The organism is Oxalicibacterium sp., from assembly GCF_035565035.1.
GTDB lineage: Bacteria > Pseudomonadota > Gammaproteobacteria > Burkholderiales > Burkholderiaceae_D > Oxalicibacterium.
Genome location: NZ_DATMTD010000087.1, coordinates 1 through 42,133 on the forward strand (window position 1 = coordinate 1; position 42,133 = coordinate 42,133).

Sequence of the window (42,133 nt, forward strand, 5' to 3'; positions counted from 1 at the left end):
AGTAATGTAGCGAAAAACAGCCCAAAACGCCGAATAAATTTGGTTTTCACGAATCTTTTCCTTGTTTCAAGAGCTGTTTTTATCAATTCAGCCACATTTCGGCATCGAGCGTACCGTGTTGCCGGCAACGAAGCAATAGACAGGCGCTGGAGTCCGCAAGCAAACGCGGATCAGCTGGCGGCGCGCAAAGCCGGCGTCATGGTATCGCCCTGCTCTTGTGCAAAAAAGGCAAGTATCTCCGCCTTGTGAGCCAATGCATCCTGGCGACCGAGTGCAATCAGCTCCGACGTGTAACTTTTTTCGAACAACAGATAGGATGCCAGCGCCGCACCGCGTACTTCGGTCGCACCGATAGCGGCCAGCAGCATGCGCACCGGCCGCGGCAGGCTACCGATATGGCGGCTGGCGATCGTGTCCAGCCGTTCCGACGGCGAAATCGACAACATCTGGATCGGCCGCAACGGCGTACGCGCCAGTTGCTCCGGCGTCAGGAACGACAGCGTCTCGTTGATCCGGTTCAGGCGTTCGACATCGCCGGCGATACTGTCAAGGAAGATGCTGGACATCGCATGGCCGGCAATCTGCGCCAGCGTCGGATACTGCGCATGCGCGGCAGGATCGATCGCCGGTTCCAGCAGGCGGCCGGAGCCGATCACCAGTACCTTGTCCGCACCGAGATGGATGGCCGGCGAGATCGGTGCCAGCTGACGCATCGATCCGTCGCCGAAATATTCGCGGCGGCCAGCGCAGAAAATCGGCGTGGCCGGGAAGATCAGCGGAATCGCCGACGACGCCAGCAGATGCTCGATGCCGATCTGCGCACGCACCGCACTGCGCTGCGTACGTACCCACGGTTCGATGTCGGCTTCGCTCTGGTAGAAGGTGATGTGCTGGCCAGCCGTATAGGACGATGCCGTCACCGCCAGCGCATGCAGCTTGCCTTCCGCCAGCGCCTTGTCCAGCTTCGGCAGGTTCAGCATCCGGTTCAGCAGATTGACCAGCGGCGTATTGTCCAGCAGCGACATCGGCGGATTCGCCCGCCATGTTCGCATCAGCCAGCCGAACGACAGCAGCGACAGCCAGCGCGCACCGGACCGCAACACGCCCAGCGAATCGGCACGATAGACCTGTTCCGCCGTGAAGTTTTCCCAGACGTTGGTAATGCGCTCCACGCCATTGCTGAAATCGTCGGCATGACAGGCCAGCGCGGTGGCGTTGATCGCGCCGGCGGATGTGCCGCAGATGATGTCGTAGGGATTGCGGTCAGCCGACCATCCTGCCTCCAGCAGAATCGCGGACACGCTTTGCAGAACGCCCATCTGGTAGGCAGCGCGCGCGCCGCCGCCGGTCAGGATCAATGCGATTTTTTTCCGATCTTGCATACGATCCATTATTAGGGCGTTTGCGGTTTCGGGCAAGCAAGCGTCTGCTGTCGTTGCATTGGCTGCGGTGGCATCGGCTGTCCCATTGGTCGCAGCATCGCCGCACTCAGTCGCCGCGCGCGATTCCTTCACGCCGCGGATCTGCACCGCCGAACCAGCCGGCACCGTTTCGCGTACGCATGATGCCGTGCAATCCCGAAGTTTGTTCTTCGATCAGTACTTCATGGCCGCGCGCCGTCAATGCGGCGATCAGCGCCGGCGATATCCGGCCCTGTTCCAGCTCTGTCGGGCCGTTGCGGCTGCCGACGTTCGGCAGATCGATCGCCCGCTGCATATCCAGTCCCCAGTCCAAGGTGCCGATCAATACCTTCGCCACGTAATTGACGATGGACGAGCCGCCCGGCGAACCGATCGCCAGGATCAGGCGGTTCGATTTGTCGAAGACGAGGGTCGGCGCCATCGTGCTGCGCGGCCGCTTGCCGGGCTGCACGCGATTGGCGACCGGTCCGTGTTCGTCTTCCGCCACTGCGGAAAAATCCGTCAGTTCGTTGTTCAGCAGAAAACCGTCCACCATCAGCCGCGAGCCGAAGGCATTCTCGATCGTCGTCGTCATCGCGACCGCATGGCCGTCCGCATCGACGATCGACATGTGCGACGTCGACGGCAGTTCCGGTGACGCATCGTCGCCCCATGCCAGTTGCCAGCCGCGCGGCACGCCGGCCTCCGCATGGCCCATCGAGCGTTCGCCGATCAGTGCGGCACGCTGCGACAGATACGTCTTGTCCAGCAACGGCGCGTAACTGTTGCCGGGAAGCGGAACGAAATCGGTATCGGCAACATAGCGGTTGCGATCGGCATAGGCCAGCCGGCCTGCTTCGGTAAAGAGATGTGCGGCCTGCGGATTCCATTCGCCACCGCTCGGCTTCAACATCGCCATGTCCGTCTGCGCCAGAATGCCGAGCATCTGCGCGATGGCGATACCGCCCGACGACGGTGGCGGCATGCCGCAGACCATCCAGATGCGGTAAGCACTGCAGACCGGCGTGCGCACCTTCGCGCGATAACCGGCCAGATCGGCCGTCGTCATGCCGCCGGGGTTGGTCGGATGGTGCGCGACCTTGTCGGCAATATCGCGTGCGATGCGGCCTGTGTAAAAGGCATCGGCGCCGCCTTCGGCAATCTGCCGCAGCGTCCGTGCCAGTGCGGGGTTCTTCAACACATGTCCGGCCGGCCACGGCTGGCCGTTGCCGTCGTAAAAGTAAGCCACTGCTGTCGCATCCTTCTTCAGGTACGGCTCTTCCTTCAGCAGCATCGCCAGTCGCGGGCTGACGACGAAGCCGTCTTCCGCCAGCCGGATCGCCGGTTCGAACAGCGCATGCCACGGCAGCTTGCCGTATTGGCGATGCGCCATTTCCAACATGCGCAGCACGCCCGGTACACCGACCGAGCGGCCGCCGACGACGGCATCGAAGAACGGCATCGGCTTGCCGTCAGCATTGAGGAACAGTTTCTCGGTGGCTGACGCGGGCGCCGTCTCACGTCCATCGAAAGCACGCACATCCTTGCCGTCGAAATACAGCAGGAAAGCGCCGCCGCCGATACCGGACGACTGCGGCTCCACCAGCGTCAGCACCATCTGCACGGCAATGGCCGCATCGACGGCCGATCCGCCCTGCTTCAGCATTTGGTATCCGGCATCGACCGCCAGCGGATTGGCGGCAGCGACCATGAATTTCTGCGCCGTCCATCCCGGCTTGGCGCTGTAGCCGCTGGCCGCTTCCGGCGTGACCGGCAGCGGTTCGCGCAGAACGGTTTCGGCCTGTGTGCCGGCAAAGGCGGCACACAGGATGACGGCAACGACGAATCGGGACATGCAGGCTCCGCAGAAAGGCCAGAAGATAACCTGCAGCAGTGTAATCGCGTTGCGCCTACTCCGCAGCGCACCAGCTTATGCGCATCGATGTGCAGTCCGATGCCGCCATAAATGGTCACAAATGAAAAGGCAGCCGCAGCTGCCTTTTCTTGCATCGTCTTCAGAGGACAGAAGCAGGCAAACCCTACTTCATTGCATGCGTCTCATTGCATGCACCTCATTACATACACTTCACGCACCTTATGCACTTCACTGCGCATTATTCTGCGACGCATCTTCCTGCTGTTGCGCAACGCTGTTCGGCGCGACGACGACCATCGATGTCTCTTCATGGACAGCCGCCACATCCATGCCGGACAACGGCAGCAACGGCACCAGCAGTAGCGCAACGATGTTGATGATCTTGATCAGCGGATTGACAGCCGGGCCGGCCGTATCCTTGTACGGATCGCCGACGGTATCGCCGGTCACCGCCGCCTTGTGCGCTTCGGAACCCTTGCCGCCGTGGTTGCCGTCTTCGATGAATTTCTTCGCGTTGTCCCACGCGCCGCCGCCGGTCGTCATCGAGATCGCGACGAAGATGCCGGTGACGATCGCACCCATCAGCAGGCCGCCCAATGCAGCCGGGCCGAGCAGCACGCCGACCGCGATCGGAATCACGACCGGCAGCAGCGACGGAATCACCATCTCGCGGATCGCCGCCGAGGTCAGCATGTCGACGGCCTTGTCGTACTCCGGCTTGCCGCTGCCGTCCATGATGCCCTTGATCTCGCTGAACTGGCGGCGCACTTCGACGACGACGGCACCGGCAGCACGGCCGACCGCTTCCATCGCCATCGCACCGAACAGATACGGAATCAGGCCGCCGATGAACAGGCCGATGATGACCATCGGATTCGACAGATCGAAGAAAGTGCCCTTGCCGACCGAATCCAGCGCATGCGTGTAATCGGCGAACAGCACCAGTGCGGCAAGACCGGCGGAACCGATCGCATAACCCTTGGTCACCGCCTTCGTCGTGTTGCCGACTGCATCCAGCGGATCGGTGATCGCGCGTACCGATTCCGGCATGCCGGCCATTTCGGCGATGCCGCCGGCGTTGTCGGTGATCGGACCGTAGGCATCGAGCGCGACGATGATGCCGGCCATCGACAGCATCGCCGTCGCTGCGATTGCAATGCCGTAGAGTCCGCCGAACCAGTAGGAAACGAAAATCGCCACGCAGACCGCCACCACCGGCCACGCGGTCGCCTTCATCGATACGCCGAGGCCGGCGATGATGTTGGTGCCGTGCCCGGTCGTCGACGCCTGCGCGACATGGCGCACCGGCTTGTAATCGGTGCCGGTGTAGTACTCGGTCACGTAGACCATCACCGCCGTCAGCACGATGCCGGTCGCAGCTGCACAGAGCATCGGCACGAACAGCGGCGGCGGCATCACCAGCCACGTCACGATGGCGAAGCCGATCAGCGACAGGCCGGCCGCCCACCACAATCCGGTGTACAGCGCCGACATGATCTTCTTGCCCTCCTTCGCTTTCACCATCGCACAACCGACGATGGAAGCAATGATGGATACGGCGCCCAGCAGCAGCGGATAAATCGCTGCAGTGAATTCCATGCCGGTCATCATCAGCGAACCCAGCAGCATGGTCGCGATCAGCGTGACGACATAGGTTTCGAACAGATCGGCCGCCATGCCGGCGCAATCGCCGACGTTGTCACCTACGTTGTCCGCGATCACGGCCGGGTTGCGCGGATCGTCTTCAGGAATGCCGGCTTCGACCTTGCCGACCAGATCGGCGCCGACGTCCGCGCCTTTCGTGAAGATGCCGCCGCCGAGACGCGCGAAGATCGAGATCAGCGATGCGCCGAATGCGAGTCCTACCAGCGGTACGATCGCATCGTGCAATGTGCCGACGAAGGAACCGTGCTGTGCAGACAGGATAAGTATCAGGAAGAAGATCGCCACACCGAGCAGGCCGAGGCCCACCACCAACATGCCGGTGATCGCACCGCCCTTGAATGCCACGTCCAGCGCTTCGCTCATTCCCTTGGTCGCAGCTTGCGCGGTACGCACGTTGGCGCGTACCGAGACGTTCATCCCGATGAACCCGCAGGCGCCGGACAACACTGCACCGACCAGGAAGCCTGCCGCAGTCAGCCAGCCGAGTGCGAAAGCGATGATGATGAACAGGATGACGCCGACGATGGCGATGGTTCGATATTGCCGCGCAAGATAGGCCGCTGCACCCTGCTGCACTGCCGACGCGATTTCCTGCATGCGCGCATTGCCCGGATCGAGTCCGAGAATCCAGCTGCGCGACACCAGCCCGTAGACCACCGCAACGACACCGCACGCAATGACCAGCCATATGGAGATGGACATATCGACTCCTCTTGTTGTCACGACAAAGAATTGACCGCTACGACATTCCGGCGGACATCAAAGTCGTCCGTCGTGCTGCGTACTGCAAGACTTCCGTCGCCCTTTTTATTGTGCGAGCCTGGGCTGGCTGATTTGATGCTATATCGAGTTGCAGGTTCAAACAAGTCGGCAAAAGACAGACAAGGAAGCAGGCAAGAAAAAAGCGGACACATGGTCCGCTTGTTTTGCTCTGTCAGCCTTGCAGTGCAGCGAAGGCGCTGTCGCGAATTTGCTCCACCGGTCCGACACCGGCGATCTTCCGGTACTTCGGCGCACCGGGCTGTCCCGATGCGGCCCACTTGTTGTAGTAGTCGACCAGCACTTCGGTTTGATCGTGATAGACGGCGAGACGCTTCTTAACCGTTTCTTCCTTGTCGTCGTCGCGCTGGATCAGCTCTTCGCCGGTGACGTCGTCCTTGCCTTCCGCTTTCGGCGGATTGAAGGTGACGTGATAGGTACGGCCCGATGCCGGATGCACGCGACGACCGCTCATGCGTTCGACGATGGCTGCGTCCGGCACGTCGATCTCGAGTACGTAGTCGATCGCAACGCCGGCTTCCTTCATGGCGTCGGCTTGCGGAATCGTGCGCGGGAAACCGTCGAACAGATAACCTTGTGCGCAGTCCGGCTGCTTCAGGCGATCCTTGACGAGACCGATGATGATGTCGTCCGACACCAGGCCGCCTTCGTCCATGATTTTCTTGGCGGCGAGACCGAGCGGCGTGTCGGCCTTGACGGCGGCGCGCAGCATGTCGCCCGTCGAGATTTGCGGAATGTTGAATTTTTCCTTGATGAAACCAGCTTGCGTGCCTTTACCGGCACCAGGCGCTCCTAGAAGGATGAGGCGCATGAAATTTCCCTAAAAAAAACGAATTTTTGAATTCTTGTGGCTGAAGGTGCGCAGTGCGCACACCGGCGAGAGAGTGTTTGATTAACGGATGCTGCTTGTGAACAGTGCCCGAAAGTTACCACAAAATGACGTCAAAACCACCCATTGATTTTGATGCGGCGCATCATTGCGCTTTACAGATTGTAGTGACGGCGCACGCGTTCGAGATCTTCCGGCGTATCGACGCCGGCTGCCGGCGCATGGTCGGTAACGTGCACCGCAATAGGAAAACCATGCCACAGCACACGCAGTTGCTCGAGCGCTTCAATTTGTTCCAATGGAGAAACAGGCAATTCCGGATACGCCTGCAAAAATGCGTTGCGATAGGCGTACAGGCCGATATGTCGCAATGGCGCATACCCTTTCGGCAATACTTCCTTGCTCTGCGCAAAGCCGTCGCGATGCCACGGAATCGTTGCACGCGAGAAATACAATGCGCGCTGATTCTTGTCGAGCACAACTTTCACGACGTTCGGATTGAATATATCCGCTGTCTCCTGAATCGCATGTGCGGCTGTTGCCATCGGCACATCGCGTGCAACCAGGGCCGCCGTCGCGGCAATCAATGAAGGATCGATCAACGGTTCATCACCCTGCACGTTGACCACCACTGCATCGTCCGGCAAGCCGATCGCCGCAGCGACTTCGGCAATGCGATCGGTACCCGACGGATGATTGGCACGCGTCATTTGCACCGCAATATCGTTCTGCCGACACGCATCGAAGATGTCTGCATGATCGGTCGCGACAATGACACGCGATGCACCGGACTGCGCGGCACGCTGCGCAACGCGCACGATCATCGGTTTGCCGCCCAGATCGGCCAGCGGCTTGTTCGGCAATCGGGTGGAAGCGAGACGCGCGGGAATGATGACAATGAAAGACATACGAACTTCGGAAACCTTATGCAGCGATGATGAAACGAATCGTCAGTTCGATGAAGGTGCGGCCGCTGCAAGATCGCGAGCCTGATCGGCCCACATGATCGGAATGCCGTCGCGAATCGGATAGGCCAGCTTGTCGGCGTTGCAGATCAGTTCCTGCGCCTTTTTGTCATGCTCAAGCGGACCTTTGCAGATCGGGCAAACCAGAATATCAAGCAGTCGAGTGTCCACGGAGTTTCTCCACAATTTGTTCGGCGAGGGCGCGATCGATCTGCGCCGTCACGGGCACGACCCAGATGCGCGGGTCGTTTTTCAATGCTGCGTTTTGCCGACATTTTACTGCATCCTTCTCCGTAATCAGGATGACTTCCGCCGTGACGCCGGCGAACGGATTGTCGGAAAAATCGTAATGATCCGGCAGCGGCATCTCACGGAACTGCAGACCAGCCTCGCGCAGCAACGTGAAAAAGCGCGCCGGATTGCCGATGCCGGCTGCAGCAACGATCTGCACCGGCGAATAACCGCTGACCGTTTGCGCGAAAGAACGCAGTGCGCGCGGCGTGGTTTCTTCAGATGAGATCAGGTGTTCGGCCATCAGCCCGGCCAGCCGCATGCGGAATGCGCCAGACAACCCTTCGGCCTCTTCATGCGACCCGTTGACGACGGTAAAGTCGCGACGACGCGACGCCGGTTCGCGCAACGGACCGGCCGGCAACAACCAGCCGTTGCCGACGCCGCGACTATCGAACAGCACGACTTCGATATCGCGCGCCAGCCGGTAATGCTGCAAGCCGTCGTCGGCAACGATGATGTCGGTTTCCGGGTGCGCGGCAAGCAACATCCGCGCGGCACCGACGCGGTCGCGGCTGACCACGACCGGACAGTGCGTTCTGCCGGCGATCAGCAAAGGCTCGTCGCCCACCTCCTGTGCCAGCGATTGCGCCGTTACCGCGCGTGGCCCATCGCCGGTCGAACCATAGCCGCGCGAAACCACGCCCGGATGAAAACCGGCCTGACGCAGAGCCTGTACCAGCCAGATCGTCAGCGGCGTCTTTCCGGTGCCGCCGACAAAGATATTGCCAACCACAATGACCGGCACCGGCAGACGATGCGCGCGTGCGATACCGCAGCGATAGGCCAGACGTCGCAGTGCTGTCAATGCGCCGAACAGCCAGGACAATGGCAGCAGAAAACGCGCCGCTGCTTCGCGTTGCGTCCACGTTTTTGTCAGGAATTCTTCGATGGTGGAACGCTGCAGGGCCAAGGGCGACTTCCTTGAATGGACAAGGCCGCGATCGCGGCCCTGATGGTCAGGCTGAAATAACTTCGTTTACTTCTTGCTTTGTGCCGCGAACGTTACTTTTGAAAAACCGGCAATGCGCGCGGCTTCCAGTACATTGATCACCGTCTGATGGGTTGCGGTCGCGTCGGCGGCAATGATGATCACAGGGTCGGGATTCGCCTTGCCGGAAGCATTGGCCGCGGCGGTCAGTTCAGCGGCGAGACCCTCCGGATTCTGCACGGCGACGCGATTGTTGTTGATCAGGTAGCGATTTTGCGCATCGACGCCGACATTGATTTCCTGCGGACGCTCCATCGCTTTTTCCGCATCGGCGGTCGGCAGCGTGATCTGCAGCGCAGTGAACTTGCTGTAGCTGGTCGATACCATCAGGAAGATGAGAATCACCAGCAGCACGTCGATGAAGGCGATCAGGTTGATCTCGGGATCTTCGCGGCCCTGCCCTTTGCGGAAATTCATGCGCCTGTGCTCCGGTTACCGACGAACGCCATGCACGATATCGACGAACTTGATCGCCTGCTGTTCCATGTCCACGATGAAGCTGTCGATGAGCGCGCGGAAGTGGCGGTAGAACACCAGCGAAGGCATCGCGATCGCCAGGCCGAAACCGGTGTTGTACAGCGCGATCGAAATCCCGTGCGCCAGTTGCGCCGGGTTGGAACCGGTGCCGGTCGCGTTCTGCGAACCGAAGATTTCAATCATGCCGACCACGGTTCCGAACAGGCCCATCAGCGGCGCCAGCGTGGCGATCGTGCCGAGCGTGGTGAGAAAGCGTTCCAGTTCGTGTGCCGTACCTTGTCCGGCTTCTTCGATCGATTCCTTCATCACGTCGCGCGGTGCATTGACATTGCGCAAACCCGCAGCGAGGACGCGACCGAGTGGTGAATTCTGTTCCAGCGTGGCGATGACATTGCCGTCGATCTTGCCGTTGTGATAGACGCGAATGACTTCTTCCAGCAGCGTCGGCGGCAGAATGCGGCGACGGCGAAGATACAGGCTGCGCTCGATAATCAGGGTCAATGCGATGATGGATGCAATCAGCAACAGCCAGATCGGCCAGCCTGCTGCGTGAATAATGGCGAGCAAAGGGAGCTCCTTCTTTGATTCGGTAAATGATTCGAGCGCTACGGATGGAGAATGTAACGGTTTGACGCAGCGAGAGCAAGTAGCGTGCATCGGCTGTCGGCATGGATGCACACTGTCTGGCGTCACCCCTATTCATCCGTTGAATGATGCAAATAAGGGTTGTGCACATTTTCTGTGGATAACATTGTGCGTAACCGTGGATAGACGATCGAAGCGATTGATTTCAAAGCGATTTTTTTCATTGCCTCGAAAAGAGGCGGTGCATAACCGCGGCCACGGACAGACCTATCCGCTTTCGATTGCACACCGCATCAACCGCTCGACCAATAAAAAACGCACCGACTCGCGGTGCGTTTTGAAAAAAAAGGCCGTTCGCTGTTTGCGCGGCCGTCCTTTCGTTTTACTTGATGCCGCGGAAGATCGCGCACTGACGGAAGGTATCTTCCGAGAACGGAATCTGCTTGCTTTTGCAATATTTCGACGTCAGCTTCAGCAGCTCCTTGATGTCGCGCCCGCTGCACTTCGCGTAGATGTCGCTGAGCTTGTCGATCAATTCGTCCGACAGATCGGCATGGAACTGTGTCGACAACGATTTCCACAGGCGCATCGCATCTTCCTTCGGCGGAACCTCGTACTGGATCGTCGCAATGCAGCGCGAGAGGATCGCATCGTCGACGTCCTCGATGCGGTTCGTCGTCATGAACAACAGGCCTTTGAAGTATTCCAGCGTACGCAGGAATTCGGCAACGATCGCATTGTGCTGCAGGTCGTTATCGCGGCAACGGATGTAGACGTCCGCTTCGTCCAGCAGCAGGATCGCATCCCAGCGCGCGGCGCGGCGCAGAATCGATGAAAGATTCTCTTCCACCGACGCGGCAGTAATGCCGAGCTGGCCGGAGTGCACGCGATACAGCGGCTTGCCGACCACTTCCGAATACACTTCGGCAGTCAGCGTCTTGCCCAGGCCCGGCGCACCCTTGCACAAAATCGTGGTGCCACCCGACTTGCCTTCGACGATATCTTCCATCAGCACGCTCATGTCGGCCGTCAGGATGTCGATCAGGTCGCGATGATGCAATGGCAGAATCAGCTTGTCGCGCAGTTCCGGCTTGTACTTGTATTCGGTCAGGTTCTGCACGTGCACCCAGATGTTCTGGTGCAGTTCCAAGTGGAATAGATGGATGTAGCAATGCAGCGGAATTTTTTCGAATGCGGTTTCATAACCGGCATCGCGCCAGAATTCTGCATCGGCCACCATCTCGAAACGGCGTTCGAGGACTTCCTCATCGTTGACACATTTGGCGACGACGCCTTCTTTCAACGCCAGCATCGCGATACGCGATTTGTCGTCAATGGTGAATGCGGCATGGCGCGCAATGAACTGCTTGCCGAATTCGCGCTGATGCTTGATGAAGCGCTTGGCATGCAGCTCGTATTCCTGCTTGAACTCGGCACATTCCTTGAAGTAACCGAACTCGCCGAGCAACTCCGGAATCGTGCGATTGATGATGTCGTGTCTGTTGATGACGATTGCGTTGGTCATGCCGGCGCGGCGCATCCGCATGTCGGACGACTCTTCCTTGCTGGCCGCCTGCACAGTGTTGGCGATCAGATCAATCACGACGTACGGCGCGCCCTGATCCGGTACCACATGACGCAGGCGATGGATCAACCAAGGCAGCATCACGCCATCCTTGTTGCGCTTGTAGAGCCAGCCGTCGATCACGTCACGCGCAAAATAGGCAGCCAGTCCCGGAACCAGTTTTTCCAGATCGGGGATCTTGCGCGCCTGCGGCGCATTGTGAATATTGTCGAGCGCCAGCATCTGGAACAGCAATGCACGCTCGTCTTGCGCCTTGCACAGGCTGTACAGCGTGTTCATCGCCTTTGCGTCAAACAGCTTGCTCGATACAATCGTGCGACCGTGACAGATGCCATGTTCGGACAGTCGCTTCGCCAATGGCGAATCGGACTCGATCATCTCCAGCAATACGCTGACCAGCGATTCCGGTATTTCAAAATCCATTACAGCTCCAGTGTCGTTCCGCAGCGATGTGCGGTCCGCTTGCGCCGTCCCGATCAATACGGGACATATGTAGATAAATGCTGCCGATGAAACGGCATTTCAATACTGCAGGCCACTCTTCGTGCAACAAAAGAAAACGGCCTCCATCTCTGGAAGCCGCGTCCTGCTGTTTTTCAAGGCCGCAATCGACGCCTTGTGCGGCCAATCCCGTGTTGTCTTTTCATCAAAGACATGTCGCTGCTGCCGGAGAGTGGCTCCTGCTGTCATCCTGGGGTCATCATAAATGAATAAACATGCCATTGGAAGACAGCTTATGGCTGTATGACAGCCTATCACCATGCAAAAACGGACATCCTGATGGCAAATCCGGCCATGACATGCGAAGACGCGGTACCGACAGCGTTTTCACGCGAAAAACAAGATCCGATAGGCGGATGATCTTGGGAATGATCTTATACTTGCGCATCGCGCGATGCCTGCGCAATCTCATGGAGTCGCGGTGTCCAAGGGCGTTCTGTTTTCCGTCATCGGCTCGATGCTGTTCGCGCTGCTGTATTTTTATTCGACACTGCTGACACCGCTCGATGGCGAACAGATTTTCGGCTGGCGCACGCTGTTGACGTTTCCTTTTCTGACCGCATTCATCTGGTTCGGCGGCCGGCAGCACATGGTGCGTGATCTCGCGCGACGCATGCCACGCAGTCCGCTGCTGATTGTCGGTGCGTTCGCGACATCGGCCTTTCTCGGTATTCAATTGTGGCTGTTCATGTGGGCGCCGTTGCACGGTCGTGCATTGCATGTCTCGCTTGGCTATTTTTTGCTGCCGCTGACGATGCTGTTGACCGGAAGACTGGTGTATGGCGAACGCCTGTCGCGCCTGCAGAATCTGGCAGCCGTCTGTGCCACATTCGGTGTCGTCAATGAATTCATCCAGGTCGGCAGTTTTTCCTGGGAAACGCTGGTCGTCGCCTTTGGCTATCCGGTCTACTTCGTTCTGCGGCGCAGAATGGACGCGAACAATCTCGGCGGCCTGTGGTTCGACATGACACTGCTGCTGCCGGTCGGATTATGGTTTATCGCCAATGGCACTGTTGGTCTGGATGCCGTGGGCGATCATCGCGCATTGCTGTGGCTGATCCCGCTACTCGGCATTCTCAGTTCGGTTGCACTGGTGTTCTACATGCTGGCCAGCCAGATGCTGAGTCTCAGCCTGTTCGGACTGCTCGGTTATGTGGAACCGGTGCTGCTGGTATTCGTTGCATTGTTGCTCGGCGAAAGCATCAGCGGGAGCGCGTGGCTGACCTATATTCCTGTCTGGCTCGCCGTAGTGCTGTTGATCGTCGAAGGCATTATCGGCCTGCGCGCTCGCGCCATGACGCCGCGGAATTAAGATTCAATGACGACAGAAACCGCATCCATGCGTGAAAGTCGCGCATTTCCTTTACCATCTGTCTTCGATCGCATGGTGTCCGCATTCCGTCGATATCGTGCAATCCCGTAACGCATCAGGTCACTCCATGAAAGAATCATCCGCCGCTCCCGTACTGACCGTTTCAGCGCTCAACCAGGCCGTTTCGCGCATGATGGAACGCAGCTTCCCGCTGTCGTGGATAGGCGGCGAGATTTCCAATTTCACGCGTGCTGCATCCGGTCATTGGTATTTCACACTGAAGGATGATGCCGCTCAGGTGCGTGCCGTGATGTTCCGCGGCCGTTCGCAATATGCAGACTTCACACCGCGCGAAGGCGACAAGGTGGAAGTACGTGCACTCGTCACGTTATATGCACCGCGCGGCGATTACCAGTTGAGCGTGGAATCCATTCGTCGTGCAGGCGTCGGCAATCTGTATGAAGCCTTTTTGCAGTTGAAGGAAAAACTGGCGGCGGAGGGCCTGTTTGACGCTGATCGCAAGCGCCCGCTGCCGACGTTCGTGCGCACCATCGGCATTGTCACCAGTCCGCAAGCGGCCGCGCTGCGCGACATTCTCACCACGCTGAAACGACGTGCACCGCATGTGCGCGCCATTCTCTATCCGACTCCGGTGCAGGGTGAAGGATCGGCCAACAAAATCGCACAGGCGATCGCCACCGCCTCCGCCCGCGCCGAATGCGATGTGCTGCTGGTCTGTCGCGGCGGCGGCAGCATTGAAGACCTGTGGTCGTTCAATCACGAAATCGTCGCGCGCACGATTGCCGGTTGCGACATTCCCGTCATCGCCGGCATCGGCCATGAAACCGATTTCACGATTGCCGATTTCGCTGCAGACCTGCGTGCACCCACACCGACCGCTGCCGCAGAACTGGCAACGCTGCCACGCACGGAATGGCTGGCGCAACTGGAAGCGCATACCGACGATCTCGGTTATCTGCTGAAGAAGCAGTTGAGCGATGCGGGACAGACCCTCGACTGGATGTCGCGCCGCCTGATCAGTCCGGCGGCATACATCGCGCATGAGCGCGTCAAGCTGCAAAACCTGCAGGCGCGTCTGCGCCACGCCACGCGCATGCCGCTCGATCACGCACGCTTTGCGCTCGCACATCTGCGCAATCGCTGGCAGACGCAACTGCCGGATACCCGCACGCAGCGTCTGCATGTCGCCGGAAATGCGCGGCGCCTGACGAATTGCGTTCATGCCCACGTCGCACGACAACAGCACAGGCTGAATGCCTTGACGGCACAACTGGAAATGCTGAACCCCCAACGCACGCTGGAACGCGGCTACGCGATCGTCACCGATGACAAGGGCAGGATCGTCCGCGCGCCGCAGGAATTGCATCCGCGGCAAAACGTGACCGTGCGTCTGGCCGCAGGGGCCGCCCAGATCGGCATCGCCAGCGTGCAGCAGACGCTGGATACGGAATAAGCGCAGTCATCGCACCGTCACATGCCGGGCGGAAATTGGCAGGATCGTATGCAGAGAGGGCATAACCGCTTTACAATAAGGCCCTTTCAAAAAGAACATCTTATTTTTAACCTCACAAAGGACGACCATGGAACATACCCTGCCGGCACTGCCCTATGCGTTGGATGCACTTGCTCCACATATCTCGAAAGAGACGCTTGAATTCCATTACGGCAAGCATCATCAAACCTATGTGACGAATTTGAACAACCTGATCAAGGGCACCGAATTCGAAAACATGTCGCTCGAAGACATCATCAAGAAATCCTCCGGCGGCGTGTTCAACAATGCAGCACAAGTCTGGAACCACACGTTCTACTGGAACGGCTTGAAGCCAAACGGCGGCGGCGCTGCAACCGGTGCGATCGCCGATGCGATCAACAAGAAATGGGGTTCGTTCGACAAGTTCAAGGAAGAATTCACCAAGTCGTGCGTCGGCAACTTCGGTTCCGGCTGGACCTGGCTGGTCAAGAAGGCTGATGGCTCCGTCGACATCGTCAACACGTCGAACGCTGCAACGCCGCTGACCACAACGGACAAGCCATTGCTGACCTGCGACGTCTGGGAACATGCTTACTACATCGACTACCGCAACGCACGTCCGAAATACCTGGAAGCGTTCTGGGCGCTGGTCAACTGGGATTTCGCTTCGAAAAACCTGGCGTAATTCCGTTCGCATCCGTTCATCCGGATTCACACAAAAAGCCCCTGCCGAATCGGCAGGGGCTTTTTTGTTTGGGATGTGATGCAGGCACGACTGCGGCCGCGATATTCATATAGCTACCGCCATATAGAGGCCACATGCTCCTTATGCTTTTTCAGCATGCTTTAATACAAAAGATATCGTTTGAACGAATAAGGAACTTTGTTATAGTCGTTTTCCGCTTCGCATCGATTCATTGCGTCAGACAAGAACAGCGGCCGCCCGATACCGTTTCAACAAAAACATGGAGTGAACAATGTTCAAGAAAATCGTCCTGCTTGCTGCAACGGCAACGCTGTTGTCCGGCACCGCCCACGCTCAGGAAAAACCGCTGTTGAACGCGTCTTACGACGTGGCACGCGAAGTTTTTGCGGCCATCAATCCTAAATTCCAGGCTTACTGGAAAAAGGAGTCCGGCCAGGATCTGAAAATCGACCAATCGTTCGCCGGTACCTCGCGTCAGGCACAGGACATTTTGCAAGGCAAGAAAGTCGATACCGTTACCTTCAATCAGGTCACCGACATCGACATCCTCGCCAAGCGCGGCCTGATCCACAAGGATTGGCAAAAAGCCTTCCCGAACAACTCGTCGCCTTATTACAGCACGATCGCTTTCCTGGTTCGCAAGGGCAACCCCAAGAACATCAAGACCTGGGACGATCTGGTCCGTGACGATGTGAAAGTCGTGTTCCCGAATCCGAAAACCTCCGGCAATGCACGTTACACCTATCTCGGCGCATGGCTGTATGCGAACGAAAAATTCAAGGGCGACCAGGCCAAGACCAAGGAATTTGTCGGCAAGCTGCTGCACAACGTCGTGAACTTCCCGACCGGCGGCCGTGGCGCAACGGTGGCTTTTGCACAGAACAATCAGGGCGATGCACTGCTGACCTTCGAATCGGAAGTAATCAACATCGCGAAGAGCGACGAGTTCAAGTCCGGCGGTTATGAAGTCGTGACGCCGCCGGTTTCCGTTCTGGCAGAGTTTCCGGTTGCTGTCGTCGACAAGGTCGTCGATGACAAAGGCACGCGCAAGGTTGCCACTGCGTACCTGAACTATGAGTACACCCGCGAAATCCAGTTGCTGCTGACGACATTCAACTATCGCGTCAATCATCCGGACATCGCCAAGGTCATGGCTGACAAGTACCCGAAAGTGCGCCTGATCGATCCGGTCAAGGTACTCGGCTCGTGGGACACCATTCAGGACACGCATTTCGCCAGCGGCGGCATCCTCGACCAGTTGCTCGCGCAGCGTCGCTGATCGGCATGTCTGATCGGAGGCGAGTCATGCGGCTTTAGTTGCACTGATTTGCCGGCCGCTTTGGCATCCAGCCCGACGGTGGTTTACAATGCCACCCGTCCACACGACCATCCGTCCGGATGGTCGTTTGTTTTGTACCACCCATTTGCGCTGACGTCGCGCCGTTCTGACCATCGCCTATCGTGAACCTGCCATTCCGCTTTTTCCGCAGCACGCCGGTCCTGCCGGGCTTCTCGATCAGCTTCGGCTTTTCGACGCTGTACATCAGCCTCGTCATCCTGCTGCCTATTTCCGCCCTGCTGCTTTACGTCAGCGGCATGACGTGGTCGCAATACTGGTTTGCCATCAGCGACGCACGTCTGATCCAGAGTTACAAGGTCACGCTCCTGGCTGCGTTTTACTCAACCATCACCGTCACGGTGATCGGCTTTCTCTGGGCATGGATCATCACCCGCTACGATTTTCCCGGAAGACGTTTGCTCGATTCGCTCGTCGATCTGCCGTTCGCACTGCCGACCTCGGTAGCCGGCATCACGCTGTCGGCGCTGTTCATTCCGACCGGCTGGCTCGGTCAGGCATTCGAAACATTCGGCATCAAGATTTCCTATGCCTTCCCCGGCATCGTGGTGGCGATGATCTTCACCAGTATTCCTTTCATCGTGCGTTCGGTTCAACCGGTACTGGAAGACATGGAAGCCGAACTGGAAGAAGCCGCATTGATGCTGGGTGCAAACAAGTGGCAGATTTTCTCGCGCGTGATTTTTCCGACATTGCTGCCGGCACTGATCACCGGTTCGTCGCAAGCCTTTATCCGCAGCCTCGGTGAGTTCGGTGCCGTCATCATGATTGCGGGGAACATCCCGTTCGAAACCGAAGTGACGTCGCTGATGCTGTTCGTGCGTCTGCAGGAATACAACTATCCTGCCGCCGCCGCCATCGCGTCAGTGGTGCTGCTGGCTTCGCTGACACTGCTGTTCCTGCTGCAGCTGGTGCAGAGCCGACTGTTCAACAAATCGTAAGGGAGCGCAAGGATGGCACGCACAATCAAACGCCCTGCCGAAGCGCATCAATGGATATTGATCGGTGTCGGCATCCTGCTCGCAGTCATGCTGCTGGTGCTGCCGCTGATCCTGATCTTCACGCAGGCATTGAGCGGCGGCCTCGCGCTGCTGTGGCAGAACGTCCGTGAAGACTACATGCTGCACGCGATCAGCCTGACGCTGCTGGCCGCGGTGATGACGGTGCCGATCAATCTGGTGTTCGGCATTTTGCTGGCGTGGTGCGTCACACACTACGACTTCTTCGGTCGTCGCCTCCTGATCACGCTGGTCGAAATTCCGTATGCGACATCGCCGGTCGTGGCCGGCTTCTGCTATCTGGTCGTCTACGGACTGGAAGGCACCATCGGGAAATGGCTGTACGCCGAAGACATTCAACTGATGTTTGCCTGGCCCGGCATCATCATGGTCACCGTGTTCGTCACCGCGCCTTACATCGCGCGCATCCTGATGCCACTGATGCAGAAGCAGGGAACGGAAGAGGAAATCGCCGCCCTCTCACTCGGCGCCAGCGGCTGGAAGATTTTCTGGCACGTGACGCTACCCAATATCAAATGGGCGCTGCTGTACGGCGCAGTGATCACGAACGCGCGTGCAGTCGGTGAGTTCGGCGCGGTTGCGGTTGTATCCGGCACCATCATGAACCAGACACTGACGCTGCCGTTGCTGGTCGAACAGTTGAACAACGATTACAAGACCGCTGCGGCCTTCACTGCTGCCGCTCTGCTCGCCTGCATGGCGCTGGTGACGCTCGTATTGAAAACGCTGATGGAGTGGCGACAGGAACGACGGGAAGCCGACGCCGATGCAGTCGATATTCGCGCGGCTTGATCGCACGCCTTAAATTTCCATGCAGCAATACAATCTGTCGTCGCAAGGCGTGCAATAAAAGCAAGCGTCGCATTCTCTGCGAGTCGATGATAGACTCGCGGCTCTGTTGAAAGGAAGACACGCTCTCCCTCCAGCATTCGAATGGTCTCCATGCCGTTCACATCATGTGTCAGCGTATTCCTACCGACGTTCAAGGAAATCGCTGATCGCCATCAAATGAAGGCTCCTCTATTCTCGCCACTCGACGTCGCGAAGAATTTTTTGCCAACGGATGAAAACGCAATGACCACGCAAGACGGTCGATGCATTGACTTTCCGCCTCGATAAAAAGGAATCGATCATGTACAAGAATCACGATGAAATCGCCAACCCAACACTGTTCATGCAAGCAGACAGCCAGGCCGACGATCAGGAAAACATCCAGCATGATCCAGATGGCGAACAGGACAATAACGCCGAACCGAGCCACATTACGGTCGTCCCGTTCAGCACCACCCAAACCGGCTCATTCCAGTAAATAAATAAAGAGGCCGGATCGATACAATCGATCTGGCCTCTGCTTCATTCCCGCCAGGCAACCAATCAGGTTGCCGCACACTTTCCGGCTTTCATCCGCAATAAAATCTTGCCTCTCTTGCAGTCGTTGTCATAATTGTCGAACGACGGCGGGTCATCGCCACGCGCGACGAGCGGACAGCCGTTTCTTTGCGAGAGGAATGCATGCAAAACAAGATGCGAACCCGCTGTTGCATAGCCGGTGGCGGTCCGGCAGGCATGATGCTCGGCTTGCTGCTCGCACGTGCCGGCGTGGACGTCATCGTGCTGGAAAAGCATGGCGATTTTCTGCGCGATTTTCGCGGCGACACCGTTCATCCGTCCACACTGCAAGTCATGCAAGAACTCGACTTGCTACAGGATTTCCTGCGACGTCCTCACGACAAGGCACGTGAATTACGCATCGCCATTGCAGGACGTGAACTGGCAGTCGCCGATTTTTCCCGGTTGAAAACGCAATGCAATTTCATTGCGCTGATGCCGCAGTGGGACTTCCTCGATTTTCTGCGCGATCATGCGATGAATTACTCCGGTTTTCATCTGCTGAAGAATGCGGAAGTGACAGGGTTGCTGGAAGAGGGAGAATGTACGACAGGCGTGCGTGTCACAACATGCGAAGGCGAGCTGCACATTCACGCAGATCTGGTCATCGGTGCCGACGGCAGGCATTCAACCGTGCGCAGGGCCGCCGGATTGACCGTGCGCGATCTTGGCGCGCCGATCGACGTGTTGTGGATGCGTCTGCCGACAGCGCCCACCGATCCTGTCAATACAGGTGCACGACTGGAAACCGGCCGCTTCTTCGTGATGATCCATCGCGGCACTTACTGGCAATGCGCTTATGTGATTCCGAAAGGCGGTTTCGATGCCATCCGCGCACGCGGACTGGTCGAATTTCACAATGCACTGGCAACAGCTGCACCGCTATTCGCCGATCGTGTCCGCGCGTTGCAATGGGACGATATCAAATTGCTGAGCGTGACGGTGGACAGACTGGAGCGCTGGTGGAAACCCGGTCTGCTCTGCATCGGCGATGCAGCCCATGCAATGTCGCCGATCGGTGGTGTCGGCATCAATCTGGCGATCCAGGATGCTGTCGCCAGCGCAAACATTCTCGCGTCTGCGCTGGCGACACCGGCAATCGACGCAACGCAACTGACGCCCCTGCTGCAACGCGTGCAGCAGCGCCGCTTTTTTCCCGCACGTGCAACACAAGCGGCCCAGGTCGCGATACAGAACCGCATTCTGATGCCGGTCGTCGGTCGGCAACAGGATCAACCGCTTGGTGTGCCGTGGCCTGTCAAAATGCTGGATCGGTGGCCGTGGCTGCGCACGCTTCCTGCCTATGCAGTCGGTATCGGCGTGCGTCCGGAACACGTGCATAGTCCGATCGTCACCCCTTGCCCCTGACATCACCGTCGCGATCGAAATGGCCTTCATCATCCGGTCGCGTCCATCGCAGCATCACAGGCACATGCCGCCGGACACCTCGATACGTTGCGCGTTCACCCAGCCGCTTCCTTCCGACAGCAGCATGGCAATCGCGCCGCCGATATCGTCCGGCAAACCGGCGCGGCCCAGTGCCGTCACCGATGCGACATGGTCATTGATTTCCTTGGTATCGCGTACTGCGCCACCGCCGAAATCAGTCGCAATCGCGCCGGGCGCGATGGTGTTCACGCTGATGCGGCGTGCACCGAATTCCTTCGCCATGTAACGCGTCATCACTTCAACGCCGCCTTTCATCATCGCGTAGGCAGCCTGACCGGGGAAACTGAATCGCGCCAGTCCGCTTGATACGTTGAGGATGCGACCGCCGTCCGCAATCAGAGGCAGCAGCTTCTGCGTCAGGAAGAACGGTCCTTTCAGATGAATGTTCATCAGCTGGTCGAACTGCGATTCCGTCGTTTCCGCGATCGCTACATGCAAGCCGATGCCGGCGTTATTGATCAAAAAATCGAATCGGTCGGTTTTGAATTTCGATTGCAGGACTTCCGCAACCTTCTCCGCAAAGCGTGCAAAAGCTGTGCTGTTACCGACGTCCAGCTGCAGCATCGCGGCCTGTCCACCGCGACTTTCAATTTCCTGTACGACAGCATCTGCTTCTGCCTTGTTACTGTTGTAGGTGCCGATGATGGAAACACCTTGCGCGGACAGATGCAATGCTGCGTTTTTTCCCAGCCCGCGGCTGGCGCCAGTGATGAGGGCAATTTTCCGATTCATGTTCATTCCTGTCTGGTTGAAGGGATGAATCAAGTATATTGTTCGATATATATAAGATAAATAATCAATTAACGAATTAACTGTTCAAGTAAAACATACCAATCCGAGATTTCATGAATAAAATTGAGCTGTTGCGAACCTTTGTCCGCGTCGCTGAAGCAGGCAGTTTCACGCAAGCTGCCGCCAGCCTCGGCTTGCAGAAAGCCAGCGTGTCGGAACACGTACGGACGCTGGAAAATCTGGTCGGCGCGCGCTTGCTGCATCGGACGACACGCAAGGTGCAACCGACGCATGACGGCATCGCACTGCTTGAACGCAGCAAGGACCTGTTGTCCGATATGGATGAACTGGAAGGCATGTTTCGCCATGACGGCGCTGCGCTGGAAGGTCGCCTGCGCGTCGACATGCCGACTGTCTTCGCGCGCAAGACGGTGCTCCCCCACCTTGCATCCTTCCTGAACAAGTATCCGCATATACGCATCGAACTCAGCAGCACCGATCGCAGGGTCGATCTGGTTCGCGAAGGCTTCGATTGCGTCGTGCGTGTCGGGGACGTCAACGAACCGTCATTGATCGCACGACCGCTTGGCGCGCTCGTCATGGCCAATGCAGCAAGTCCGGCCTATTTGAAAATCCATGGCGTACCGAAAAAGCTGGAAGATCTCGCGCAACACAAACTGATTCACTACAGTCCGATCCTCGGTGCACGGCCCGCAGGATTCGAATATGTCATGGATGGCCAATCCTGCGAGTTGCCGATGGCCGGCAACGTGACGGTCAATAACGCAGACGCGTATGAAGCTGCCTGTCTAAACGGGCTCGGCCTGGTGCAGTCACCACTTTCCGGTCTGCGCGCCCATCTCGTCAGCGGCGCGCTGGTGCAACTGCTGCCCGACCATGTCCCGGCACCCATGCCGATTTCCTTGCTGTATGCACATCGCAGGCATCTATCGCAACGCGTACGGACTTTCATGGAATGGCTTGCGGCGTTGATTGAACAAGACGCATCGGCCAAATAAAAAAGAGGACGTGCAATACGTCCTCTTTGGAGTGCCATCAATATTCCGCGACTATCCACACGTTAGCGAATCAGACTTTCACGCGCAGCAGAACTGATCGCCACCACCGCCGGATGCGTCAGTTGCCGCTCCACCGAGATGGCGTAGAACTGTTCCGTGACCAGCGTCGTACGACCGATTTCCGTCACGCCGTATTGTTTCCGGATCTGATCAGCGACGGCGGACGGTGCGGCAAAAATCCCCTTGCCGGCTTCGCCGAATGCCTGCAGCAATGCGCCGTCGTCGAATTCGCCGACGATGCGCGGATGCACGCGTTCCTTTTCAAACCAGCGCAACAGCCGCGGACGCACCGCAGCATCTTCACCCGGCATCAGGAACGGTGCATCATCCAGACTCTTCGGAAAACCTTTTTTGTACTGTTTTGCCAGTTCATCCGTCGCGAAGAACGCCACACCGCATTCGCCCAGCAAGTGGTTATAGCCGCGCACATCGATGTTGGCCGGCATTGGACTGTCCGCAATCACGATGTCGAGACGATGAATTGCCAGATCGGCCAGCAAGTTCGTCAGCTTGCCCTCGCGGCAGACGATGCGCAGCGATTCAGGCAACTCCATTGCAGGCTCCAGCAGCAGATAGGCGATGGCTTTCGGTACCGCATCGGCCACACCGACGCGCAACTGCAGCGGCCAGCCGCCCGGGCGGAACCGCAGCACTTCCTGCAACTCTTCGCCGAGTGTGAAAATTTCATCGGCATAACCGAGCACGACCCGGCCCGCATCGTTCAATTCGAGGCGGCGTCCGACGCGATTGAACAGCTTGTAGCCAAGCACATCTTCAAACAGCGCAATCTGGCCACTGATCGTCTGTGGCGTCAGATGCAATCTTTCGCTGGCGCGCCCAATGCCGCCAGCCTTTGCCACCACCCAAAAGTAATGCAGATGCTTGTAATTGATCGCGCTCATGGTCGTAACGAATACATCCGTTTTTACGAATTAAAAATTAATTATATTCGAATTTTCAAGATAAAGAACTCGTTCTAAAGTGATCGTGTCCAAGAGTAAGGAGAGTGCGACCGGAACATTGGAAAGCACCGCAAATGTTGCAGCTCAGGACAAACAATTCACACTTGAGGAGTATCGATATGAACCCGATCGATCAAACGCGTAATCCGTCGTATTCGGCGCGTCCGGCGATTTCCACCATTTCATCCAACAAGGTCATTCGCAATACGTACATGTTGTTGTCGATGACGCTGTTGTTTACCGCGTTGACCGCAGGCGTGTCGATGGCACTGAATCTGCCCCATCCGGGTCTCATCGTCACGATGGTCGGCTATTTCGGACTGCTGTTCCTGACGACGAAATTCCGCAACCAGGGGCTCGGCATCGCATTCGTTTTTGCACTGACCGGCTTCATGGGTTATACGCTCGGTCCGATCCTGAACATGTATCTCGGCCTGCCGAACGGTGGACAAACCGTGATGATGGCATTCGGTGCAACTGCCGCGATCTTTGTCGGCCTGTCCGCCTATGCGCTGACGACTCGCAAGGATTTCAGCTTCATGGGCGGCTTCCTGACTGCCGGCATCCTGATCGCGTTCCTAGCATCGCTGGGTGCGGTGTTCTTTGAGATTCCTGCGTTGTCGCTGGCAGTATCGGCAGTTTTCGTGTTGCTGATGTCCGGCCTGATCCTGTACGAAACCAGCAATCTGATCCACGGCGGTGAAACCAACTACGTAATGGCGACAGTCACGCTGTACGTATCCATCTACAACCTGTTCCTGAGCCTGCTGCAGTTGCTGGGCTTTGCGAACAGTAACGAGTAATCCGGTTCACATTTTCCAGACCGAAAGGCCAGCAAATGAAATGTCCTGTATGCAGTGAAATGAACCTGATCATGTCGGATCGTCACGGCATTGAAATCGATTACTGTCCGCAATGCCGCGGTGTCTGGCTGGATCGTGGCGAACTGGACAAACTGATTGAGCGTTCGATCAGCGCCCTGCCGCCGGAACCACCTGCACCGGTTCGACATCCGCAGCAACCGGGCTATCGTGATGATCGTCAGTATCAGCAGGATCCGCGCTATGGCTACAACAAGGATGGGTACGGCCAGAAGCGCAAGAAAAACCTGCTGTCCGAATTATTTGATTTCTGATTCTCTCTTGTGTGACCTCTCAGGGCAGTCTCCGGTTTCCGGGACTGCCCTTTTTTCATTCGGAACACGATCGTTTTCATCGTTTGAAAAGACGCGGGATCGGGGAATGCTTTAAAGTAGCGGTCACCGTGCGCCACGATGCGCCGGACAGCATTGACAGAACACAGGGATCATCGTCATGAATTCAGCAAAAGAAGCACTCGACCGTTTGCGCGAAGGCAACCGCCGTTTCGTCGCCGATAAAAGCAACGCCGGCACATCGGTTCAGGAGCGCCGCCGCGAAGTCGTCGATGGACAAGAACCATTTGCCATCATCCTCGGCTGCTCCGATTCGCGCGTGCCGGCCGAAATGGTATTCGATCAGGGGCTTGGGGATCTGTTTGTCATCCGTGTCGCCGGCAATGTCGTCGCACCGTCTCAAATCGGCAGCGTGGAATTTGCCGCCGAGCGCTATCGCACCAAATTGGTCGTCGTGCTCGGACACTCCCAATGCGGCGCCATCCTCGCCACACTGGAAGAACTCAAGCGTCCGAATGAAAATCAGTCGCGCAATCTGAAATCGATTGTCGATCGCATTCGCCCGTCTGTCGAAACCCTGCTCGATACCGACCTGAAGCACGATCACGACGCATTGGTCCACCAATCGGTACGCGCGAATATTCGTGCATCTGCCAATCATCTGCGCCACGGTTCGGAATTACTGGAAGACCTGATACAGAATGAAGGACTGCTGGTTGTCGGTGCAGAATATTCGCTTGAAACCGGCATGGTCGAATTCTTCGACGGCATACCGAACTGAGCATGAAGTCGTCAATACAGCAACAATCATCGCTGCCGTATTGACGAACTGTATGGATGGCTTGCATTCATGAATGACATCGGCAACGCGCGATCGCACCGATGCCCGCGCATCCTGGTCAATATTCAAGACTGACGGTGATCGATCCGTAGCTCTGCGCCTTGTCCTGCCCGTCGAATTCCTTGCTGCGCAAATATTGCGCATAAGTGACTTTTCCACCCACCCATTGCCATGCAATACCGGCCGCCACATCACCGACCAGATATTTCTTGTCGACGCTGTGACTGTCCGAGAACGTATTCCCGTCGAGGAAAATATTGCGGGCGACCACACGCGCATCGAAGGAAATGAACGCATGCAGACCGGTCTGCAGCAGACGCCGTGATGACGTTGCCGGCAATGGCGCGTTGCTGTCACTGGCCGGCCGGATCGGCGATGTGCCGAAGTCGTTCGGCAGGAAGCTGCCGATACGGAATTCCATCCCGGCATTCAGATAGGTTTTCACATTGCCGAGCGCATAACCGTAATGGGAGATCGCGTCGATCTTCGGACCGTCCGTGCCGGAAATCGACAGAATACGGTTCTTCCTTTCGCGCACGAACATCAGTCCCAGTTCATTGTTCAACTGATTGCTCCAGCCTTCGAAGCGATCGATGCCACGCAAGTCGTGAATAAAATCCTGCGCCTGATGTGCCAGCGATGCCGGACCAACCATGCCGACATCGATTTCCGTCGTATCCATCTGCTTGTCGTTCCGCGCGTTATACGCAAAACCCAGGTACAGCCAGCCTGCATAAGGACGATCATCGACGATCAGGTCGCGACGCGTGTGATCGGTCGGCGTATACATTTCCTGACCGAGGCTGACTACCATGTTGCGTGAATCGAAAGGTCCCGGATGCAGCTTTTCCGAAAAACGGTTCAGCTGTCTTACCCAGTTCGGCAGACAAGGATCGTTAATATAGTCTTCCAGATTGGCCGATACCCACGACAATTTGATACCGTTGGTATAGTTGTTGTCCGTGCCGGCAAACAGGTCGTTCTCGTAATAGAAGTTGTAGACGTCCGGATACTTCTTCAGCTCGCGAATCCCCGGCTTGGAAGTGCACTCGCCGTTTTCGTCTGCCTCTGCCAGAGCAGCAGAACAGAATACGGTGAGCGACGCAGCAATGGCACAATGAAGCAATCCGGTTTTGACAAAACGATGGGTAGGCATTGAAATGAAAATCCGGCGCGTGCTGTTGAGTTGTCGAAAGCCTACTTGCGGCTTCAGTCCGCGTCAAGGCGCTGACGCACGGGAGACGTACGATGCCACGCCCATTGCGTGTCGCGTGTAGAAATTACACGAGCAACCGATTCATCGTTCCTGATTTACACAGATTGATACCCGAATACCTGCCGATCCAGCTCACGCCGATTTCCTTATTCACGCTGCATTCTTTTTCAAGGCCTCTCCATGACATCGTTTCGTTCCTTCATCCTTCTACTCGCATTGTGCGTGACGGCAAGCGGGTGCAGCAGTCTCTTCAAGCGCAATACCGGTCCCGAATTATCAGGACACATTGCCGGTAACGTGACCTATCGCGAACGCGTTGCATTGCCGCCTGATACCAAAGTCATTGTCAGCCTGGAAGATGTAACGCGCGCCAACCGCACCGGCGGATTTGTTGCGCAGCAGACGCTGCAGCCGAAAACGCAGGTCCCGATTCCGTTCGATCTGCGCTATCTGCCGCAAACCATCGACCGCAGCCATCGTTATGCGATCAGCGCCTCCATTCTCGACAATCGCGACGAAGTGCTGTGGACATCGGAATCGATTCCCGTTTCATTCAATGAACAGGACAAGCCCGTCACGATTCTTATGGAACGCGCCGTCAACCCGAATACAGCCGTGCCGCCGCCGACAAAAATAATCACGATGCCGTTCAAATGCGACGACATTTCACTGATTGCCCGATTCGGCAAGGAAAGTGTGGAGATCATGCTGCCTGGTCGCACGCTCAAGCTGCCGCAGGTTGTCTCGGGTTCCGGCGCACGTTATGCGGACGGCTCCACAACTTTCTGGAACAAGGGCGATACGGCACTGTTTGAAATGAACGGCGTCAGCTACAAGGGTTGTCGTGCCGATCCATTGACGCCTTTGGACGAACCGTCGAAGTAACGCCCGGCACGGACTGCACAACACACCACATTCCTTCGCGGCGCAGGCAGAAGCGCCGCTTCTCTGCCGCGCTCAAACGCTTCATCGCATACTCGGCTTTCGATGCCGTCGAGCGATCCGGATACGCAACGATGGCGAGCACGCGACGCGGCGGACGCGAACGCGTGTAACGCGCTCCCTTGCCGCTCGCATGTGCGGCAAAACGTGCCGCCACATCGACGGCAATGCCCGTGTAGATGCTGCCGTCATTGCATTCGATCAGATAGAGAAACCACGCCATCGTTGCTGCCTCCGTACGTCTTCCTGTTTTGGCTGTCGCCTGTCCGGACCTTTGCTTGCTGCATGATGCGAAAAGGATTCGTTATACTCGGCCGACGATATTCCTGCGATCGGCTCATCATGCATTCCATCATTTTTCGCGCTCTTCGTCTGCTGCTCTGCGTCGCGCTGTTGATCGGCGTTACCGTTCACGCAGCAAACGATCCTGTCCTGCAGCTGCAGTTGAACAACCAGAAGCAGAAACTGGCGCGCGCCGATCTGCTGCGACTCCCCGCCACGCGTACGATCACGATCCCCGACGATCCCGTTTACAAGCGCACGATGACCTACACGGCAGTGCCGCTGTCGGCGATCCTGCGCGACATTCGCAGCTTCCATTCATTGCAGTTCAAGGCTGCAGATGGCTTTGCCGCCGACATCCCCGTCAATCTGCTGCTGTCAGCATCAGAACCGTGGATCGCGATCGAACCGGCCGGCAAACCCTGGCCTGAAGTCAAACCCGGCGGACCGAGTGCCGGCGCATTTTATCTGGTCTGGCTGGCGCCGGAAAAAAGTGGCATCACACCGGAGCAATGGCCGTTCCAGATTGTGTCCATCAGCGATGTCGCACCGCTGCAGCAGCGTTATCCACAGATCGTGCCGGATGCCGCGACGGACAGCCCCGCCTATCGCGGCATGCAGGTCTTCGCCATGCAATGCGCCGTCTGTCATCGTATCAATGGTGGTGGGGATGGCACGATCGGGCCGGACCTGAACAAGCCGTTCAATCCGACCGAATATTTTCAAGAGGATTTCCTGCGCAAACTGATTCGCGATCCGGCGTCGGTGCGAACATGGCCGCAATCAGTGATGCCGGGATTTTCCGAAAGCACATTGAGCAGCGTGCAGCTGGACGATCTGCTTGCCTATCTGCGTCAAATAGCCAGGCAGAAAACGCCGGTCAGGCCGGAGTAAAAAAGCGCGGCTGCATTTCTTCCAGGCCGAGCGTTTGCAGTACTTCCTGCAGACGTTCGGTTGGCTTGCGGCGCGGCAGGTCCTTGTAGCTGGCGATGATCAGTTCGTTCTTCATCGAATGCTCCCAACCCACCAGTTCGGTCACATTGACCTGATAACCATGCGCCTCCAGTTGCAGGCAGCGCAATACGTTGGTGACCTGGCTGCCGAATTCTCGCGTGTGCAACGGATGACGCCAGATTTCTGTCAATGCATTTTTCGCCAGCGTTTTTCCCTTGTTCTTCTTCAGTACCGATGCGACTTCGGCCTGGCAGCACGGAACCAGCACGATGAATTTCGCCTGCTTCTCGAGCGCAAAGCGAATGGCGTCGTCGGTCGCCGTATTGCAGGCGTGCAGCGCCGTTACCACGTCGATATTTGACGGCAGACGATCCGACGTGATCGATTCCGCAACGGACAGATTCAGGAAAGACATGCCGGAAAATTCCAGTTTCTTCGCCAGCGCTTCCGATTTCTGTACAAGCTCATCGCGCGTTTCGATGCCGTAAATATGCGAGCCGGCGTGCGCAACGTCATGACGCGACTTGAAGAACAGGTCGTACAGGATGAAGCCGAGATACGATTTTCCCGCACCATGATCGGCCAGGGTGACGGTCTGTTTTTCGTTGAGAATTTCCAGCAGCAAAGGCTCGATGAAATGGTACAGGTGATAGACCTGCTTGAGCTTGCGGCGGCTGTCCTGATTCAGTTTTCCGTCACGCGTCAGGATATGCAGTTCCTTCAGCAATTCGATCGATTGACCTGGACGTATGTCATGCGCCTGCTGCATATCGGTGCTGTTGTTGCTGTTGTCGTTCTTTTCGCTTTTGTTGCTGTTGCGGCTCATCGTGCAAAACCCGGAAATCCTGTGTGCGCCCACTATAGGGACTTTGCGGACGACCGGCAAGCCGCAACGACCCGCGCCGGAACCTTCGTTCGCGCAGGCTGGTCGGACTCCGGTGGTCATACTCGCCATCGCTGCGATGGTAACTGCTGATAAGATTGCACAACCGTTGCACAATCGGCAACGCCATGCCTCAATTTGACTACTTCATGCCGTCTTCAAACCGTTTTTTATTCGCCGACATAGTGCTGAAGAGAATCATCTCGATCCGCTGCCCCGGCCATGCGTGGCGTACGGCGTTTTTTGTTATCACATTCCTGTTCGCATCAGTGTTGCTGCCGGCGCATGTGCTTGCCCAGCCTGCGACGACCGGTTCGCACACCTACACAGTCACCATCAGCGGTGCCGGCGGCCTGACCCCGATGCTGAAAGACAATCTTGAAATCAGCCGCAGACAATCGTCCGGCGCATTGAGCGATGACGAAATCCAGCGTCTGGCCGGAAGCGCACCGAACCAGATCCGTTCGTTGCTCGCAACCGAAGGCTATTTTTCCGCGCAAGTCACACATGAACTCGATCAGCAGGACGCGACCTGGACCGCACGTTTCATCATCGATCTTGGTCCTCGCACATTGATCGACTCGGTGAATATCGTTTTCAAGGGCGCAATCGTCGAAGAAAATCCGCAACGCATCGAACGTCTGCGTCGTCGTTGGGGCTTGCCGGTCGGCGGCATCTTCCAGCAAAAGGCCTGGGACGATGCAAAGAACGATCTGTTGAAATCACTGCTGGTACGTGATTATCCGGCGGCTGCAATCACGCAAAGCGAGGCGCGCATCGAGCCGACGACGAACAGCGCCGCATTGACGGTGGAAATCGATTCCGGTCCCGCATTCACTTTCGGCGAATTGCAGATCAAGGGCCTGCAACGTTATGCAAGCCGCATCGTGACCGACTTGAATCCGATCACGCCGGGGGAACCGTACTCTCAGGAAAAACTCAACGAACTGCAAGCGCGCGTGCAGGATACCGGCTACTTCCGTTCCGCCTTCGCCACCGTCGATATCGATCCCGCCCATCCGACCAGCGTGCCAATCCGTCTCGAACTGAACGAGAACGAACGCAAACGCCTGTCGCTCGGTCTCGGCTTTTCCACCGACTCCGGTGCGCGCGGGCAGATCAAATGGCTGGATCGCAATTTTCTCGGCCGCGACTGGCGACTGGAATCGAAGCTGCTGGTCGACCGCGACAACCGGCTGCTCGGCGCCGAAGTTTTTCTGCCGCCGTTGCGCAATGACTGGCGGCCAAGTTTCGGTACGCGTTACGAATACACGAACAGCGCCGGCGAGATGAACGACAAGACCGCCACCGCCGCGCGCCTGACCAGTCCCGACAAGAACAACGAAATGATCTGGGCGACAACGCTTTACACCGACCACCAGCGTCTCGACGACAGCGACTACACAAATCATCGTGAAGCGGTAGTCGGTTCGTTCACCTATACACGCCGTCGCGTCGACAATCTGCTGTCGCCGCGACACGGCTATGTCGCGTCCATCGATCTCGGCGCCGGCCCGACCGGCGACGGCGAAGCTCTGGCACGCGCCGTTGGCCGCGTCACGTATCTGTCGCCTTATTACAAGCGCTGGCAAGCCGTGCTGCGCGGTCAGGTCGGCCAGGTTTCCGGCGCTGGGCGTGAATCGGTGCCGGCCGACCTGCTGTTCCGTACCGGCGGCGACCAGACAGTACGCGGCTACGGATACGAAAAACTCGGTGTCGAACAGGACGGCGCCATCGTCGGCGGCACGGTGACTGCCGTCTTCAGTGCAGAAATGGTTTATCGCATCACGCCGCAATGGGGCGCAGCCGTCTTCCACGATGCAGGCAATGCCGCCGATACCTGGAAGAATTTCCACTTCGCACAAGGCAGCGGCATCGGCGCGCGCTGGCGCAGCCCGATCGGCCCGGTCAATCTCGATCTCGCCTACGGCCACGACACGCACGACATACGTCTTCACTTCTCGATCGGCTATGGATTCTGACGACGATATGCAAGGGAAGCCGCAACTGCCCATCGCACGCAAACGATGGTGGCGCCGGCCGCTGCTGTTTGTCGCAGTCGTGTTGCCGATCCTGTTTGCCTGCCTGCTCTGGATCACGCACAGCGAACGCGGTACGCAGTCTTCACTGTCGTTCGCGGCGGGCTTGTCGAGTGGCGTACTGCAGATCGACGGTGTCAGCGGCACGTGGAGTGACGCGCTGCATATCGACAAACTGACCGTCCATCTGAAAAACCAGAAAATCGTTGCCGACAACATTGCACTCGATCTGCAACTTGCGCAACTGCTGACCGGCAAACTGCATGTCAATCTGCTGCATGTCGGCAAGCTCGGCATCGTCAGCAAGATTGCACAGGACGATGAGCCTTCCAGGCTGCCCGCCAGCATTGCGTTGCCGATTCGCGTACAAATCGACAGAGTACAAGTCGATAGCGGCGACATCGCCTGGGGACCGCTGAACGTCATCGCGCTTGGCGCGTTCGCTTTCAAGCTGGATTTCGATGGCAAACGCTATCTGTTGAATCTCGATGAATTCAGTGCGCGCTCGCAATCGGACAAGACTGTCTTCAGCGGCACTCTCAGTGGTCAGGCGACGCTATCGACTACAAGCCCGTATCCGTTGCAGGCAACGCTTTCCAGCAACGGGGAAACCGTCACCGACGGTCGCAGCATCAATGCGAAAGGCCAACTGGCATTGCACGGATCGCTTGACGAAATGCTGGCCGATGTCGATCTGCACATCGCCGAAGCGACGATGAGCGGCACCGTCGCCTTGCGGCCATTCTCGGAAAAACCATTGGGAAAGGCCGATGTAACGGCACGTGCACTCGACCTGTCGCTGATTGCAGCAAGCCTGCCGAAAACGGCATTGAATGTCGATCTGCATGCGACGGAGAACGGAGAAGGTACGCTGATCGTCACCAATCCCGCCGCCGGTCTGTACAACGAAGGACGCATACCGCTTGAACGATTACGCATCGCGTTTGCACAGAAAGATGATGCATTCAGTTTCAATCGCATTACCGTTGCACTCGGCAGTGCAAAACAGGCGGCAGGCACGATAGAAGGCAATGGCAAGCTGGCTAACGGCACGCTTGCACTGACGCTGAAAACCGCCGCACTCAATCTGCAGCAAATCGATCAACGCGTACGTGCAACACAACTTGCCGGCAATCTCGATATTCGTCACGCGGACGGCAAGCAGACTTTCGCCCTTGCCCTGAGCGAACCGCTGAAAAAGAATCCGTTGACACTGAACGCGCATGCCACCGTCGCGGACGACGCCGTCAACGTCGACAAGGCCGAACTGCGCGCCGGCAACAGCGCGATCGATCTATCCGCCCGCATCGCATTGAGCGGCAATCAGGCATTCGATACCAAAGGCCGGATCCGTACATTCAATCCGCGCGACTTCGGGGATTTTGCGCAACTGCCGACCTTGCTGGTCAACGGCGAATTCTCCGCCAGCGGCTCGCGTCACCCGACACTGGAAGCCGACGCCGCGTTCCGCATCGCCGACAGCAAACTGGCCGGCAACGCGCTGACCGGTGAAGGGCGCGCGCAATTACGTGCCGACGCACTGACAATTCCGGCGCTGTCGCTGAACGCCGGCGTCAATCGCATCAGCGCGCAAGGGAAACTTGCGCAGCGCGATTCGCGCATCGTTTTCATCGTGGACGCGTCAAAACTGGAACAGCTTGGCGCAGGTTTTGGCGGTGCACTGAAAATCGATGGCGAAGTTCGCGGCAACATTCAACAGCCGCATATTGCCGCGAACTGGAACGGCAGCCGCATCCGCACACCGGCGCAGATGCAGTTCGCCATTCTGCAGGGCAAGGCCGATGTGACGTTCGATCGGCGCACAAACAATCCGCTTGTCAACAGCGTCGATATCGACGCAACGGCGCAGGGGCTGCACATCGGTGAACAACAATTGAAAAGGCTGGCGATCAATGCACGTTACGGCGCGCAGGCCAGTGCGCCGCTTTCACTCCATATACGCGGTGACGGTATTGGCGGCAATCTGCTCGAAGCGGAAAATTTCGGCATCGACGCGAATGGCACGACTGCACAGCACACACTGGTTGCAACGCTGAACGAACAAAACCAGACCTGGAAGCTGACCGCCAGCGGCGGCCTGCAGGAGTTGGCACGCATGCCGCGCTGGCAAGGCAGGATCGACACCTTCGATGCGGCCGGTCGGCTGAATGCACACCTCGCAGCGGCCGCACCGTTGCTGATATCACAGCGCCAGGTGCAGCTCGATCAGGCAGATATCAACGTTGGCAATGGTGGCAACAACGCGATCATCGCCATCGAGCAATTCCTGCGCAATGATCGCGGCATTGCCACGCGCGGACGTCTTGAACACGTGCAGATTGGCGAACTGTTGCGTTACCTGAAGCCGGACGCACCGCTCAGCACCGATCTGACGCTGGCCGGCGAATGGGATATCAAGCTCGGCAATCGTCTCGACGGCAGCTTCGCGCTGCGGCGTGAAACCGGCGACATCGCCATGCTCAGCAATGCCCCCGTCAAACTCGGCCTGACAAACCTGAGCATCAACGGCTCTGCGGGCAATGGCCGTCTTGCGTTGGCGTTTCTTGCCGAAGGCAGTCAGGTCGGCCGCATCGACGTCAATCTCAATACGACGATCGCCGGAAACAGGACGTGGTTCACGATTGCGCCCGGTGCACCGCTGATTGGCACCGCGCGCATCGCGACGCCGACACTGACCTGGCTGGGGCCGATGATTTCCCCGACGCTGGTAACGGAAGGCAGCCTGAACGGCAATGTCGCACTCGGTGGAACCTTCGGCCGACCGCAGTTTTCCGGACAAATCAATGCCGATAACTTGCGCGTGCTGTTCGCCGATACCGGCGTCGATCTGCGACATGGCACATTGCGAAGCGAATTCCGCGGCGATCAACTGGTCATCAGCCAACTCGGTTTCCAGAATGACGGGACCTTGTCCATTACCGGACCGCTCAGCATGGTGCGTGAACAGCTGGCGCTGGAACTGTCGGTCTCCGCGTCGAAATACAAACTGATCGATCGTTCCGACCGCAAGCTGGTCGTCAGCGGCAGCAGCGTGATCGGATGGCGCAACGGGCAGGCGAAGGCAAACGGCATGTTCACCGCCGACTCCGGTTATTTTGACATCGGCAGTACGGATACACCGCAACTGTCCGACGACGTCGTGATCGTCGGTCGCAATGCCAAACAGGGAACGAAAACCGTCATAGCACTGGACCTGAAGCTGAATCTCGGCAAAGGCATTCATTTGCAGGGACGCGGACTCGATGCGATGCTGGCCGGGGAAATCAATCTGCTCGCCAGCGCCGGAGACACGCTGCGTGCGCTGGGCGATCTGCGGATTGCATCCGGTACGTTCAAGGCCTACGGACGCGAACTGGCGATCGAACAGGGAATCCTGCACTTCAGCGGACCGTTGAACAATCCTGCGCTGAACATCATCGCGATGCGGCGCGGACAGGAAGTGGAAGCCGGCGTCTCGGTCGGTGGCACAGTGCTGTCGCCGCGCATCACGCTGGTATCGGACCCGACGGTCGCCGACGCGGAAAAACTGTCGTGGCTGGTGCTGGGGCATGGTTTGTCCGGCGTCGGTGACAGCGATATCGGCGCATTGCAGACGGCCGCCAGTTCACTGCTGGCGCAAGGTGCGGCATCCGGTCTGCAATCGCAGATCGCCACGATGTTCGGCCTGGACGATTTCAGCGTCGGCACGGAGAACACCGGCAATTTGCAGGAGCGCATCGTCACGCTCGGCAAGAAAATTTCGTCACGCCTCTACGTCAGTTATCAGCAGGGACTCGAGAATGCGAGCAGCGTGCTGCTGTTGCGCTACACACTGACGCCGCGCGTCACCGTGGAAGCCGAGGCCGGCACACGCAGCGCCTTGTCGCTGTTCTACAACTTTGCATTCGATTGAACATTATGTGATGCTGTACGGAACGACTGATGGTTTTTTGTTGTCGGACAGCATGAACAATCAGTTGGGGGGACGGTGGCAGAATGCATGTCGTCGCCTTCATCATAAAGGGAGAAAAAATGTCGACCAGCACCGATAGCGAAGGCCTCAATGCAAACACATCCGCGTCATCCACCTCGAAGGCCCTGCATCGCATCGTCATCGTCGGCGGTGGCGCCGGCGGACTCGAACTGGCGACGGCGCTGGGCAACAAAATGTCCGGCCGCGCCAGCGTTGTACTGGTCGATCGCGCGTCCGCGCACATCTGGAAGCCGCTGCTGCATGAAGTCGCCGCCGGCAGCATGGACGCCAATGCCCACCAGCTTGAATATGCAGCGCAGGCGCGCTGGCATCGTTTCGTTTTTCAGCAAGGCGAATTGCGCGGGCTGGATCGTGTACGCAAGACGATTACCATCGGCAACCTGCTCGACGAGAACGGACTGGAACTGATTCCGCAGCGTCAGATTGAATACGACACACTGGTGCTGGCAATCGGCAGCGTCACCAATTTCTTCAACGTCCCCGGCGCAGAACAAAACGCGATCGCGCTCGACGCGCTGCACCAGGCCGAACATTTCCGTCGTCGCATGATCAGTCTGTGCATGCGCGCCGATCGCGGCATCACCGCCGATGGCAATCAGACGCGTCCTCAGTTGAATATCGCCATCATCGGCGGCGGCGCAACCGGCGTTGAACTGTCGGCCGAATTACGCAACACCGCTGAAGTACTGGGTGCCTACGGTCTGCATCATCTCGACCCGCAACGCGACATTCGCATCACTGTGATCGAAGCAGCGCCACGCATCCTGTCTGCCTTGCCGGAAAAAGTTTCGGCCAAGACGACATCCCTGCTCAACAAACTGAATATCGATGTGCTGACCGATGCCAAGGTTTCGGAAGTGAAGGCGAACGAAGTACTGATGGCAAACGGCAACAGCCTTCCCGCCGATCTCACAGTCTGGGCCGCGGGCATCCGCGCGCCGCAGGTATTGAGTGAGTTGAATCTTCCGGTGAATCGGCTGGGTCAGATCGTCGTGCGCCAGACGCTGCAAACGGAAATCGATCCCGATATTTTCGCGTTCGGCGATTGTGCCGCCTGCCCTTGGCCGGAAAAAGACAGCACGGTCCCGCCACGTGCGCAAGCCGCGCACCAGCAAGCCAGCTTTCTTTTCGACGCGTTGAAAAAGAAAATGGCCGGCGAAACATTGCCGTCGTTCACCTATCGCGATCTCGGCTCGCTGGTGTCTCTCGGTCGCTTCGACGCCGTCGGCAATCTGATGGGGCCGCTGGTCGGCAGCACGCTATTCATCGAGGGGTTACTGGCTCGCCTGCTGTATCTGTCGCTTTACAAGATGCATCTGGCGGCGCTGCACGGCATTGTGCGCACGATGGCCGACTCTCTCGGGCAATGGTTGCAAAGAAGAACGTCGCCACGCGTCAAGCTGCATTGATCATCTGTCGACGACGAGGATGAAGAAGCAGTGGACGGACTTGTTCACGCTTCTTACGCGTTCGCCCCGTTCCTGTTCTTTGTATATAATCGCCGTCCGAAAAATGCTCGCCTGCATCGACAATAAAATACACGCGACTTTTTGCCGAAACTGCTGCTACACTTTGCAGCCGATTCTTGCAGCCGGATGATGCGATTTCAGCAATGCAATGATGATGCGATTTTATAAACGTGAATCAGCAACGTAACTTATAACTGCGATTTATAAACGGTACCTCGAAGTACTTCTTTAATTAATAGCAGTCGCCGCAATCGCCGTGTTCGCTGACGCATCGAATGATGCAACGCATGCCTGACCTGCCGAACCGGGCGGTTATTGCAGCAATGCAAGTCGCTTCAACCGTATTCCCGAACGCACTTGCAAAAACGCGCTGGACGATTCATCTTCCTGTCGCCATGTCGCACTGCCGAAGTATTGCAACAAGCGTTGTCATACCTTGATACCTCGGCAGGACGCCAGCTTCAATCATGCGCATCACGCTCTATTTGCCGGTGCGCCTTTTTTAAACTGCCGGAACCAACATGACGCCACACAGTTTTTTTCCTTCCATGCCGCATGCGCTGAACGTACTGACAGCAACCGGCCTGCTGCTGATTGTCGGTTTGCTCGGCGCGCGTCTGCTGCGCCGCTTCTTTCCGCAGATTCCTGCAATCACCGGTTATGTGCTGACCGGTCTGCTGATCGGGCCGTCCGTATTGAATCTGCTCGATGCATCGCTGCTTGACGACATCAGTGTACTGGTCGATCTGGCGCTCGGCTTGGTGTTGTTCGAGCTCGGCCGGCGTGTCGACTATAAGTGGTTGTTGCGAGAAAAAGGATTACTCATCACCGGCATCGCGATGAGCACGATCATGTTCTTCGCGTTGTTCACGCTACTGGTGCAATTCGGCGTCGGCAAACTGGTGGCCTGCATGGTAGCCGCGCTTGGCATGGCGACCTCACCGGCTGTGATCCTGAATGTCGTGCGTGAAGTGAAAGCGGAAGGCCAGCTTACCGAGCGCATGCTCAACATCGTCGTCATCGGCAATGCACTGGCGTTTGTCGTATTTTCGATGGGGCTCGCTGCCGTACACGTGGAGTATCAGGCCGGCTGGAAAAGTTATCTTCTGCATCCGCTGTACCTGCTGTTAGGTTCGGCCTTGCTCGGCTGGATCATCAGCCGTTTGCTGGTTTGGATCGGACAATGGCTGGGACGCGATACGCAGGCGCAGTTGATCCTCGTGCTGGCACTGATCGCCGCCACGGTCGGCATCGCCGTCATGTTCAAGCTGTCTGCATTGATCGCCCTGCTGTTCTTCGGTATTTCCAGCCGCAACCAGGACGCGCGTCATGCGATCGTCGAGCCCGACCTGAGCCAGTTCAGCGGCCTGTTCTACGTCGCACTGTTCGTTTTCGCCGGTGCCAAGCTGGAACTAGGTCACCTGTTGACGCTATGGCCGGCAGTGCTCGCCTTCATTGCATTGCGATTGGCCGTGGCGCTCGCAACAAGTACGGGACTCGCACGTCTGAACGGCATGACAATCCGCAAGGGTGCGTTGCTCGGCGTCGGACTGGTTCCGCTATCCGGTTTCAACATCATCATGGTGCAGCACGCCGTCGGCGACTATCCGCAGTTCGGCGCGCAGTTGAGCGCACTGGTAGTCTCCATTCTCGTCATCCTCGAACTGCTTGGCCCGATCTGCACACGCTATGCATTGACCGCATCGGGCGAAGCGAAGAATTGAAGCACAGGCAACGCAGCACCACAGAATCGATCAAGGAACCTCATGCTGGAATTCAATAACTCGACACCGCTCACTATGGGTGTGGAACTCGAACTACAGATCGTCAACCGCCGCGACTACAACCTGACACGCGGCTCCGATGACCTGCTGCAGATCATCAACAAGACGAAGCACGGTTACGACATCAAGCCGGAAATCACCGAAAGCATGATCGAGATCGCGACCTCCGTGCATACCGATCACAAGGAGATGCTGGCCGAACTGACCGCCATGCGTACGCTGCTGGTCTCGGCCGCAGACAAATTGAATCTCGGTCTTGCCGGCGGCGGTGCACATCCATTCCAGCATTGGGAAGACCAGCGCATCTATCCGACCGATCGGTATCGCCTCGTCTCCGATCTGTACGGCTATCTGGCCAAACAGTTCACCGTGTATGGCCAGCACATCCATATCGGCTGCCCGGATGGCGATCAGGCGATTCGCCTGTCGCATCTGCTGGCGCGCTTCATTCCGCACTTCATCACACTGTCGGCCTCGTCGCCGTTCTATCAGGGTGTGGACACGACGTTCCAGTCGTCGCGACTGACCAGCATCAATGCCTTCCCGCTCAGCGGCTACATGCCGTTTGTCACCGACTGGCAGGCATTCAATGCCTACTTCAACAAGATGTCGCAGCTTGGCATTGTTGCCAGCATGAAGGACTTTTACTGGGACCTGCGGCCGAAGCCGGAATACGGCACTGTCGAAATCCGCGTCTGCGACACCCCGCTGGAAATCGAAACGGCGGTCGCGCTCGGCGCGTACGCGCAGACCCTGAGCAAATACTTCTTTGAGCGGCAGGAACTGCAACCGGTGCAGGACACCTATCTCACCTATTCATACAACCGTTTCCAGGCTTGCCGCTTCGGCCTGAACGGCGCTTTGATCGATCCGATCAGCGGTACGCAATCGTCAATCCAGGACGACATCCTGCGTACCTTCGACATGCTGGCCGACGCTGCCGATGTGCTTGGGACTACTGACGCCATCATGCTGCTGCGCAACCGTGTACAAATCGCCCAGACCGACGCCGATTGGTTGCGTGCAAGCTACGAAAAGAGCGGCTCGTTGAGCGATGTCGTCCGCCGTCAAAGCGCCGTCTGGATGGCCCGACAAGACTGATTTCCACTGCTTTTCCCTCTCAAATTGCGTTAGTTTGTCAGCGTAATCCCACAGCAGAATCGGAAAAGCGCCGATTCTGCAATGTTTGCAAACCAATCACAATCGCTCTGTAAAAATTGCATCGCGCTTCTTGCGCTGCATCAACAGAGGAGAAACCAATGTCGAACGGATTGGATATTTGCAGCAACGTGGTTGGCCTGCCGACGCTTGCCGCATTGCAGGACGTGCGTGATGCCCATCACGACATGTCGCACGATCTGCCGACAGGCAAGCTCACACGTTGCGGTGACCTGTACGGCGCATCGGAACCCATGCAGCACCTGTTCAAGATGATCGGCAAGGTTGCGCCGACGAACGCCAATGTGTTGATCGTCGGCGAAAGCGGCACCGGCAAGGAGCTTGTCGCCAGCGTCATTCATCAGATGAGCAAGGACGCGAACGGCTCGGACTCGCGTCCCGATGCTCGCCCCTTTGTCGCTCTCAATTGCGGCGCTGTTTCGCCACAATTGATCGAAGCGGAGTTGTTCGGACACGAACGGGGCAGCTTTACCGGCGCGGTTCGCATGCAAAAAGGCTGCTTTGAGCGCGCCAACGGCGGTACCTTGTTTCTCGACGAAGTAACGGAAATGTCGCTCGACATGCAGGTCAAGCTGCTGCGTGTGCTGGAAACCAATCGCTTCTATCGCATCGGTGCCGACGAAGAATCCGAGGTGCACGTACGCGTGGTCGCTGCTACCAATCGCGATCCGGCCGAAGCGGTTGCCTCCGGTGCACTGCGCAGCGATCTCTATTACCGTCTCGCCGTCTTCCCGGTATGCCTGCCGGCGTTGCGCGAACGCGGCGACGATGTGCGCCTGCTGGCAAAACTGTTTCTCGATCGCCTGAATGAGGAAGAAGGCAGCAACAAGACCTTCTCCAAGACTTCGCTACGCCTGATGAACGCCTACGCCTGGCCTGGTAACGTACGTGAGTTGAAGAATGTCGTGCATCGCGCCTTCATCATGGCCGACCGCGAACTGGATATTGCCCCGGCCATCGGACCGGCCAGAACCGTGGCGCCGGAACGCCAGGGCGACTGTGTCACCGTCCAACTCGGCAGCAAGCTCGCAGACGCGGAACAACGCCTGATCTGCGCCACGCTCGACCATTGCGGCGGCAACAAGACAATGACAGCCGAAGTGTTGGGTGTGAGCCTGAAAACCCTTTACAATCGATTGAACGAGTATCAATCGAAGTTGTTCCTGCAGGATGCGGTTCATCGTCCGTACAGCATCCAGGGACGCAATTGATATCAACCTATATTGACCTGAATATAGTGAGCACATATCCATAATGATAAAAATTCTCGTAGTCGATGACCATGCAGTAGTCCGGGCCGGTGTGCAGTATTTCATCGCCCAGGTACCGGACATGAAGATCGAAGGAGAAGCGGCCACCGCGCAGGAGGCGATTCGCCTCATCCGTTCGCAGGAGTTCGATATCGTTCTGCTCGATATCAACATGCCCGACAAAAGCGGTGTCGAAGTCCTGAAACAGATCAAGCGCGAAAAACCCGACCTGCCTGTGCTGATCCTGAGCATGCATCCGGAGAGCCGTTATGCCGTGCAGATCCTGCGCAGCGGCGCGAGCGGATATGTACAGAAGGAAGCGCTGGCAGATGAACTGGTCAATGCAATCCAGACCATTCTTCGCGGCCACAAATACATTAGCCACGCCGTTGCCGAACTGCTGACGACGGAACTCGATGCGAATGCAGAGAAACCTCTGCATGAAACGCTGTCGAAACGCGAATACGAAATTTTCTACAAGCTGTGCCAGGGGCACGGTGTGACGAAGATTGCAGAAGACCTCTGCCTGAGCGTGAAGACAGTAAGCACCTATCGCGCCCGCGTATTGCAGAAGATGAACATGGAAAACAACGCCGGCATCATCTATTACGCGATCAAGCAGAATTTGATTGATTAGTTTTGCCGTCTGCATTCTTTTCTGTAGAAAAAGACGGCCGTTTTTTGGCAGTGAGAAATGAGCGA

35 protein-coding genes and 1 pseudogene are annotated in these 42,133 nt (G+C 57.5%); 21 read left to right on the plus strand and 15 right to left on the minus strand.

The window, feature by feature from the left end; genetic code table 11:
- Window positions 1-170: 170 nt before the first annotated feature.
- The 10 genes from VN114_RS07800 to VN114_RS07845 all read right to left on the minus strand — a co-directional run bounded on the left by VN114_RS07800 (window position 171) and on the right by VN114_RS07845 (window position 11,867).
- Window positions 171-1,382, minus strand: a complete 1,212-nt coding sequence (locus VN114_RS07800) for a patatin-like phospholipase family protein (protein WP_325513658.1) — start codon at window positions 1,380-1,382, stop codon at window positions 171-173.
- Between the two features lie 106 nt (window positions 1,383-1,488).
- Complete coding sequence (ggt, locus tag VN114_RS07805; protein WP_325513660.1) at window positions 1,489-3,255, minus strand: gamma-glutamyltransferase; 1,767 nt, start codon at window positions 3,253-3,255, stop codon at window positions 1,489-1,491.
- 249 nt (window positions 3,256-3,504) lie between these two features.
- The gene (locus tag VN114_RS07810) at window positions 3,505-5,643 is read right to left on the minus strand and encodes a sodium-translocating pyrophosphatase (RefSeq protein ID WP_325513661.1); all 2,139 of its coding nucleotides are present in this window, start codon (window positions 5,641-5,643) and stop codon (window positions 3,505-3,507) included.
- Window positions 5,644-5,875: 232 nt separating this feature from the next.
- Window positions 5,876-6,532: an adenylate kinase gene (gene adk, locus VN114_RS07815; protein WP_325513663.1), complete on the minus strand. Its 657-nt coding sequence runs from the start codon at window positions 6,530-6,532 to the stop codon at window positions 5,876-5,878.
- A 173-nt stretch (window positions 6,533-6,705) separates the two neighbouring features.
- Complete coding sequence (gene kdsB, locus VN114_RS07820) at window positions 6,706-7,458, minus strand: 3-deoxy-manno-octulosonate cytidylyltransferase (protein WP_325513665.1); 753 nt, start codon at window positions 7,456-7,458, stop codon at window positions 6,706-6,708.
- Between the two features lie 42 nt (window positions 7,459-7,500).
- A complete protein-coding gene (locus VN114_RS07825; RefSeq protein WP_325513667.1) occupies window positions 7,501-7,686 on the minus strand; it encodes a Trm112 family protein in 186 nt (61 codons plus the stop codon).
- The gene (gene lpxK / locus VN114_RS07830) at window positions 7,667-8,719 is read right to left on the minus strand and encodes a tetraacyldisaccharide 4'-kinase (protein WP_325513669.1); all 1,053 of its coding nucleotides are present in this window, start codon (window positions 8,717-8,719) and stop codon (window positions 7,667-7,669) included. The genes VN114_RS07825 and lpxK overlap by 20 nt, the downstream gene beginning before the upstream one ends.
- A 66-nt stretch (window positions 8,720-8,785) precedes the next feature.
- Entirely contained in the window at window positions 8,786-9,214 is a 429-nt protein-coding gene (locus VN114_RS07835) for a biopolymer transporter ExbD (protein ID WP_325513671.1), read from the minus strand.
- Between the two features lie 15 nt (window positions 9,215-9,229).
- A complete protein-coding gene (locus tag VN114_RS07840; protein WP_325513673.1) occupies window positions 9,230-9,841 on the minus strand; it encodes a MotA/TolQ/ExbB proton channel family protein in 612 nt (203 codons plus the stop codon).
- A gap of 400 nt (window positions 9,842-10,241) precedes the next feature.
- A complete protein-coding gene (locus VN114_RS07845; protein ID WP_325513675.1) occupies window positions 10,242-11,867 on the minus strand; it encodes an ATP-binding protein in 1,626 nt (541 codons plus the stop codon).
- A 499-nt stretch (window positions 11,868-12,366) separates the two neighbouring features.
- Between VN114_RS07845 and rarD the strand changes: the two genes are divergently transcribed.
- The 8 genes from rarD (at window position 12,367) to VN114_RS07885 (ending at window position 20,591) form a co-directional block, all read left to right on the plus strand.
- A complete protein-coding gene (rarD, locus tag VN114_RS07850; RefSeq protein WP_325513677.1) occupies window positions 12,367-13,257 on the plus strand; it encodes an EamA family transporter RarD in 891 nt (296 codons plus the stop codon).
- 127 nt (window positions 13,258-13,384) lie between these two features.
- The gene (gene xseA / locus VN114_RS07855; protein WP_325513679.1) at window positions 13,385-14,731 is read left to right on the plus strand and encodes an exodeoxyribonuclease VII large subunit; all 1,347 of its coding nucleotides are present in this window, start codon (window positions 13,385-13,387) and stop codon (window positions 14,729-14,731) included.
- Between the two features lie 127 nt (window positions 14,732-14,858).
- The gene (gene sodB / locus VN114_RS07860; RefSeq protein ID WP_325513681.1) at window positions 14,859-15,437 is read left to right on the plus strand and encodes a superoxide dismutase [Fe]; all 579 of its coding nucleotides are present in this window, start codon (window positions 14,859-14,861) and stop codon (window positions 15,435-15,437) included.
- A 292-nt stretch (window positions 15,438-15,729) separates the two neighbouring features.
- Window positions 15,730-16,737, plus strand: a complete 1,008-nt coding sequence (gene cysP, locus VN114_RS07865; protein WP_325513683.1) for a thiosulfate ABC transporter substrate-binding protein CysP — start codon at window positions 15,730-15,732, stop codon at window positions 16,735-16,737.
- 182 nt (window positions 16,738-16,919) lie between these two features.
- Window positions 16,920-17,756 (plus strand): sulfate ABC transporter permease subunit CysT, encoded by an 837-nt coding sequence (gene cysT / locus VN114_RS07870; RefSeq protein WP_325513685.1) that lies wholly within the window; start codon window positions 16,920-16,922, stop codon window positions 17,754-17,756.
- 12 nt (window positions 17,757-17,768) lie between these two features.
- On the plus strand, window positions 17,769-18,626 hold the full coding sequence (gene cysW / locus VN114_RS07875) for a sulfate ABC transporter permease subunit CysW (RefSeq protein WP_325513687.1): 858 nt from the start codon (window positions 17,769-17,771) through the stop codon (window positions 18,624-18,626).
- A gap of 340 nt (window positions 18,627-18,966) precedes the next feature.
- Window positions 18,967-19,143, plus strand: a complete 177-nt coding sequence (locus VN114_RS07880; RefSeq protein ID WP_325513689.1) for a hypothetical protein — start codon at window positions 18,967-18,969, stop codon at window positions 19,141-19,143.
- A gap of 203 nt (window positions 19,144-19,346) precedes the next feature.
- On the plus strand, window positions 19,347-20,591 hold the full coding sequence (locus tag VN114_RS07885; protein WP_325513691.1) for an FAD-dependent oxidoreductase: 1,245 nt from the start codon (window positions 19,347-19,349) through the stop codon (window positions 20,589-20,591).
- Window positions 20,592-20,645: 54 nt separating this feature from the next.
- Here VN114_RS07885 and VN114_RS07890 read toward each other — a convergent pair whose 3' ends face one another.
- Window positions 20,646-21,410, minus strand: coding sequence for an SDR family NAD(P)-dependent oxidoreductase (locus VN114_RS07890; RefSeq protein ID WP_414694207.1), 765 nt, complete (start codon window positions 21,408-21,410; stop codon window positions 20,646-20,648).
- A 107-nt stretch (window positions 21,411-21,517) separates the two neighbouring features.
- On the opposite strand from VN114_RS07890, the gene VN114_RS07895 reads away from it, so the two are divergent.
- Window positions 21,518-22,423, plus strand: a complete 906-nt coding sequence (locus VN114_RS07895; RefSeq protein ID WP_325513695.1) for a LysR family transcriptional regulator — start codon at window positions 21,518-21,520, stop codon at window positions 22,421-22,423.
- Between the two features lie 62 nt (window positions 22,424-22,485).
- Here VN114_RS07895 and nhaR read toward each other — a convergent pair whose 3' ends face one another.
- Window positions 22,486-23,385 carry a transcriptional activator NhaR gene (gene nhaR, locus VN114_RS07900; RefSeq protein ID WP_325513697.1) on the minus strand — a complete coding sequence of 300 codons (900 nt, stop codon included), beginning with the start codon at window positions 23,383-23,385 and terminating at the stop codon, window positions 22,486-22,488.
- Window positions 23,386-23,564: 179 nt separating this feature from the next.
- Here nhaR and VN114_RS07905 point away from each other — a divergent pair, with 179 nt between their 5' ends.
- The 3 genes from VN114_RS07905 to VN114_RS07915 all read left to right on the plus strand — a co-directional run bounded on the left by VN114_RS07905 (window position 23,565) and on the right by VN114_RS07915 (window position 25,379).
- Complete coding sequence (locus tag VN114_RS07905; protein ID WP_325513699.1) at window positions 23,565-24,248, plus strand: Bax inhibitor-1/YccA family protein; 684 nt, start codon at window positions 23,565-23,567, stop codon at window positions 24,246-24,248.
- 35 nt (window positions 24,249-24,283) lie between these two features.
- Complete coding sequence (locus tag VN114_RS07910) at window positions 24,284-24,580, plus strand: zf-TFIIB domain-containing protein (RefSeq protein WP_325513701.1); 297 nt, start codon at window positions 24,284-24,286, stop codon at window positions 24,578-24,580.
- 178 nt (window positions 24,581-24,758) lie between these two features.
- Entirely contained in the window at window positions 24,759-25,379 is a 621-nt protein-coding gene (locus VN114_RS07915; protein ID WP_325513702.1) for a carbonic anhydrase, read from the plus strand.
- A 118-nt stretch (window positions 25,380-25,497) separates the two neighbouring features.
- Here the strand turns inward: VN114_RS07915 and VN114_RS07920 are convergent, their stop codons facing one another.
- Window positions 25,498-26,595 (minus strand): lipid A deacylase LpxR family protein, encoded by a 1,098-nt coding sequence (locus VN114_RS07920; RefSeq protein ID WP_325513704.1) that lies wholly within the window; start codon window positions 26,593-26,595, stop codon window positions 25,498-25,500.
- Window positions 26,596-26,835: 240 nt separating this feature from the next.
- Between VN114_RS07920 and VN114_RS07925 the strand changes: the two genes are divergently transcribed.
- Window positions 26,836-27,540 (plus strand): YbaY family lipoprotein, encoded by a 705-nt coding sequence (locus VN114_RS07925; RefSeq protein ID WP_325513706.1) that lies wholly within the window; start codon window positions 26,836-26,838, stop codon window positions 27,538-27,540.
- 55 nt (window positions 27,541-27,595) lie between these two features.
- Here the strand turns inward: VN114_RS07925 and VN114_RS07930 are convergent.
- Window positions 27,596-27,820: pseudogene (locus VN114_RS07930) on the minus strand (GIY-YIG nuclease family protein); the annotation flags it as partial.
- Window positions 27,821-27,939: 119 nt separating this feature from the next.
- On the opposite strand from VN114_RS07930, the gene VN114_RS07935 reads away from it, so the two are divergent.
- Window positions 27,940-28,773, plus strand: coding sequence for a cytochrome c (locus VN114_RS07935; protein WP_325513708.1), 834 nt, complete (start codon window positions 27,940-27,942; stop codon window positions 28,771-28,773).
- Here VN114_RS07935 and VN114_RS07940 read toward each other — a convergent pair.
- The gene (locus tag VN114_RS07940; RefSeq protein WP_325513723.1) at window positions 28,760-29,602 is read right to left on the minus strand and encodes an SAM-dependent methyltransferase; all 843 of its coding nucleotides are present in this window, start codon (window positions 29,600-29,602) and stop codon (window positions 28,760-28,762) included. The two genes, VN114_RS07935 and VN114_RS07940, sit on opposite strands and share 14 nt — an antisense overlap.
- A 242-nt stretch (window positions 29,603-29,844) precedes the next feature.
- On the opposite strand from VN114_RS07940, the gene VN114_RS07945 reads away from it, so the two are divergent.
- The 7 genes from VN114_RS07945 (at window position 29,845) to VN114_RS07975 (ending at window position 42,068) form a co-directional block, all read left to right on the plus strand.
- Window positions 29,845-31,698 carry an autotransporter assembly complex family protein gene (locus VN114_RS07945; RefSeq protein ID WP_325513710.1) on the plus strand — a complete coding sequence of 618 codons (1,854 nt, stop codon included), beginning with the start codon at window positions 29,845-29,847 and terminating at the stop codon, window positions 31,696-31,698.
- Complete coding sequence (locus VN114_RS07950; RefSeq protein ID WP_325513712.1) at window positions 31,688-35,668, plus strand: translocation/assembly module TamB domain-containing protein; 3,981 nt, start codon at window positions 31,688-31,690, stop codon at window positions 35,666-35,668. The genes VN114_RS07945 and VN114_RS07950 overlap by 11 nt, the downstream gene beginning before the upstream one ends.
- Window positions 35,669-35,787: 119 nt before the next feature.
- Complete coding sequence (locus tag VN114_RS07955) at window positions 35,788-37,158, plus strand: NAD(P)/FAD-dependent oxidoreductase (protein WP_325513714.1); 1,371 nt, start codon at window positions 35,788-35,790, stop codon at window positions 37,156-37,158.
- Window positions 37,159-37,739: 581 nt separating this feature from the next.
- The gene (locus VN114_RS07960) at window positions 37,740-38,942 is read left to right on the plus strand and encodes a cation:proton antiporter (protein WP_325513716.1); all 1,203 of its coding nucleotides are present in this window, start codon (window positions 37,740-37,742) and stop codon (window positions 38,940-38,942) included.
- Between the two features lie 42 nt (window positions 38,943-38,984).
- Entirely contained in the window at window positions 38,985-40,103 is a 1,119-nt protein-coding gene (locus VN114_RS07965) for a YbdK family carboxylate-amine ligase (RefSeq protein WP_325513717.1), read from the plus strand.
- A 158-nt stretch (window positions 40,104-40,261) separates the two neighbouring features.
- Window positions 40,262-41,392: a sigma-54 dependent transcriptional regulator gene (locus VN114_RS07970; protein ID WP_325513719.1), complete on the plus strand. Its 1,131-nt coding sequence runs from the start codon at window positions 40,262-40,264 to the stop codon at window positions 41,390-41,392.
- A gap of 43 nt (window positions 41,393-41,435) precedes the next feature.
- Complete coding sequence (locus tag VN114_RS07975; protein WP_325513721.1) at window positions 41,436-42,068, plus strand: response regulator transcription factor; 633 nt, start codon at window positions 41,436-41,438, stop codon at window positions 42,066-42,068.
- Window positions 42,069-42,133 lie beyond the last annotated feature (65 nt).

Bases quoted from the DNA above. Each gene is read 5' to 3' on its own strand.
- VN114_RS07800 (WP_325513658.1), bottom strand. From the start codon at position 1,382: ATGCAAGATCGGAAAAAAATCGCATTGATCCTGACCGGCGGCGGCGCG.
- ggt (WP_325513660.1), bottom strand. From the start codon at position 3,255: ATGTCCCGATTCGTCGTTGCCGTCATCCTGTGTGCCGCCTTTGCCGGC.
- VN114_RS07810 (WP_325513661.1), bottom strand. From the start codon at position 5,643: ATGTCCATCTCCATATGGCTGGTCATTGCGTGCGGTGTCGTTGCGGTG.
- adk (WP_325513663.1), bottom strand. From the start codon at position 6,532: ATGCGCCTCATCCTTCTAGGAGCGCCTGGTGCCGGTAAAGGCACGCAA.
- kdsB (WP_325513665.1), bottom strand. From the start codon at position 7,458: ATGTCTTTCATTGTCATCATTCCCGCGCGTCTCGCTTCCACCCGATTG.
- VN114_RS07835 (WP_325513671.1), bottom strand. From the start codon at position 9,214: ATGAATTTCCGCAAAGGGCAGGGCCGCGAAGATCCCGAGATCAACCTG.
- VN114_RS07845 (WP_325513675.1), bottom strand. From the start codon at position 11,867: ATGGATTTTGAAATACCGGAATCGCTGGTCAGCGTATTGCTGGAGATG.
- xseA (WP_325513679.1), top strand. From the start codon at position 13,385: ATGAAAGAATCATCCGCCGCTCCCGTACTGACCGTTTCAGCGCTCAAC.
- sodB (WP_325513681.1), top strand. From the start codon at position 14,859: ATGGAACATACCCTGCCGGCACTGCCCTATGCGTTGGATGCACTTGCT.
- cysP (WP_325513683.1), top strand. From the start codon at position 15,730: ATGTTCAAGAAAATCGTCCTGCTTGCTGCAACGGCAACGCTGTTGTCC.
- cysW (WP_325513687.1), top strand. From the start codon at position 17,769: ATGGCACGCACAATCAAACGCCCTGCCGAAGCGCATCAATGGATATTG.
- VN114_RS07880 (WP_325513689.1), top strand. From the start codon at position 18,967: ATGTACAAGAATCACGATGAAATCGCCAACCCAACACTGTTCATGCAA.
- VN114_RS07885 (WP_325513691.1), top strand. From the start codon at position 19,347: ATGCAAAACAAGATGCGAACCCGCTGTTGCATAGCCGGTGGCGGTCCG.
- VN114_RS07890 (WP_414694207.1), bottom strand. From the start codon at position 21,410: ATGAACATGAATCGGAAAATTGCCCTCATCACTGGCGCCAGCCGCGGG.
- VN114_RS07895 (WP_325513695.1), top strand. From the start codon at position 21,518: ATGAATAAAATTGAGCTGTTGCGAACCTTTGTCCGCGTCGCTGAAGCA.
- nhaR (WP_325513697.1), bottom strand. From the start codon at position 23,385: ATGAGCGCGATCAATTACAAGCATCTGCATTACTTTTGGGTGGTGGCA.
- VN114_RS07905 (WP_325513699.1), top strand. From the start codon at position 23,565: ATGAACCCGATCGATCAAACGCGTAATCCGTCGTATTCGGCGCGTCCG.
- VN114_RS07910 (WP_325513701.1), top strand. From the start codon at position 24,284: ATGAAATGTCCTGTATGCAGTGAAATGAACCTGATCATGTCGGATCGT.
- VN114_RS07915 (WP_325513702.1), top strand. From the start codon at position 24,759: ATGAATTCAGCAAAAGAAGCACTCGACCGTTTGCGCGAAGGCAACCGC.
- VN114_RS07920 (WP_325513704.1), bottom strand. From the start codon at position 26,595: ATGCCTACCCATCGTTTTGTCAAAACCGGATTGCTTCATTGTGCCATT.
- VN114_RS07925 (WP_325513706.1), top strand. From the start codon at position 26,836: ATGACATCGTTTCGTTCCTTCATCCTTCTACTCGCATTGTGCGTGACG.
- VN114_RS07935 (WP_325513708.1), top strand. From the start codon at position 27,940: ATGCATTCCATCATTTTTCGCGCTCTTCGTCTGCTGCTCTGCGTCGCG.
- VN114_RS07940 (WP_325513723.1), bottom strand. From the start codon at position 29,602: ATGCAGCAGGCGCATGACATACGTCCAGGTCAATCGATCGAATTGCTG.
- VN114_RS07945 (WP_325513710.1), top strand. From the start codon at position 29,845: ATGCCTCAATTTGACTACTTCATGCCGTCTTCAAACCGTTTTTTATTC.
- VN114_RS07950 (WP_325513712.1), top strand. From the start codon at position 31,688: ATGGATTCTGACGACGATATGCAAGGGAAGCCGCAACTGCCCATCGCA.
- VN114_RS07955 (WP_325513714.1), top strand. From the start codon at position 35,788: ATGTCGACCAGCACCGATAGCGAAGGCCTCAATGCAAACACATCCGCG.
- VN114_RS07960 (WP_325513716.1), top strand. From the start codon at position 37,740: ATGACGCCACACAGTTTTTTTCCTTCCATGCCGCATGCGCTGAACGTA.
- VN114_RS07965 (WP_325513717.1), top strand. From the start codon at position 38,985: ATGCTGGAATTCAATAACTCGACACCGCTCACTATGGGTGTGGAACTC.
- VN114_RS07970 (WP_325513719.1), top strand. From the start codon at position 40,262: ATGTCGAACGGATTGGATATTTGCAGCAACGTGGTTGGCCTGCCGACG.
- VN114_RS07975 (WP_325513721.1), top strand. From the start codon at position 41,436: ATGATAAAAATTCTCGTAGTCGATGACCATGCAGTAGTCCGGGCCGGT.